We start from the raw sequence: 57671 nt of genomic DNA, 5'->3' as shown, positions 1-57671 counted from the left end.
GGCTCCCAGAGCGAGCAACCACAACGCGAGAAGGATCTTTTCGATCAACAACAACCGTGCCGTAAGCGCCTTCCAGTTGTTTCGCTGTTTTCTGCAATGCCTCAAGTAGCGAGTCAGAGGTGCGACGCTCCCACTCAACCAAATGTGCAATCACTTCTGTATCCGTCTGAGACGCAAAAATGTAGCCGCGCGCTTTCAAGGTTTCGCGCAGCTCTTCATAGTTTTCGATGATGCCATTATGGACAACCGCAATATCACCGGACATGTGTGGGTGAGCATTTGCTTCAGATGGTTCGCCATGCGTTGCCCAGCGAGTATGAGCAATACCAGTACCACCAAGAACGTGTGCTTCATCTACCGCATCGGCGAGCTCTTTCACTTTGCCTAGACGGCGTACTCGGGTAAGGTTTGATTCACTATCGACTACCGCGACACCGGCAGAATCATAACCACGGTATTCAAGGCGTCGAAGACCTTCGACTAAAATTTCTGCGACATCACGTTGCGCGACCGCGCCAACAATTCCACACATGTTTCACTCCAGATTTAAGATTGTAATTGGCAGCAAGCAAAGGCCAAGTTCAAGAATTTTTATTTAAGTTTAGTCGTCTTTATGCACAAATCACTTTGACAGCATGAGATTCGATTTTTTGTTTGTACTCAGGGTCTAAGTCTTTGTTAGTAATTAATATATCAACAGCATCCCATGCCAGTTCTAAGTTAGGGATTTTACGAGAGATCTTTTCTGATTCGACCATAACGATCACTTCTCTCGACACCTCAGCCATCACTTTACTCAATCCAACCAACTCATTGAACGTTGTCGTTCCTCGTTCTAAATCGACACCATCCGCACCAATAAATAGCTGGTCAAAGTCGTAAGAGCGTAAAACAGACTCCGCCACTTGGCCTTGGAATGATTCTGAATGGGCATCCCAAGTCCCTCCCGTCATTAACAATGTGGGTTCACTTTCAAGTTCATTCAGTGAATTGGCAACGGTCAGCGAATTGGTCATCACAACGAGCCCACGCATTCCATCAAGTAGCTTAATCAAAGCACCGGTTGTACTGCCGCTATCAATCACAATGCGATTGTGTTCACGGATCAATTTCACCGCAGCTTGTGCAAGCTCATTCTTTCGAATCGAAACATTTTCGTTCATTTCATCGCTCATCACTTCTTTCGGAAGCGCAATGGCACCGCCATAACGTCTAAGAAGTAGGCCATTTTTTTCTAATGACGCGAGATCTTTTCTAATCGTGACCTCCGAGGTGGAAAATTGCTGAGAGAGTTCCTCTACGCTGACTTCTCCTTTCTCGTTCACAAGGTTCGATATTGTATGTCTTCTAAGCTGAGTGTTTCGTTTCGACATTTATTAATTAACTTTAAGTTTCGAAGTGAAAGCAATTATAGTCAAGTCGAAACTTTCAAGTCCATTTATTTCGATCCAAAAAATTAATAAATAGCGATAAAACCTTGTCCTAAGACAATTCTTAAGCAGTGATATTGAAATCATTCGGTGGTAGAATGCGCGACCTAAAAGAAAAAAAATTACAGAATTGACCGTTATTTTTTTGCAACTTTCAGCCTATATCCTAGGTTTGTCACATAAATGCGGATTAATTACGCACTAAGTTGGTCATAAAATGACTAAACTTATGAAAGACTTTCAGTTCTGAAGCCAACAAAATTATCGGCTACATTTATAAGTTGGCAGGCACAAAATGCCTAAATGTAACCCTTGCTTCAGACCAATAACCAACTTTCAAATTGTAAATATATTGACCCGGAGAGTATCTTCCATGAAAAAGACCAAAATCGTATGTACGATTGGCCCTAAAACTGAATCTGTAGAGAAGCTAACTGAACTAGTAAGCGCAGGCATGAACGTAATGCGCCTAAACTTCTCTCACGGTGACTACGAAGAGCACGGCACTCGTATCGCGAATTTCCGTAAAGTAATGGAAAACGTGGGTAAGCAACTAGCAATCCTACTTGATACTAAAGGTCCTGAGATCCGTACTATCAAGCTTGAAGGCGGCAACGACGTTGACCTAGTTGCTGGTCAAGAGTTCACGTTCACAACTGACACTTCAGTTGTTGGTAACAAAGAAACTGTAGCGGTAACTTACGCAGGTTTCGCAGCTGACCTAAATGTTGGTAACACTATCCTTGTTGATGACGGCCTAATCGAAATGGAAGTTATCGCAACAACTGACACTGAAGTGAAGTGTAAAGTTCTTAACAACGGTGCACTAGGCGAAAACAAAGGTGTTAACCTTCCTGGCGTTTCTGTTCAACTTCCAGCGCTATCTGAAAAAGATAAGAACGACCTTAAGTTTGGTTGTGAGCAAGGCGTTGACTTCGTTGCGGCTTCTTTCATCCGTAAAGCATCTGACGTTAAAGAAATCCGTGAAATCCTAGACGCAAATGGCGGCTCTGACATTCACATCATTTCTAAGATCGAAAACCAAGAAGGTGTTGATAACTTCGATGAGATCCTAGAGCTTTCTGACGGTATCATGGTTGCTCGTGGTGACCTAGGTGTTGAGATCCCAGCTGAAGAAGTAATCTTCGCTCAGAAAATGATGATCGAAAAGTGTAACCGTGCACGTAAGATGGTTATCACTGCGACTCAAATGCTTGATTCTATGATCAACAACCCACGTCCAACTCGTGCAGAAGCGGGCGACGTTGCGAACGCAATCATGGACGGTACTGATGCAGTAATGCTTTCTGGTGAAACGGCGAAAGGTAAGTACCCTGTTGAAGCGGTAACTATCATGGCTCAAATCGCTAACCGCACTGACGGCGCGCTTAAAGCTGAACTAGGTTCTCGTCTAGACAGCCCTCGTCTACGTATCACTGAAGCAGTATGTAAAGGTGCAGTAGACACAGCTGAGAAGCTAGCTGCTCCACTGATCATCGTTGCAACTGAAGGTGGTAAGTCTGCACGTTCTGTACGTAAGTACTTCCCAACAGCAAACATCATTGCACTGACAACTAACCAAAAAACAGCAGCTCAGCTTGTTCTTACTAAAGGTGTTCGTCCAGTTCTTGTTGATTCTATCGACAGCACAGATGCTTTCTACAAAATGGGTAAAGAGTACGCTCTTAAAGCTGAATTCGGCAGCAAAGGCGACATCGTTGTTATGGTTTCTGGCGCTCTAGTGGCTTCAGGCACAACGAATACAGCGTCTGTACACGTTCTATAAGACGATGTAATTCAATCATTCGTTCAATAAAAAAGAGGGCTTAGGCCCTCTTTTTTTATATATTTAGTCTTGCCCTCATAATCAGTACGCTGTATTATCGCCCAAGTTATTAGAATTACATACCGTTAAAACCCTTGTGGTTTTATATAACGGACAGTCAGCAAGCGAATGAGGAAAGCACAGTGTCGAGCCCAACCTTAACAGACAAAGTATCGAAAATGATTCACCAAGATATTTTGAATGGTGAACTTAAGCCTGGTCAGAAATTAGTTGTTGCTGATTTAAAGCAAAAGTACAACGTAGGCGCATCCCCAATTCGAGAAGCCTTGGTTCAGTTATCTTGGACTAAATACGTTAGCCTAGAGCCACAAAAAGGCTGTTGGGTTGCCCCTGTTTCGATCACTGAGTTGACTGATCTATATGAAAGCCTACGCTTTGTGGCTTCAGTGCTTATCAAGCAAGCGATTGAAGCAGGGGATGAAAGCTGGGAGCTTGATGTACTGACATCATTCCACAAACTTTCTCGTATTAAGCTGTCAAAAGAAGACTTCGATTGGAGCGAGTGGGAAGAGCGTCAGCATCAATTCCATATCTCTCTGCTAGAGGGCGCTATCTCGAAAAACATGCTGAACTTCTTCAATGACCTGATCAATCAGGTAAAACGTTACCGCTACTACGCTGTCGTTAACGGCCTTGATAGCAGTGCATACAACCTTGATGAATACGAAATGATCATGAAGCTTGTGCTTGCAAAAGATGCCGATAAAGCGGCTGAGAAGTTTGATTTGCACCTGCACCGCACGATGGAGCAAATCCAAGAAGTTATTGAAGCGGCAGCTTGAAAGCAGAGCCAATAAAAAATCGAGCCTAGCGCTCGATTTTTTTATGCCATATCGTCTTCGCTCGTGCAGACTGACAAGCGATTTCGGCCATTTGTTTTCGACTCATACAGTGCGATATCCGCATACTTATAACAACGAGTACTATCGGCAGACAGCTGCGTCACTCCAATACTTACTGTCACAGGAATCTGACTATCGAGCTCAACACTAATACGCAGTCTTTCTAACGCCATCTCTGCTTGTGTTAACGTGGTATTAGGCATAATGATCGCAAATTCTTCCCCACCAATCCTTGCCACAAAGTCCGTTTCTCTTAATGAATGTTCAAAAACTCGAGCCGCTTCTTTGATCACTCGATCGCCTTCATCATGGCCTAATTCATCATTAATCCGCTTGAAGTAATCAAGGTCAATCAAGGCAAGGCAGTTAGTTGGCGTGTCTGGGTAACGAGCCACCAAGTTGCTGTAACGACGCAGCTCTAATTCAAACTTGCGACGGTTCCACAGTTCGGTAAGTGCATCTCTCTCACTTAAGACACGCAGACGTTCTTCAAGTTGTTTACGGTCAGAAATATCGACAATGGAAGTGATGTAATAGCTCACTTTTCCTGATTTCGCTAACACGCTCTGCACTCGTACAATCACGGTTACTGGAGCGTTGTCGCCGATTCCTAACAGAGTTAATTCACCTTCCCAAGACTGATAACGAGCAACATGATCAAAAATGGCAATCACTTTCTCCAGTTGTTCTTCCCCTAACAACAACTTGATAATGTTCCGCGACTCAACATCTTTCTGCTCCAAGGCGGTCAGCTGAGTAAAATGCTCATTGACTCTAATCACACGGTGACGACGATCAGAAATAATGATCGCCGACATACCACTTAGCGCAGCTCTGGCTAACTGGCTTTCTAAACTGCGCTGACGGTAACGTGTAACCAGCAAGGCTGAAGGCAAGACAAAAACAAGCGTAAGCAATAACACAAGCATCGCTTCTCGCATCAAGTCTCGAACATCTCGCTTTGACAGTTGCTCTATTTCATCCTTTTCAAAATGCGTTACAAGATACAACTTCTGCTTAGGAGACAAACGTATCTGGTTAAAGACGATCAATTCCCCTTCATCAACCTGATAACCTGACTTGTTGCTTTGCATCACTTGCCATACCTGTGGATGCTGGGTGGCTAGGTTATGCGCTTGACGCTCTTTAATTAAGTTGCCAAACAGCTTACTTTGATTATCCCCTGCCAGATAGAAACCAGACTCATCAACAAGCTCAGGACGAAACTCTTTGTTGGGAGAGAAGTTCAAACGTGATGCTAAATACCAGACGTCAACGTTCAAAACGAAGTACCCTGAGCGCTCTCCTCGAACATAGACAGGAGTAATAAGGCGTAAGATAGGATGATAGGACGCCGCTCTCTCGCCCGTACTTTCTTCTAGGTCGATCCCCCAAGCGCCGATCTCATTTTCTTTTAGGGTTTGAGCGTACTCAAAATAGCGCTGTCCTTGCCTATCGTCCAAATATTCAGAACGATAGACCCGTTGTTCACTGTTCACATAGTTTAATTGAATCTTCTCGACACCATGAGCGTCGATAAAACGAAACTGGCTATACCATTTCTGGTTTACAGCAATCGATGACCACACTTCTTCCACAACCGCTTTATTAACAACGGAGGGCTCCAATATATAGTCATATAAGCTTCGGCTATGCGATAAGAGTTCAATAATGGAGGCAAAACGGCGCTGAATTTCACCATACTCTCTTTCACTATACGCGAGTTGATGTAACGCCTGCTTAGCTGTTTGTGTAAGAGCAGCTTGCTTTATCTGTTGATACTGGTGGGCATAATAAATTGAAAAAGCAAAGGCAAAGACCAACGTGGTCATCACTAAATGAGGAAGGAAGTAGCTGCGCTTCATTACACTGTTGGCTCCGTAAATCGACCAAACAGTATAGCACTCAATTTAAGGAGGGTTGAAGACTTAGCTGAAGAATCTTCAACCCACATATGCATGCTTTCTTTAGTCGAGTTTGTAAATCACATCAACACGATCACGTATGATGATAGTCGAATCTTGGTAGCTGTTTGACTCCGATTTCGCATCCATCGCCATCGTTCGCATGAGGACTGGTTGACCGCCAGACATATTGTAATCAATTCTCCAAACCCCACCCACATCCATACCAAACCCATCAGCTAATGATTCAGCCTTGCTATTGGCATCTTTAATCGCAGCTAGGCGAGCCTGTTGCTGATAAACAGCTTGGTCTTTTACTTTCAATTGGATGTTGTCGACTTGGTTGATGCCAGAATTTAGCGCCATATCCAAATAGCGATTCAGTTCTGATAACTGCTCAACCGTTACGGTAATACTTCGGGACGCTCGGTAACCGACAAGTTCTGGTTTGCCTTTTTTAGGATAGTGGTACTGAGGGGTAATGTAGAGATTTGAGCTGGAGATTTGCTCGCTCTTAACCCCTTCACTCTGCAAGGCTTGAAGAAAAGTGGTGACACTCTTATCGACCGATTGTTTCGCTTGTTCAGCCGTCATTGTCGATTCAACCACTTTGACTGAAAACTGAGCCATATCTGGTTTAGCCACCACCTCACCATAACCTGTGGTCGCTAAATGAGGGAAATCTGGCGTTGCTGCCCATGACGCAACGCTCGCTAACGTCAAAGAAACTGCGATTGCAGCTTGAGGAAAAAACTTCATATATCAATCACCCTATGGAATGAACTCATTACATCATAGGCGTCAAGATATGTGAGACCAATGGAATATTGGTAGTTCTGACAGGAAAATCACTTTAGTCCAAAAACAAAAAAGCGAGGCATGTGCCTCGCTCTCTCATAGGTCGTTATAACAAGTCGCTATAACAACTTGTTACGCTTCGACTTTGTTCAGGTGAACATCCATTTGTGGGAATGGAATTTCGATACCTGCTTCATCAAGCGCTTCTTTGATTGCTTGAGTCGAGTCAAAGTAAACATCCCAGTAGTCCGCGGTCTTACACCAAGGACGAACCACAAAGTTCACTGAAGAATCCGCAAGTGCAAGTACACCAATTTGGATGTCTGGATCTTTAAGGATGCGCTCATCTTTCTCTAGAGCTTCACGAATCACTTTCTTCGTCTGCTTAAGATCAGCACCGTAAGAAACACCAATCACTAAATCAACACGACGTGTGTCATGGCGAGAATAGTTCGTGATCGCACCACCAATGACACCAGAGTTTGGCACTACAACCATTTTGTTGTCTGGCGTTTTTAGCACAGTTTGGAAAATCTGGATTGCTTCTACGCTACCCGCAACGCCACCAATTTCCACATAGTCACCAGACTTAAATGGACGGAATGCAACGATAAGCACGCCTGCTGCAAAGTTCGAGAGAGAACCTTGTAGAGCGAGACCAACAGCAAGACCAGCAGCACCAATTACCGCAACAACAGAAGCCGTTTGAACGCCTAAGCGACCCAGTGCAGCGATTAGAACAATCACAAACAGTAAGTAACGAACTAAGCCATGAACAAATTCAACAACGGCTTTGTCCATTTTTTTCTTTTCTAATACCTTAGAAACGCTGTTTGCTACTGCTTTAACGATAATGTTACCGATAAATAAAATCAGTACTGCAGAAATAACATTCACACCGTATTGAACGAGTAGATCTGAATTACTTGTAAGCCATTTCTCTGCATGACTTAAACCATCAACTAGGGGAGTTTCGATCCCCGCTGATTCACCTGCCATAATATGTATCCTCTAAAAAGTAATGATTCAATGAACCAAACTGCGTTTACTTACTAATTGATTGTGACATCCCTATACATCGACTGAAGCAATGCCAGTTTTTTGGCACGATATCTCACTTTTGACCATTCTCAAAGTCAACTTTTTGCAAAGAGAACGAAAACAAAGGCTTATCAGAAAATTCTGATATCGGCTTGTTACAGATTACGCAAACTCGTTACATATCTCCAGAGTTTTTCTATGTAGGAACACCATTTTGTTAAAAATGAATCAGAAACAAAAAAACCCGCTACAAGAGCGGGTTTTTAGTTAACTGAGTAACGACTAAATTATAGTACGTCTACTGCGTTTAGGTCAGCGAATGCTTTCTCAAGACGAGTAACCATAGAAGCTTGACCAGCACGTAGCCATACGCGTGGATCGTAGTACTTCTTGTTTGGCGCATCTTCACCAGTTGGGTTACCAATTTGACCTTGTAGGTAGTCACGGTTTTCCGCTTCGTACGCACGGATACCATCCCATGTAGCCCACTGTGTATCAGTATCGATGTTCATTTTGATAACACCGTAGCCGATAGACTCTTGGATTTCAGCTTCAGTAGAACCAGAACCACCGTGGAATACGAAGTTTAGAGCGTTAGGTGCAATACCGAACTTCTCTGCACAGTATGCTTGAGAGTCACGTAGGATAGTTGGAGTTAGTACAACGTTACCTGGCTTGTATACGCCGTGTACGTTACCGAAAGATGCAGCGATAGTGAAACGTGGGCTAACAGCGCTTAGTTTCTCGTATGCGTATGCTACATCTTCTGGAGAAGTGTAAAGCTCAGATGCGTCCATATCAGAGTTATCAACGCCATCTTCTTCACCACCAGTACAACCAAGTTCGATCTCGATTGTCATGTTCATTTTAGCCATGCGCTCTAGGTACTTAGCACATGTTTCGATGTTCTCTTCTAGAGACTCTTCAGAAAGGTCTAGCATGTGAGAAGAGAATAGAGGCTTACCAGTTTGAGCGAAGAACTCTTCACCCGCGTCTAGTAGACCGTCGATCCATGGAAGAAGCTTCTTAGCAGCGTGGTCAGTGTGTAGGATAACTGGAACACCGTAAGCTTCAGCGACAGCGTGAACGTATTTAGCACCCGCTACAGCACCAAGGATTTGAGCACCTTGACCTTCAAGTTTAACGCCTTTACCAGCGAAGAAAGCTGCACCGCCGTTAGAGAACTGAACAACAACAGGAGATTTAACTTTCGCTGCTGCTTCTAGTACTGCGTTTACAGAGTCAGTACCAACAACGTTTACTGCTGGAAGTGCAAATTTGTTCTCTTTTGCTACTTCAAATACTTTCTGTACGTCATCGCCAGAGATAACACCTGGTTTTACGAAATCGAAGATCTTAGACATGGATTTAATCCTATTTATCTGTCGTTTTAAAAATAAAACTTGTTAAGTTTAAATTCTTGCAAACGTTTGCTCACAACTCGCGCTATTCTAGCAAAAAAGTGTGATGTGCAGCAAACAAGAAAGCGGGAGATTAACTCTCCCGCTTTCACTTAATTACTTAGCGCGCTCTTCAAGCATCGCCACAGCAGGAAGTACTTTACCTTCAACGAACTCAAGGAATGCACCACCACCTGTAGAGATGTAAGAAACGTCAGCTTTGATACCGAACTTGTCGATAGCCGCTAGCGTGTCACCACCACCTGCTACAGAGAAACCTGCAGATTCAGCGATTGCTTTAGAAATACCTGCTGTACCCGCTTCAAAGTTCTTGAATTCGAATACGCCTACTGGGCCGTTCCAAAGGATAGTTTTTGCGTTAGCGATGATGTCAGCGAGTGCTGCAGTTGAATCTGGACCTAGGTCGAAGATCATGTCGTCATCAGCGACTTCAGATACGTGCTTGATTTCAGCTTCTGCGTTCTCGTCAAATGCTTTTGCACATGCAACGTCAGTTGCAACTGGGATTGCACACTCTTTCATTAGTTTTTGAGCAGTCTCAACTAGGTCAGCTTCGTATAGAGATTTACCTACGTTGTGGCCTTCAGCAGCGATGAACGTGTTTGCAATACCACCACCAACAACAAGTTGGTCAGCCACTTTAGATAGCGATTCTAGAACAGTCAGTTTAGTAGAAACTTTAGAACCACCAACGATAGCCACTAGTGGACGCTCTGGTTTGTCCATTGCTTTACCTAGTGCTTCAAGTTCAGCAGCAAGTAGAGGACCAGCACACGCTACAGGTGCATGCATACCAACGCCGTGGGTAGATGCTTGTGCACGGTGAGCCGTACCGAATGCATCCATTACGAATACGTCACATAGTGCTGCGTATGCTTTCGATAGCTCTTCTTCGTTCTTCTTCTCGCCTTTGTTAAAGCGAACGTTTTCAAGAACAACTAGCTCACCAGCGTTTAGTTCAAGACCGTTTAGGTAGTCTTTTGCAAGTTTAACGTCACAGTCTAGTGCGTCGTTTAGGTAGTTAACGACAGGTTGTAGAGAGAACTCTTCCGCGTACTCACCTTCTGTTGGACGACCTAGGTGAGAAGTCACCATTACTTTAGCGCCAGCTTCAAGACATAGCTTGATTGTTGGCAAAGAAGCTAGGATACGAGCATCAGAAGTCACTTTGCCTTCTTTTACTGGTACGTTTAGATCCGCACGGATAAATACACGTTTACCTGCTAGATCCAGGTCAGTCATCTTGATTACAGACATGATGTGTCCTCTCAAATATTCAATAAGTAAAGTTTTCAGTAGCCCGGCAACCCTGCCAGACCTATTAATTCTTCAAACGCTTCGGTGTACATGGAGATTATCAATATTTATTTCAAGGGTGGAAATAAATATTTCTCCAACAATAAAGTGGTTATTTCGCACTCTGCATTGCGAGCGCTGTATCCAACATACGATTCGCAAAGCCCCATTCGTTATCACACCATACGAGCATTTTTACTAAGTGCCCGTTACTCACTCGTGTTTGCGTGCCATCGACAATCGCGCTATGGGGATCGTGGTTAAAGTCGATGGAAACGAGCGGCGCTTCAGTATAGTCAACAATGCCCTGTAATGTACACTGAGATGCGTTAACAATGGTTTGATTTACGTCATTAACTTTCACATTTGTATTAATTGTGACACTTAAATCCATCGCGGTGACGTTTACAGTCGGTACTCGTACTGAAATCGCTTCAAACTTGTTAGAAAATTTCGGGAAGATTCTTTCAATACCTTTATGCAACTTAGTATCTACTGGAATGATGGATTGGCTTGCCGCGCGAGTACGTCTTAAGTCGGCGTGATAAGCATCAATGACCTGTTGATCATTCATGGAAGAGTGAATCGTCGTGATTGTGCCGGATTCAATTTCAAAGGCATCATCAAGGGCCTTAATAATCGGTACGATACAGTTGGTGGTACACGAACCGTTCGACACTACGTTATGTTCTGCCTTGAGTGTCTTGTGGTTCACACCATAGATGATGGTGTTATCGAGATCATTTGCACCAGGGTGAGAGAACAGCACCTTTTTAGCGCCAGCCTTGATATGCTCTTGGCCATCCGCTTGCGAGCCAAATACACCCGTACAATCTAAGACAAGATCAACTTCTAGATCACGCCATGGTAAAAGTTCAATATCACTCAGGTGTAAGATGCGAATGGAATCAAATTCACTGCTGTCATGATGTACGTAGATGTGTTCTTGGTCGTTACTGATTTTCTTACCAAATCGACCATGACTTGTATCGTATTGCAGTAAATGCGCCATAGCGTCAGGCTGAGCAAGCTCATTGACCGCTACCACTTTAATTTGTTGGCTTTTGCCGCTTTCATACACTGCCCGCAGCACATTACGGCCGATACGCCCAAATCCATTGATTGCAACTCTTAGCATGATTCCATCGCCCTACATGATTTTCGTGTCACAAATACTACCCGATAGCCGTCAAAAGCGCATTAAGTTAGTGAAATGGGTCGAAGATTTTGATTTATAAAACTTGATTAATATCTAAGCCATATGCATAGTGACCGTGAGTTGTCATTTTTCTATTGGCTGTTTCTTTCCTAGTTTTATCAACCAAAGGAAATGACTATGTCTGGATACCCAGCAACTCACTTTTGTAAACAATGCGAACAAGAAACACCCCATAGTGAAGTGCTTGTAAGAAAGACCAGCAGCTACGACACGGACACTTCTCTTTTAGGTAGAATCAAACTTATGGCTCATACCTTTATTAATGGTGGTCACTACTACGACATGGACAGATATGTCACGTGTAAAGTGTGTGGTCATAAAGAGAAGGATAACTGGGGTAAAGAGTTTGAGTAATACCAACCCTTAGATTGAACGCATAAAAAAACCGAGCCACTCAGGCTCGGTTTTCTACATTAAGGCGTCAGAAAATCTTACGCTAATAGATCTTTCGCTGTGTTCACAACATTTTCAGTCGTGAAGCCGAACATCTTGAATAGCTCACCTGCAGGTGCAGATTCGCCGAACGTTGTCATACCGATGATCTTGCCACCGAAGCCAACGTACTTGTACCAGAAGTCAGCGATGCCAGCTTCTACAGCGATACGAGCTGTTACGTCTGATGGCAGTACAGATTCACGGTACTCTGCGTCTTGCTTGTCGAATGCGTCAGTTGCAGGCATTGAAACAACGCGAACTTTCTTACCTTCAGCGGTTAGCTCAGCGGCAGCGTTAACCGCTAGCTCAACTTCAGAACCCGTTGCGATAAGGATTAGCTCTGGTTTGCCTTCACAATCTTTCAGGATGTAACCACCCTTCGCGATGTTTGCTACTTGTTCTTCGTTACGCTCTTGCTGTGCAAGGTTCTGACGAGAGAAGATCAGAGACGTTGGGCCATCTTTACGCTCGATTGCCAGTTTCCAAGCGACTGCAGATTCAACTTGGTCACATGGGCGCCATGTGCTCATGTTTGGAGTCAGACGCAGAGAAGCCATTTGCTCAACAGGTTGGTGAGTTGGGCCATCTTCGCCAAGACCGATAGAGTCGTGCGTGTAAACTTGGATGTTCTGAACTTTCATCAGAGCAGCCATACGCATTGCGTTACGCGCGTATTCCATGAACATTAGGAAAGTCGCGCCGTATGGTACGAAACCACCGTGCAGAGCGATACCGTTCATGATCGCTGTCATACCGAATTCACGTACACCGTAGTGGATGTAGTTACCAGACGCATCTTCAGCAGAAACTGACTTAGAGCCAGACCACATGGTTAAGTTAGAAGGTGCCAGGTCAGCAGAGCCGCCGAGGAATTCTGGTAGCATAGCACCGAACGCTTCTAGTGCGTTTTGAGACGCTTTACGTGATGCGATGTTTGCAGGGTTAGCTTGAAGGTCTGCAATGATTGCGTTTGCTTTCTCTTCCCACTGTGCTGGTAGCTCACCGTTTAGGCGACGTTTAAGCTCTGCTGCTTCTGCTGGGTAAGCTGCTGCATAAGCATCGAACTTAGCATTCCAAGCTGCTTCTTTAGCTGCGCCTGCTTCTTTTGCATCCCACTGAGCATATACGTCAGCAGGAATTTCAAAAGGACCGAATTCCCAACCAAGCTGCTTGCGAGTCGCTGCGATTTCTTCTGCGCCTAAAGGAGCACCGTGACAATCGTGAGAACCAGATTTGTTTGGAGAACCAAAACCAATGATAGTCTTAGTACAGATTAGAGTCGGACGAGGATCAGCTTTCGCCGCCTCGATTGCTGCGTTGATCGCTTCTGGATCGTGACCGTCTACTGCTGGGATTACGTGCCAGCCGTATGCTTCAAAACGCTTAGGCGTATCGTCAGAGAACCAACCTTCAACTTCACCATCAATAGAGATGCCGTTGTCATCCCAGAAAGCGATCAGCTTACCAAGACCTAAGGTACCGGCTAGAGAACATGCTTCATGAGAGATACCTTCCATCAGACAGCCATCACCCATGAATGCATACGTGAAGTGGTCAACGATGTCGTGGCCTTCTTTGTTGAACTGTGCTGCTAGAGTCTTCTCAGCTAGCGCCATACCAACAGCATTAGTAATGCCTTGACCTAGCGGGCCTGTTGTTGTTTCAACACCTGGCGCGTAGCCGTACTCCGGGTGACCTGGAGTCTTAGAGTGAAGCTGACGGAAGTTTTTCAGATCATCAATCGATAGCTCGTAACCTGCTAGGTGTAACAGAGAGTAAATCAGCATAGAGCCGTGGCCGTTTGAAAGAACAAAACGGTCGCGGTCAGCCCACTCTGGGTTTGCTGGGTTGTGGTTTAGGTGAGAACGCCAAAGAACTTCAGCGATATCAGCCATACCCATAGGTGCGCCTGGGTGACCAGAGTTAGCTTGTTGAACACCATCCATGCTTAGAGCGCGGATAGCATTAGCGAGATGTTGACGAGAAGACATGTCAGCTCCTGAGTGCATTAAGCGAATCAATATAAAATGTGGGCGATAATTCTCTCAAAGCGACCCAGGCTGTGCAAACGTTTTCCAGGACAAAACATCACAATTTTTTGAAATTTCGTCTCCTTTGCCACCAAGTTCGCTATAAATAAACAACACAAAGCAAACGTTTGGTTATGAGTGATACAAAAAAAGAGCTTGTAATTCGAGCAATCGAATTTAGAATAGACGTCTAGATGTAGATACACCTACAGTTAATAATATTATTTAATGGCGATGGGTTTATATAACCGGTCGCAATCATAGATATACGGAGATCACATGGCTAAGCACCTGTTCACTTCTGAGTCAGTATCAGAAGGCCATCCAGATAAAATTGCAGACCAAATTTCAGATGCAGTACTTGATGCTATTCTAGAACAAGACCCGAAAGCACGTGTTGCGTGTGAAACTTACGTAAAAACTGGCATGGTAATGGTCGGTGGTGAAGTAACTACTTCAGCATGGGTTGATATCGAAGAGATCACTCGTCAAACAGTACGTGAAATTGGTTACGTTCACTCAGACATGGGCTTTGATGCGGACTCTTGTGCCGTGCTAAACACTATCGGTAAGCAGTCTCCAGACATCAACCAAGGCGTTGATAAAGCAGACCCTAAAGATCAGGGCGCGGGCGACCAAGGCATCATGTTTGGTTACGCAACCAACGAAACTGAAATCCTAATGCCAGCTCCAATTACTTACTCTCACCTACTTGTTAAGAAGCAAGCTGAAGTGCGTAAGAGCGGCAAGCTAGACTTCCTACGTCCAGACGCGAAATCTCAGGTAACATTCCAATACGACCAAGATAAGATCGTTGGTATCGATGCAGTTGTTCTTTCAACTCAACATTGTGATTCAGTAACAACACCTGATTTACGTGAAGCAGTAATGGAAGAGATCATCAAACCAGTACTTCCGTCTGAATGGATCAACAAAGAGACTAACTTCTTCATTAACCCAACTGGTCGTTTTGTAATCGGTGGCCCAATGGGTGACTGTGGTCTAACAGGTCGTAAAATCATTGTCGATACCTATGGCGGCGCAGCTCGTCACGGTGGTGGTGCATTCTCTGGTAAAGATCCATCAAAAGTAGACCGCTCTGCAGCATACGCAGCACGTTACGTTGCGAAAAACATCGTAGCAGCTGGTATGGCTGACCGTTGTGAAATCCAACTGTCTTACGCAATCGGTGTTGCTGATCCAACGTCTATCATGGTTGAAACGTTTGGTACTGAGAAAGTGCCTCACGAAGTAATCATCGAAGCGGTTCGTCAAAACTTCGACCTACGCCCATACGGCCTACAGGAAATGCTGAACCTACTTCAACCTATCTACAAGAAGACAGCAGCTTACGGTCACTTCGGCCGTGAAGAGTTCCCATGGGAAGCAACGGACAAAGCAGCAATTCTTGCAGACTTCGCTGGCCTTAAGTAACTAACACTTAAAGCGCAAAAATGATTCAAGGGCTTTTGGGAAACCAAAAGCCCTTTTTCTTTGTCAGTGAATTTGCTGTGCAAAATTTGTATTTTCTTGCCACAAGGTCAATAGTTAAAAATATGTTACGAGATCCATCTTTTTGGAAACTCATCTCGTAACAGAAACAAACTCTTGCCCTAACACTAAGAAGTCACGACCCGGGCATCGAGTTTCCTACGCATTAGAGTAGCCAAGCTACTTGATGACAATAGAGAATCGATCAAGGAGGATGTATGCCTCGTACGGTGAATCCCAATGACTTCAGCGATAAGCGCAAGGAAGTCCCAGACCAAGAATACGCGCGAACCATTCCATGTAACCAAGTGAGTATCTCTGCTCCGTTTCATTGGTTATCGCTTGGTTTGCACGACTTTGTCCGCATGCCGCTGATCAGCGGTTTTTACGGCCTATGTTTCATGGCAGCCGCTATTGGTATAGTGCTTCTCGTGCAATGGCAAGGCACGCACCTTGTGGTCATGCCTAGCCTAGTTGTCTATATGCTGATCGGACCGTTCCTCGCACTTGGCCTATACGATGCGAGCTGGGAGCGAGAAAAAGGCCACAGCCCGAGCTTACTGCACTCAATGAAAGCCATCAGCCGCAATTCCACCTCACAGTGGGCGTTTGCCGTAATGTTGGCAGTGTGTATGATTTTCTGGATGAGAATTGCCGCGCTACTACACGCGCTCTACCCTTCAGTACAAGGCGCTCCACTGACTGACTTTATGCCATTTTTGGTTATTGGCTCATTAGTTGGGTTAGTACTTGCTGCGGTTGTATTCAGTATCTCTGCGTTTTCAATTCCATTGATGATGGAACGCCGTGTCGACATGATGACCGCCGTCTTCACTAGCTTCAACGCCGTAAAATCCAACATTCCTGCAATGATTGTTTGGGCGGCACTGATTTGTGGCGGAATTCTCGTTGGCTTTGCGACTTACGGTATCGGCATGCTCTTTACTATGCCCATCCTAGGCTACGGTACTTGGCATGCTTACCATGAAGTGATTAAGAAAAAACACCACCCTTAGTCGCTCTTCGCTTGAAAGCATTATATGATTCGCCCCTCTCGTTAGGGGCGTTTTTATTGGAGCCAAGATTGGATCAAGAACTAGAATATCGAACCAAGAAAGTTATTGCTCAGTGTATCCACTCAGCATCGAGTGCATTTCAACGTTCTTTCCCTATCCCAGACATCAGCTTTAAGTTGCGAGGAAAAGCGGCGGGTAAAGCCTACTTACAGTTGAATGAAATTCGTCTCAATCCAATATTATTCAAAGAGAATCAAAAGGCTTTTTTAGACGAAGTTATTCCCCATGAAATTGCTCATCTGATTACTTATCAAGTCTACGGACGAGTCAGACCTCATGGAAAAGAGTGGCAAGGTGTGATGGAGTCGGTCTTTAGAGTCCCAGCAAAGACAACTCACAGCTTCGAAGTGACATCCGTGCAAGGAAAGACCTTTGAGTACCTTTGCGGCTGTACGACCTACCCTTTATCGATTCGCAGACACAATAAAGTCATACGAAACCAAGCAAGCTACCGATGTCAGCAGTGCCAGAAAACACTGACGTTTAGTGGCAAGCAACTCTCATAAATCAGTATTTTCTCAATAATCCGATTCAATAATGCGTGCTAGACTGTAGTTACTCATACTTTTCTAATACTCATAATGAAGAAATTACTGTTCTTGGCATTGTCGCTTGGGCTCTTGCCTGCTTTAGCTGTTGCCGCTCCCCCCTCTTCTTTTTCAAAAGCGAAAAAAGAAGCGGTAAAGATCTATGCTGACCACCCAACCAGCTTTTATTGTGGCTGCGATATAGAGTGGCAAGGGCGCAAAGGGACCCCGGACCTAAGCTCTTGTGGTTACCAAGTTCGCAAACAAGAAAAACGTGCTTCTCGCATAGAGTGGGAACATGTCGTCCCAGCCTGGCAGTTTGGCCACCAGCGTCAATGTTGGCAAACTGGCGGACGAAAAAACTGCACTAAAAACGACAAGGTCTTTAAATCTATGGAGGCCGATCTGCATAACCTTACGCCAGCGATCGGTGAAGTAAATGGCGACCGCTCTAATTACAACTTCAGTCAGTGGAACGGTGTTGATGGCGTCAGCTATGGGCGCTGCGAAATGCAAGTGAACTTCAAACAACGCAAAGTCATGCCACCCGATAGGGCAAAAGGTTCGATAGCTCGTACCTACCTATACATGAGCCAAGAGTACGGCTTTAAGTTGTCCAAGCAGCAAACCCAGTTAATGAACGCCTGGAACAAGCAATTCCCAGTGGATAAATGGGAGTGCACTCGCGAAGATCGCATCTTCAAAATACAAGGCAACCATAACCCCTTTGTCTACCAAGCTTGCCAAGCGTTATAGCGCTCTAGCTCCATGATATTGTGAGTTTCCAGTTATTCGCTGGAAACTCTTGCTGCCCCTTGTTTTTTCCCCTAAAAGCATCCATGTTAGAGGTTATCTCAAAATCTCTTGCTGGAAATCGAAACTGATGCGAATCCCACGAATTTATCACCCAGAAACCATTACTCAGTTAGGCTCACTCATGCTAAGTGAAGATGCAGCTGGTCATATAGGGCGTGTATTGCGCATGAAAGAGAGCCAAGAGGTTCTTCTGTTTGATGGTAGCGGTGCCGAGTTCCCTGCAGAGATCAGTAACGTATCGAAAAAGAGTGTTGAGGTTGAACTGAAGCAACGTGTTGAACGCAATTCAGAATCACCTCTAGACTTGCATTTAGGCCAAGTTATCTCTCGTGGTGACAAGATGGAGTTCACCATTCAAAAATCGGTAGAGCTTGGCGTTAACACCATCACTCCACTGATTTCAGAGCGCTGCGGCGTGAAACTCGACCAAAAACGCTTCGAGAAAAAGCTTGCCCAGTGGCAGAAAATCGCCATCAGCGCCTGTGAACAGTGCGGTCGTAACACCGTACCTGAAATCCGCCCTATCATGCAGCTTGAAGAGTGGTGTGGTGAAGAATACGACGGCTTGAAACTCAACCTACACCCACGAGCAAAGTACTCGATCAACACCCTACCAACACCGGTAGATAAAGTACGCCTATTGATTGGCCCTGAAGGTGGTTTATCAGCGGAAGAGATTGGCATGACAGAAACTTACAAATTTGAAGAGACGCTGCTTGGTCCACGTGTGCTACGTACCGAAACCGCGGCTCTTACTGCAATTACAGCTTTGCAAGTTCGTTTCGGCGATCTTGGTTAAACGGAGAAAAATAATGATCAAATTAGGTATCGTAATGGACCCTATCTCGTCCATTAACATCAAGAAAGACTCTAGCTTTGCCATGATGCTTGAAGCGCAGCGCCGCGGCTACGAAATCCATTACATGGAAATGGACGACCTTCATTTAGAACAAGGTGTCGCGGTTGCTGATACTAAAGTAGTTGAGCTTAAAGAAGATCCAAATGGTTGGTATGAGTTCAAATCTGAGCAAACGATCGAGCTTTCAGAACTAGATGCGGTACTCATGCGTAAAGATCCTCCGTTTGATACAGAGTACATCTACGCGACATACATCCTAGAGCGCGCAGAAGAGCAAGGCACACTGATCGTCAACAAACCACAAAGCTTACGTGATTGTAACGAAAAACTGTTCACAGCGTGGTTCCCAGAACTTACTCCAACCACTATCGTGACGCGTAAAGCTGAGAAAATTAAACAGTTCCGTGAAAAGCACGGTGATGTGATCCTTAAACCGCTTGATGGCATGGGCGGCGCGTCTATCTTCCGTGTCAAAGAAGGCGATCCAAACGTATCCGTGATCATCGAGACACTGACCAATCACGGCCAGAACTACGCTATGGCGCAAACTTTTGTGCCTGATATCAGCAATGGCGACAAGCGCATCTTAGTCGTTGATGGTGAGCCGATTGGCTACTGTCTAGCGCGTATTCCGGCAAAAGGTGAGACTCGTGGCAACCTAGCAGCCGGTGGTACAGGTGAAGCTCGTCCACTGAGCGAGACAGATAAAAAGATCGCTGAAGCTGTAGCGCCTACACTTAAAGAAAAAGGGCTTATCTTTGTTGGTCTCGATGTGATTGGCGATAAGCTCACTGAGATCAACGTAACCAGCCCGACTTGTATTCGTGAAATCGAAGCAGCTTTTGATGTCTCTATTACTGGCAAACTTATGGACGCAATTGAGCGTCGTCTAAAAGAAGCAAAATAATTTGCCATGCTAATCATAGGGCGGTCATTGATCGCCCCGTTTTGAGTTGGAGTGACTATGAACTTAACCAACCATTTTTTAGTGGCAATGCCGGGGATGAAAGACCCATATTTCCAACGCAGCGTTATTTACGTCTGTGAACATAATGCCGAAGGGGCGATGGGGCTGATGATCAACGCACCTATCGATATCACCATTGGTAAAATGCTAGAAAAAGTGGATGTCGAGCCCGCTCATCCAAAGCTTCAGACTGACAGTTTAGACATGCCGGTTTTAAATGGCGGTCCTGTCTCTGAAGACCGTGGTTTTATTCTCCACCAGCCTAAAGACAGTTATGAATCCAGTATTCAGATGAGTGATAAAGTTTCTGTAACCACATCAAGAGACATCTTAACGGTCCTTGGTACAGAAGCAGAGCCTAATCATTATTTAGTTGCCCTTGGGTATTCAGGTTGGGAGCCTGGCCAACTGGAAATTGAATTGTCTGAAAACTCATGGTTAACCGTTGAGGCCGACCCCAACGTGATGTTCGATACACCAATTGATGAACGTTGGCAAAAAGCAGTACAAATGCTTGGTATTGATGTCGCTCAACTATCTAGTGACATCGGCCACGCTTAATCCCAATTTATTGAAAGAGTAGTTATGTCTCGAACAATTATGGCTTTTGACTTCGGTACCAAAAGTATTGGTAGCGCCATTGGTCAGGAAATTACTGGCACAGCCTCACCTTTAAAAGCCTTCAAGGCCAACGATGGTATTCCGAATTGGGATGACATCGAAAAGCAGATCAAAGAGTGGCAACCAGACCTGTTAGTGGTTGGATTACCCACTGACTTACATGGTAAAGACCTAGCAACGATTACACCAAGAGCAAAGAAATTTGCCAATCGTCTTCATGGCCGCTTTGGTAAGCCTGTTGAGCTTCATGATGAACGCCTATCAACCACTGAAGCGCGAGCAGACCTTTTTGCAATGGGCGGCTACAAAGCACTAAGCAAAGGTAATGTCGATTGCCAGTCAGCGGTTGTGATTCTTGAAAGCTGGTTTGAAGCTCAATACGGCGACTAGCAAGAAGTAATAAATAAAAAAGGTGATGCACTAGCATCACCTTTTTTGTCTTTAGACGTTTCCTCGTCATCCTCGAGAGGGAGGCACGACCGAGTTGGGAATCTTTTACAGCAAGTAGAAAACCATTAGAGATTCCCTACTCTCTCCTTCGTCGCTCTATGGAATGACGCGCACTTCCTCCGTCATTCCCGAGAGGGAGGCACGACCGAGTTGGGAATCTTTTACAGCAAGTAGAAAACCATTAGAGATTCCCTACTCTCTCCTTCGTCGCTCTATGGAATGACACTTTCTCTCAAATATGCAGAGTATGCTAGTCCATATCGATCTTAACGCCATCTAAACTCCCGTTACCCAAACCATCGCCACGCTGGGTTTTTAGCATAATGCGTAAGTCATTGGCAGAGTCGGCACTGTGCAGTGCATCTTCCTCGTTGATTTTGCCTTCAACAACCAATTTATACAGCGCTTGGTCGAACGTCTGCATGCCTGTCTGCTGAGATTTCGCCATGGTTGATTTAAGCTCGTGTAAGTCCCCTCGACGAATCAAGTCAGAAACACGAGGGCTGTTGAGAAGCACCTCAAACACACCATGACGACCTTGGCCATTCTTATCTCGAATTAACTGCTGACCAATCACGCCACGCAGGTTCATCGACAAATCAAACAGGAACTGCTCTTTTTGCTCTTTCGGTACAAGATGAAGAATACGCTCCAGTGCTTGGTTGGCATTATTGGCGTGTAAGGTTGCCATACACAGGTGACCGGTTTCAGCGAACGTCATGGCGTATTCCATGGTTTCGCGCGAACGGATCTCACCAATCAAAATCATATCGGGCGCTTGGCGCAGCGAGTTCTTTAACGCCACTTCATAGCTTTCAGTATCTAACCCAACTTCACGTTGCGTCACAATACAACGCTGATGTTCATGAACAAATTCAATCGGGTCTTCGACAGTTAGTATATGACCAGTGCGGTGAGAATTTCGGTAGCCCGTCATGGCCGCCATGGTGGTCGACTTACCCGACCCCGTCGCCCCCACAACCAGCACTAGGCCACGCTTAGCGATGGATAAGTCTTGTAGAACATCAGGCAAACGAAGGTCTTCAAAAGTAGGAATCGTAGTTTCGATGCGGCGAATCACTGCGCCTGGCATTTCACGCTGATAGAACGCAGAAACACGATAACGGCCAAAATCACGCACAATCGCAAAGTTGGCCTCTTTTGATTGCAGATACTCTTGATGGCGTTCTTTGTCCATCATGCTTTCTAGCAGTTGATTGACCTGAGTGGTTGAAAGCTTCTCACCTTGCGCTCGAAGCTCCCCATCCACTCGATACAGTAATGGTGCGCCAACGGTGATATAGAGATCAGAAGACTTCTGCGCATTCATTCCCTGAAGGTAAACATCTATGTCCATATTTGCCTCAATTAAAACATACCAGATTCAGATTCGATCTTCTTAGCGACCTCTTCTGGATCAACTAAGCCTTGAGCAATCAACTGCTTGGCATTTTGCTCCATCGTCTGCATTCCGTGCGCAGCGCCGGTCTGAATCACTGAATACATCTGCGCCACTTTATCTTCACGGACTAAGTTACGAATCGCCGGCGTTGCCATCATGATTTCATGACAAGCCGTACGTCCACCACCAATGCGTTTCAGTAGCTTCTGAGCAATAACCGCACGTAACGACTCTGAAAGCATTGAACGTACCATGTCTTTATCACTGCCAGGGAAAACATCGATAATACGGTCGATGGTTTTTGCTGCACTGCTGGTGTGCAGCGTACCAAACACTAGGTGTCCAGTTTCTGCTGCGGTCAGTGCCAAGCTGATCGTTTCTTGATCTCGTAGCTCGCCCACCAAAATCACATCGGGATCTTCACGCAATGCGCTGCGTAATGCATTTTTAAAGCTGTGAGTGTCACGGTGTACTTCACGTTGGTTGATCAGACACTTGTTATTGTTATGAACAAATTCAATCGGATCTTCGATGGTTAGGATATGCTTATTTTGGTTACGGTTAATGTGATCAACCATCGCTGCTAATGTCGTCGACTTACCCGAACCTGTCGGCCCAGTCACGAGTACCAAACCTTTTTCCATATTGGCGATTTTTTCAAAGATTTTCGGAGCCGATAACTGCTCAAGGGTAGGAATTTCAGTCGGAATGGTACGGAAGACCGCTGCACAACCGCGAGTTTGATTAAATGCGTTAACACGGAAGCGACCCACATCAGGCAACTCAAATGAAAAGTCGACTTCTAAGCGCTCTTCAAATTCGCTACGCTGGGCGTCATTCATGATCTCGAACACCAGTCGGTGTACATCAGCATGGCTAAATGCAGGAACTCCTAACTTTCTCACTTCGCCATCTATTCTCACCATTGGAGATACTCCGGCAGAAAGATGTAGATCTGACGCATTATGCTTTACACTAAAATCCAGTAATTCAGCGATATCCATTTAAAATCCTTAAGTAAAATCTGCTATGACTAGTATTCAACAAAATATTGAACAGATCACCTCACAGATTGAGGCTGCACAACAAAAGTGTGGACGCGGTCGAGAGACAGTGCAACTTCTCGCGGTCAGTAAAACAAAGCCTGTCGAGGCGATTCTAGAAGCTGCGCAAGCTGGACAAGTCGCGTTTGGTGAAAACTATGTTCAAGAGGGTGCAAATAAAGTAGCACACTTTTCAGAACGCCATCCAGAGTTAAATCTTGAGTGGCATTTCATCGGCCCAATCCAATCCAATAAATCTCGTCACGTGGCTGAGAACTTTGCTTGGGTGCATACCGTTGACCGCGCTAAAATCGCCCAACGCCTTAGTGACCAACGACCAGAAGGTTCTGAGCCGATTCAGGTACTGATGCAGGTTAACACCAGTGGTGAAGCGTCGAAATCAGGACTGAATAATGACGAAATCTTTGCGCTGGCAGAGTTGATTTCTTCTTTGCCAAACCTCACTTTAAGAGGATTGATGTCAATTCCGGCTAACGTCTCTGATTACAGTTCGCAGCTGAGTGCATTCAAGCAGTTGTCTGACCTAAAAGAGACGCTTTCTGAACGCTACCCTGAGCAGCAGATCGATACGCTCTCAATGGGAATGAGCGGCGACATGGAAGCGGCAATTGAAGCGGGTAGTACCATGGTACGTATTGGTACCGCTATCTTTGGTGCTCGTGATTACAGCAACAAAGCTTAACCCTTAACAAGGAAAGAACACCCAATGGAACACAAGAAGATCGCCTTTATTGGCGCAGGCAACATGGTGAAAGCCATCGTTTCAGGCCTCGTGGCTGATGGATACCCAGCAACGCTGATTACTGCGACGGCACCATCTGAAACACGCCGTTTGCCTCTAGAGCAAGCCTTTGGCATTCACACAACGAACGACAACGCTCAGGCAGCTGCAGACGCAGATGTGGTGGTGTTATCGGTAAAACCACAAATGATGGAAGAAGTGTGTAAGCCGCTGCAAGCGATCGACTGGAGTGGAAAATTGGTGATTTCTATTGCCGCAGGGATTCAGAGTGCCCGTTTCGATGAAATGCTTGATAGCACACTAAATCTTGTGCGTGTGATGCCAAATACCCCATCTCAACTTGGATTAGGTATGAGCGGCCTATACGCCCCGGTCCATGTGTCTGAGGCAGATAAAACCTTTGCTGCTGAGCTCATGGAGTCTTGCGGTAAGGTCTGCTGGGTTGAACAAGAATCTGGCATCAATAATGTCATTGCGGCAGCAGGCAGTGCCCCTGCTTACTTCTTCCTATTTATGGAAGCGATGCAAGCGGAAGCGATAGCACAAGGATTTGATAAAGAAACAGCGCGTCTACTGGTTCAACAATCTGCACTTGGCGCAGCAAGCATGGTTGTAGAAAACCCAGAGACCGAACTTTCTACACTGCGCGAGAACGTGACTTCGAAAGGCGGTACAACCGCAGAAGCGTTACGAACATTCAATGACCATCAACTTTCAGATATAGTAGCCAAAGCTATGCAAGCGGCGGTATCACGCGCTGAAGAGATGGAAAAACTATTTTAATATTTTGAGCTCAACGCTCTACAACTAAGGGTCACCTATGAATTCAATGAGTTTTCTGATTTCCACCCTGTTTGATCTTTACATCATGGTGGTGATCTTACGTATCTGGCTACAAGCGTCACGTGCAGACTTCTACAACCCGTTTTCTCAATTCATTGTTAAAGCAACGCAGCCTGTGATTGCACCGTTACGTCGTGTTATCCCATCGGTTGGTAGCCTAGACCTAGCGACAATATTCTTTGCCTACGTACTGTGTGTACTTAAGTTTGTCGCGTTAATTTTAGTCGCTTCAAATGGCTCAGTAAGCTTTAGCGCTGACTTCTTGTTCCTAGGTCTACTTTCATTACTGAAAGCCGCTGGTGGCCTACTATTCTGGGTTCTGCTGATTCGTGCAATCCTAAGCTGGGTAAGCCAAGGTCGCAGCCCAATCGAATACGTATTCCATCAACTGACTGAACCAATGCTGGCACCAATCCGCCGCATTCTCCCAGCAATGGGTGGCTTTGACCTAAGCGTACTTGTGCTGTTTATTGCGCTACAGTTCGCTAACTTTTTAATGGGTGATTTGATCGGTCCTATCTGGTTCCAACTATAATGTCTCAAGCAGCTTGGTTTGATGGTGAAGACCTTATCTTAAGGCTCTATATTCAACCGAAAGCCAGCCGAGATAAGATTGTTGGCCAACACGGTGAGGAGCTCAAAGTAGCCATTACCGCTCCTCCTGTTGATGGCAAAGCGAATGCTCATTTGAGTAAATATCTCGCCAAGCAGTTCAAAGTGGCGAAGGGATTGATAACAATAGAAAAGGGTGAGTTAGGTCGGCACAAACAAGTGCGGATATCATCACCTAGCCAAATCCCACAAGAAATTGAAGCCATCTTATGATGGCTTTTTGTTTATTTTAAGCAAAAGGAAGTACCATGAAAAAATGGATAGTAGTAATGTTAGCCAGCTTGGTTGCCCTACCTACCTGGGCTGGACAGTTCAAAACCATCAAAGACGTTGAAGTACACTATTCCGCGTTCAACTCGACCTTTTTACCTCCACAGGTCGCTCGTAGCTATAAGTTAAAGCGCAATGGTTATTCCGCACTCCTCAACATCAGCGTGCTGGACAATTCTCAAGCGGGCAAACCTGCCATTACCGCAACGATCACCGGTTCTGCGAAAAACCTGATTGGCCAAACACGTAAACTGACTTTCCGCGAAGTGAAAGAAGCCAATGCCATTTACTACTTAGCAGAGTTTCCAATCAGTGATGAAGAAAATCTTACCTTCAATATTGATGTTAATGCTGGCAATAAAGGCACTGGCCCATTAAAGTTCACCCAGAAATTTTATGTTGAAGAGTAATTGGGTTGTGATGTTCTAAAAGCTTTTAGACACCTTAAGACCTAAACCTACTGAGTAAGGGAAGCAGGCTATTTTCCCTTGATTGCAATAACAAAGAGACCACCATGAAAAAGATAGTGCTAGCAACTGGTAACCAAGGCAAAGTGCGTGAAATGGCAGATTTACTGTCTGATTTCGGCTTCGAGGTACTTGCCCAAAGCGAGTTCAACGTATCGGATGTCGCTGAGACTGGCACCACCTTTATCGAAAACGCCATCATCAAAGCGCGCCACGCGGCAAAAGAAACTGGTCTGGCTGCGATTGCTGATGATTCAGGTCTTGAAGTCGATGCCCTAAAAGGCGCACCAGGCATCTATTCTGCGCGTTATGCAGGTGAAAGCGCTACAGACCAGCAGAACCTAGAAAAGCTGCTTGAGGCAATGAAAGACGTACCGGAAGCTGAGCGTACGGCTCGATTCCATTGCGTATTGGTTCTGATGCGTCACGAGAATGATCCAACGCCGATTGTATGTCACGGTAAGTGGGAAGGTCGCATTCTGACTGAAGCTCACGGTGAAAATGGGTTTGGCTACGATCCAATCTTCTTCGTACCTGAAGACAATTGCGCATCAGCTGAGCTAGAGCCGGTTCGTAAGAAGCAACTTTCGCACCGCGGCAAAGCACTCAAAACACTGTTTGCGACACTTTCTGAGCAGCCTTTGTAATAGCAATGAATCAATTAATTCCACCAGCATTAAGCCTTTATGTACACATCCCGTGGTGTGTACAAAAGTGCCCTTACTGCGATTTTAACTCCCATGCGGTGAAAGCAGAGATCCCAGAGCAAGAGTACATTGCGGCGCTGCTGCAAGATCTAGAAGCGGATATCGATCGCTATAAACTCAACGATAACCCGCGCTTACTGCACTCGATTTTTATTGGTGGCGGAACACCAAGCTTAATCTCAGCCGAAGGTATTGCTCACTTACTGGCAGGGATTGAAGCAAAGCTGCCGTTTAAACCAGATATTGAGATCACCATGGAAGCCAACCCTGGCACCATTGAAGCCGAACGCTTTGCTGGCTATCAAAAAGCTGGGGTCACTCGTATCTCTGTTGGCGTACAAAGCTTTGAACAGCAAAAGCTGGAACGACTGGGGCGTATTCACGGTCAAGACGAAGCGGTCAATGCTGCCAAGCTTGCGCATAAGATCGGCTTAAACAGTTTTAACCTCGATCTTATGCATGGCCTACCAGATCAATCTGTTGAACAAGCCCTAAGCGATCTAGAGAAAGCGATCGAACTCGATCCTCCTCATCTTTCGTGGTATCAGCTCACGATCGAACCTAACACCATGTTCTACTACAAGCAGCCGACTCTGCCAGATGACGATGACTTGTGGGATATCTTCGAATTAGGTCATAAGAAGCTAGCAGACGCCGGCTATGTTCAGTATGAGATCTCTGGTTACAGCAAACCGGGCTATCAATGCCAGCACAACCTAAATTACTGGCGCTTTGGTGATTACCTGGGCATTGGCTGTGGTTCTCACGGCAAGATCAGTTTCAACGATGGTCGCATTGTTCGAACGACTAAGATTAAGCATCCCAAAGGCTACCTTGCCGCTTACGACAATATGGTAAAGCCGTATTTAAACAGCGAAGAGGAAGTGGCGGCAGAAGATCGCCCTTTCGAGTTCTTTATGAACCGCTTCCGTTTAATCGAAGCATGTCCAAAACAGGACTTTTTGGAGACCACAGGCTTAGGCTTTGATGCGATTCAAGAAACGATGGATTGGGCGCTTAAAATGGGCTACATCGACGAAAGCGATACCCATTGGCAAATCACAGAGAAAGGTAAACTATTCCTCAATGATCTGTTAGAAGCCTTTATGGCGGAAGAGTAAAACTCAGAGACTAAGAAGGGTTGATGTTAATGCATCAACCCTTTGTTTTACTGCCATCCCCGAGTGCAAGAAACGAGTGAATTGGGGATCTCTTCAAGCGAGTCGAATACTAAATGAGATTCCCTACTCTTTCCTACGTCAGTCTATGGAATGGCAAATACGCTCTAATGCACTAGAAAATAGAACGGCCAATACGCTCAGCCAGTAATTCAAGCACTTTAGTACCCGCTAAGGAGTTGCCAGACGGATCCAGCTCCGGAGACCACACGGCAATAGTCATTTCACCCGGAACAACGGCCATGATGCCGCCGCCAACGCCCGATTTACCCGGCATGCCTACTCGGTATGCAAACTCTCCTGCGCCATCGTACAGACCACAAGTGGCGAGCAGTGCGTTCAGTTGCTTGGTCTGAGTTGGGGTAATCACTGACTTACTCGTTTGTACAGATGTCCCTTTATTGGCTAAATAGCTGAAGGTTTTTGCCAAATCAACACAGCTCATCTTCAGCGCACAAGCATGAAAGTAGTTGTTCAACACAGGAATCACATCGTTCTCAAAGTTACCAAATGAGCGCATCAAGTAAGCAATAGCAGCATTACGATCACTGTGCATCATTTCAGACGCGGCAACGATCTTGTCGTAACAAATATGCGTATCACCGGAAAGCTGACGAACAAACTCCAGTAAGCGCTGACGAGGTGCAGATAAGCGGCTATTAAGCAAGTCTGCCACCACTATCGCCCCAGCGTTAATAAACGGATTACGTGGTATGCCCTGCTCCATTTCAAGCTGAATTAGGGAATTGAACGCTTGTCCTGATGGCTCTTTACCAACACGTGCCCATATCTCTTCGGGCTTATACAGACACATGGCTAACGTTAAGCTCAGTGCTTTTGAGATTGACTGGATAGAAAACGGCTCATCGGCATCGCCCGCTTTGATCACTTCACCTTCGTTGGTAAAAACCGCAATACCCAGTTTTGATGCCGGCACTTTCGCTAGCGCAGGAATATAATCTGCGACCTTACCTTGGCCTATTAGTGGACGCACCTCAGTGAGAATCTCATTTAATATTTCTTGTGTCGGCTTCATCGGCAACCTTAAAAATCAATGACTTGTTATTATTTTCTTGTAGGGTCAAAAAAGCCAACACATCAATGTTGGCTTTAGTCTTTCACTAAAATGAATCGCATCACGAGAATGCATTCATTCGGAATCAGTCGTGGCGATTATTTTACGCGCTTGAACTTAATATCCCAAACGCCGTGGCCTAAACGGTGACCACGTGCTTCAAATTTTGTTAGCGGGCGCTCATCTGGACGAGGAATGTAATCGCCATCCGCTGCAATGTTTTCGAAACCAGGCGCTTCGTTCATCACTTCAATCATGTGCTCTGCGTAGTTTTCCCAGTCTGTCGCCATGTGGAAAATACCTTCGCCATCAACCAATTTCTGACGAACCATTTCAGCGAAACCTAGCTGAACGATACGACGTTTATGGTGACGCTTCTTGTGCCATGGGTCCGGGAAAAACAATTGCAGTGTAGCTAGGCTGCTATCTGGAATCATATGCTCGAATACTTCTACCGCATCGTGACACATAACACGTAGGTTAGTAACGCCTGCTTCACGCGCATCTGATAAACACGCACCAACGCCAGGGCTGTGTACTTCAATACCGATAAAGTTTTTCTCAGGTGCATTCTTCGCCATTTCTACCAGCGATGCACCCATGCCAAAACCAATTTCTAGAACAACAGGGTTGTCGTTACCAAACACTTCTTTCCAATCCAGAAGCTTTTCTTGGTAATCAATACCCATGGTTGGCCAACACTCATTCATCGCGTTTTCTTGACCTTTGGTCAAACGACCTTCGCGGCGAACAAAGCTGCGAATTTTGCGTATCATTTTACCGTCTTCGTTGTACTCGTTAGTGGTCACTTCACTCATGATTTTGCCTGTTTAAAAATTGGTCTCGACTCAAAGGGATTGTGATTATCCAAAGAATTGACACTGGTGCAAGTCTTTTAGATGATTTCCTCCATATTATAACCCTACTCTTTATCGGTTGTACTTTAGCCACTGAATGTGGTGCAATTTTGACAAACCAAATTATAAGCAGAGCAAGTCGTGACTCCATTCGCCAATGCCATCTTAGAGTGGTACGAAAACTATGGCCGAAAAAGCCTACCGTGGCAGCAGAATAAAACCGCATATAGCGTTTGGCTGTCAGAGATCATGTTGCAGCAAACCCAGGTTGCGACTGTTATTCCCTATTATCAACGTTTTCTAGAGCGCTTCCCAACCGTCGTGGACCTAGCTAACGCAGAACAAGACGAAGTACTGCACCTTTGGACCGGACTAGGTTACTACGCCCGAGCTCGAAATCTGCATAAAGCGGCCAAAGTCGTTGCCGAGCAATATGGTGGCGAGTTCCCACTCAATATTGAAGAGATGAATGCGCTACCGGGGATTGGTCGCTCTACGGCCGCTGCCATCCTGTCATCGGTCTACAAACAGCCTCATGCGATTTTAGATGGCAACGTCAAACGTACCTTAGCGCGCAGTTTTGCCGTTGATGGCTGGCCAGGGCAAAAGAAAGTAGAGAATCAACTCTGGCTACATGCTGAAGAGCACACACCTGACACTGATGTCGATAAATACAACCAAGCAATGATGGATATGGGCGCAATGGTGTGTACTCGCAGCAAACCCAAATGCACCCTATGCCCGATAGAATCGATGTGCGTTGCCAACAAGCAAGGCAATCCACTCGACTATCCCGGTAAGAAGCCGAAGAAAGAGAAGCCAGTGAAAGAGGCTTGGTTCGTGATGTTGCATCATGAAGGTAAGGTATGGCTTGAACAACGCCCTCAGTCAGGCATTTGGGGCGGATTATTTTGTTTCCCTGAAAATGACAACGCAAATATCCAAACTCAGGTAGACAATCGAGGCATCCTAGACAGTGAAGTGAAGCGACAAACTCAGCTTATTGCATTTCGTCATACTTTTAGCCACTACCACCTCGATATCACCCCTATTTTGGTAGACCTATCAAAGCAACCTAATATGGTTATGGAAGCAAGCAAAGGTCTTTGGTATAACTTATCTCAACCAGAAGAGATCGGCTTAGCCGCACCAGTAAAGCAGTTGCTGGAAAGCTTGCCGTTCGAGCTTCAACAATAAAATTATTTAAGGAATCGTTATGAGCCGCACTGTATTTTGTGCTCGACTGCAGAAAGAAGCAGATGGTCTAGACTTTCAACTTTACCCAGGTGAACTAGGTAAGCGTATTTTCGACAATATTTCGAAGGAAGCTTGGGCTGAGTGGCAACACAAACAGACGATGTTGATCAATGAAAAGAAACTTAACATGATGGATCCTGAACATCGTAAGTTGATCGAAACAGAAATGGTTAACTTCCTGTTTGAAGGTAAAGACGTTCATATCGAAGGTTACACACCACCGAGCGAATAGTCGCAAACCAGATGATTAATAAAGAGAATGACATCATTGCCCGCAGTGATGTCATTTTTTTAGGAGTAATATGAAGAAGTTAGCGTATTTTCTGATCGCCATGTTGCTGACTGGCTGTAGTCGAGAATTTGTTGAAGGGCTTTATGATGTCAATTACGAGCCAACCAACCGCTTTGCGAAAAACTTAGCCGGGCTTCCTGGTCAGTTCACCAAAGACACCGATGCCCTAGATGCGTTGATCAATAGCTTTTCGGGTAACATCGAAAAACGTTGGGGCCGCAGCGAAATAAAGTTTGCCGGTAAAAGCAACTACGTTAAATACATTGATAACTACTTGAGTCGCTCCGAAGTTAACTTTGATAAAGGCCTTATTACTATCGAGACTGTCTCTCCGACCGATCCTAAAGGCCATTTAAAAAACGCCATCATCACCACACTGTTAACACCCGATGATCCGGCTAATGTCGACCTTTTCTCTTCCAAAGAGATCACCTTAGAAGGTCAACCATTTCTCTATCAACAGGTGGTCGATCAAGATAAAAAGCCCATTCAATGGTCTTGGCGTGCCAACCGTTTCGCCGATTATCTCATTGCTAACAAGCTTAAAGTCAAAGATGTGGACTTCAAGAAAGCCTATTACGTTGAAATCCCGATGGTTGAAGAGCAATTTGAAATCCGCAGTTACAAGTATGCTGACATCGTTCAGCGCGCTTCACGCAAATATGACATCCCTGAAGATCTGATTTACGCCATCATAAAAACCGAAAGTAGCTTCAACCCTTATGCGGTGAGTTGGGCCAACGCCTATGGCTTGATGCAAGTAGTGCCGAAAACAGCGGGTAAAGATGTCTTTAAGCTAGTGAAGAAAAAATCCGGTCAACCGACCCCGGAGTACCTTTTCAACCCAGAGAACAATATTGATACCGGCACCGCGTATTTCTACATTTTGAAAAATCGCTACCTAAAAGATGTCAGCCACCCGAAATCATTGGAATACAGCATGATCTCCGCGTACAACGGCGGCACTGGTGGCGTTTTGAACACATTTAATCGAAATGATCGAAAACGCGCCATGCGCGACTTAAATTCTTTGCAACCGAATCAAGTTTATTGGGCCCTGACAAAGAAACACCCCAATGCAGAAGCGCGTCGTTACCTAGAAAAAGTAACTAAATTCAAAAAAGATTTTAACTCAGGGAAAACTTAATCGCTAAAAACGACTAAATTCTCAGCACTCAGCTACTTTTTTGAATTTTTTTAAAAAAACCAGTTGACGACAGGAGCGAAAATCCGTTTAATAGCGCTCCGTTAGCCCGGATAGCTCAGTCGGTAGAGCAGAGGATTGAAAATCCTCGTGTCGGTGGTTCGATTCCGCCTCCGGGCACCACAATTTGATTTGTTGGTGTCTTAACTTAACGTTAGTTCACGAACAAAAGCACAAAGAATACAGTGTGCCGACTTAGCTCAGTAGGTAGAGCAACTGACTTGTAATCAGTAGGTCACCAGTTCGACTCCGGTAGTCGGCACCATTCTTTTGCCTCGATAGCTCAGTCGGTAGAGCAGAGGATTGAAAATCCTCGTGTCGGTGGTTCGATTCCGCCTCGAGGCACCATTATTTGGTGCATTGTTAAATACAGTACACAACAAATAATTCCTCCTTAGCTCAGTTGGTAGAGCGACGGACTGTTAATCCGCAGGTCGCTGGTTCGAGCCCAGCAGGAGGAGCCACATCAGAAGCCAAGTCGAAAGACTTGGCTTTTTTTGTATCTGTCACTTCTAACTTTCTCACCAAGCTCGCAAAGTCTACTCTGATGTGAGTATGTTCCTCAATTGCTCACTACTGCTTTTCTTTTGGGTTTAGTCAAAGCACCTCTGATTCAATTAAACGCTCACTTGGTTGATTTTATATATGTGTGTGATTTCTTAAAGATTTAATTATTTTGATGCGAAAATTTAATCTGAATCATAATTTCATCTTTCCCAGCTACTCGCTTCTTTTGAACTACAATAAAATGACATTCTTATTACTAGAACGAATTCAACCGCTTTCTGATGAAGGCGTTGTCTTGTGAGCCACTACATGAAATTGAAAACACAAGCCTACTTACTGTCAGGCATTATTCTCTTCGCATTACTTGCCTTAACCGCGACCGGGCTATGGACTCTGCGTGTAGCAAGTAACCTCGATAACAAAGCCAGAGTAACTGAGCTCTTTAAAAGTGCTTATAGTATTTTGACTGAAGTCGAAAAGATGTCTCTTGATGGCACTCTTGAAGAAGAGCAAGCAAAAGCACTCGCAACACGTCTACTTCGCAACAACATTTATAAAGACAACGAGTATGTCTACGTTGCCGATGAGAACATGACGTTTGTTGCTACACCTCTCGATCCTCAATTACACGGCACTAGCTTCCATGATTTTAAAGATGGGAATGGCGACAGTGTCGGTCAACTTATTTTAGATGTGCTTGGTCGTAAAACAGGTCAGATTGTTGAGTATACTTGGACACAGAAACTGCCAGACGGCACGATTGAAGAAAAACTCTCTATTGCAGAGAAAACACCTCACTGGGGCTGGGTTGTCGGTACAGGTATTGGCTTCAATGAGGTAAATGCTCGCTTTTGGTCAACAGCTCAATGGCAGCTCTTCCTATGTTTCATCATCGCGTCTGCAATTCTAGCCTCATTAATCATCTCCATTCGTCGCATGCTAGCTCTACTTGGTGGTGAGCCAAAAGATGTACGCCTCGCCGTTCAAGAAGTAGCAAACGGCAACATTCAAGCTTCTTTCGATACGACGGCGCCAAAAGGCAGTATCTACGAAGCCGTGCAACAGATGAGTCAATCACTGGCACAGCTAGTGAATAACCTAGATACCTCAATGCATGCTTTGCGTGACGAACTGAACAGTGTTGAAGGCCGTGCCTCTAGCATTGCTCAACTGACTGACTCCCAGCAGCAATCGACCGCAATGATCGCCACGGCGATGACAGAAATGGCCTCTTCTGCGAATAACGTCGCTGATTCAGCCAGTGACACTGCACGCAATACAGACGAAGCGGATAAGCAGAGCCAACATACGCAGAAACTGATCCACAACACGGTTGATAATATCCAAGGCTTAGCTTCTCAACTGGGCGCGGCGAGCAAGGCGGTTGCTGACCTAGACAGTGACGTAAACAACATTGTGAAAGTCCTTGATGTGATCGGTGACATCGCAGAGCAAACCAACCTATTGGCACTGAACGCAGCCATTGAAGCCGCTCGCGCAGGTGAGCAAGGTCGTGGTTTTGCTGTTGTTGCTGATGAAGTACGTAATCTCGCGGGTCGCACGCAAGATAGCACCAAAGAAATTCAGCAAATGATTAACAACCTGCAAGAAGGTTCTCGCAATGCTATCCAGACCATGGAAGTGTGTGCGGAAACGAGCCAAAACACGGTTGAAGAGTCACAACACGCTTCTGAAGCACTACAGCAGATTGTGGTTGCCCTTGAATCCATCACACAAATGAGTCATCAAATTGCGACAGCCGCTGCTGAACAGACTCAAGTGAGCGATGATATTTCGCAACGTATCAACATGATTGAAGACAGTGGTAATCAGCTCAGTAGCGTGGTGACAGAGAGTCACAACAGCACACAAAGTCTGACTCAGTTATCAAATGAACTGGAAAATTGGGTAAGTAAGTTCAACGTTAAGAACTGATTAACCGTAGACTAGTAAAAAGCACGCCTCTTCGCGTGCTTTTTTACGACCAAAACCAAACTATTTCACCTTTTCCTATCGAGATCCCCTACTGCAACCTATACATTCTTTGTTCAAAATGGATAAAAACAGCCCATTAAGTATAGAAAAACAACAAACGATATTTTTTTTGCAATTTAATGTTGACCTGAAACACGAAAAGCCGTTTAATACACCTCGTCGCCCGGATAGCTCAGTCGGTAGAGCAGAGGATTGAAAATCCTCGTGTCGGTGGTTCGATTCCGCCTCCGGGCACCACAATTTATTTGTTGGTGTCTAAATCAGACAACAGCAATGAAAAGAAATAAAGTGCGCCGACTTAGCTCAGTAGGTAGAGCAACTGACTTGTAATCAGTAGGTCACCAGTTCGATTCCGGTAGTCGGCACCATTTCTTTTCACATTGGACAATTCCTCCTTAGCTCAGTTGGTAGAGCGACGGACTGTTAATCCGCAGGTCGCTGGTTCGAGCCCAGCAGGAGGAGCCAATTTAGTGTGCCGACTTAGCTCAGTAGGTAGAGCAACTGACTTGTAATCAGTAGGTCACCAGTTCGATTCCGGTAGTCGGCACCATTCTTTCTTCTTTAAGAAAGAACATAAAAAGAATAATTCCTCCTTAGCTCAGTTGGTAGAGCGACGGACTGTTAATCCGCAGGTCGCTGGTTCGAGCCCAGCAGGAGGAGCCACTTTTTAAAGCCAAGTCGAAAGACTTGGCTTTTTTTATGCGTGCAATTCTCTCGATTTAACGCTCCGCTTCCCCTGTCCTGCTGCTCAATACCCATCAGTAAATCACAACATCGCTATCGTGAGCGGGCTTCTACACATAAAAAATAGCAGATATAAAAAAGCCAGCAATGGTAACACTGCTGGCTTCTACTCATCGAACGTGCTTTTATGATTAAGCTTTAACGCCTTCCTGTTGGTTCAGCATTTCCACTTCGCTATCTAAGGCCTCTAGCTTCGCTTCCATTTGCTCTCGGCACTGATTGGCTAGCTCACGTACATTTTCTTTTCCGTAGCCTTCTACAGCAACTGGAGGCAGCATTTCAACAATCACATGGCCATTGTTCCAGCGGTTCAACTTAACCCCCCCCGTTGAACTACATACAATAGGGATGATTGGTAGCTGGGCACCAATAGCGGCATGGAAGGCACCGGTTTTAAAAGGCAGTAAGCCACGACCACGAGAACGAGTCCCCTCAGGGAACATCCATACTGAGACGTCACTTTGATTCATTTGGTCAACAACCTGATCAATCGTCCCCTTTGCTTTAGAACGGTTAGCTCGGTCAATCAAGATGTTACCTGTCAGCCAATAAAGCTGACCAAATAAAGGCATCCAAGCTAGGCTTTTCTTGCCGACTGTCACTACCTTTGGTGTAACAGCCGAAGAGACCGTAAATAGATCCCAGTTGTTTTGGTGGTTAGCAATATAGATATGCTGCCCACGCTGATACGCATCTTCAGGAATACGCAGCTCTAGCTTGATGCCAAAGACTCGTGACATCTTGCCAAACAGACGTCCAAAAGTGAAAACGTGCTTCGGGTTACGTGGGCTTAATAAGCAGTAGCCACAGCCGAACACAAACATTACGACTGCAAAAATCGCAACAGCTAATACACGGAACAGTGCAATCATTAGGGTTCTCCAACAACTCTAGGAGTCAAAATTCGTTGACCAGACTCTAACTGATCTATCGCTCATAAAAAAGCCGAAACTTGCGTTTCGGCTTACAAATGTTAGCTCAAAGCTAAATTAGTCTTGAAAGCGGACGATGTTCGCACCTAATGCTGAAAGCTTATCTTCAATTTTGTCGTAACCACGATCAATATGATAGATACGATCAACAATGGTTTCGCCTTGGGCAATACAGCCTGCAATCACTAGGCTCGCTGAAGCACGAAGATCCGTTGCCATTACTTGAGCGCCGCTTAACTCTTCAACATCGCCACAGATAACTGTGTTACCTTCAATCTCTGCTTTAGCGCCCATGCGCATGAGCTCTGGCACGTGCATAAAGCGGTTTTCAAAGATAGTCTCTGTAATAACACCGCCGCCTTTCGCCATCAGGTTAAGTAGCGTGAATTGAGCTTGCATATCCGTAGGGAAACCTGGGTGTGGCGCAGTACGAATCGTAACGGCTTTAAGCTCACGATCCGTCATATCAAGAGAAATCCAGTCTTCACCTGTTTCTACTTTCGCGCCCGCTTCTTCAAGCTTAGCCAGTACCGCTTCTAGCAAGTGTGCTTTAGTATTGCGACACGTCACTTTACCGCCAGATACCGCAGCAGCCACCAGGAAAGTACCCGTTTCAATACGGTCTGCAACCACAGCGTGCTTACCACCACCTAGGCGCTCAACACCTTCAATTGTGATGGTGTCTGTACCTGCACCTGAGATCTTCGCACCCAACTTGTTTAGGAAGTCAGCGGTGTCGACGATTTCAGGCTCACGCGCAGCATTATCTAAAACGGTTTTACCTTCAGCTAACGTAGCGGCACACATGATAGTGATCGTTGCACCAACGCTCACTTTATCCATCACGATATGAGCGCCTTTTAGACGGCCATCAACGTTCGCTTTCACGTAACCGTCTTCAAGTGTGATTGTCGCACCTAGCTGCTCTAGACCATGAATATGCAAATCCACAGGACGAGCACCAATAGCACAACCACCAGGAAGTGATACTTGGCCTTGACCAAAACGCGCGACTAATGGACCTAATGCCCAAATAGAAGCACGCATTGTTTTCACTAAGTCATACGGCGCGCAAAATTCATTGATACTGCTTGGGTCTACATGCACAGAACCATTGCGTTCAACATTTGCACCTAGGCGCTTTAACAGCTCCATCGTTGTGTCGATGTCACGTAGATGCGGAACGTTAGTTACCTCAACAGGCTCTTCCGCCAAAATTGATGCAAATAAAATCGGTAGTGCAGCATTTTTTGCACCAGAAATAGTGACCTCACCAACCAACGGCTGGTCAGAACCTGTTACTCGAAACTTTTCCATTATAAAACCTTACAGCGACATCAGCTTCTTATCACGAGCCCACTCATCGGGAGTGTAAGCTTTAATTGAAACAGCATGGATGTCATTTCTTTGGATGTATTCCATTAGTGGTGCATAGATAAATTGTTGTTTTTTAACGCGACTCATTCCATCGAAACAAGCATCAACAGCAACAACTTCGTAGTGACTACCTTCGCCTTTTACGTGTAGCTCTTCTAAGCTCAGTGCTTCATTTAAAATCTGTTGTACTTTTGCGCTATCCACAATTCACCCCTGTAGTATTCTTTAAGTGCTCAGCAATCCATTCATCAACGTTACTAAGCTGAAATAGTGTGCGCAGTTCATCCGGCACGAAACTGAGCATTATATGACAGTTTTGCTTTTTTGCATTCTCTATTAAGTGAATTAGCATCACCATTCCAGCAGAGTCTACTCGACCTAGCTTACCAAGAGAAACTTCCACGCACTCACCTTGCCATTGAATGGACTGCAATTCCTTCCATAGCTTAGGAACGGTTTCTCTATCGAGCGGGCCTTCAAACTCAAATAAGTCTTGGCCCTTTACAAGCCAGCTTGCGTCCGTCATTGGGATTTACTCTCAAGACGAATCGGCTGTTTTGCCAATTGCTCTAAGTCATTCGCTACCGCCAAAATGCCTTCTTGGCGTAGCTTACTGCTCCATTCAGACTGCTTGCTAGACAGCAAGCTGATCCCTTCAGCGATCATATCAAAGGCTTGCCATTCACCGCTTTTCTTATCTTTACGCAGTTTGAACTCAAGCTTAATGTTTGGTCGTGGCGCATCAACGATGTCAACTTTTACGCCTGTAATACTTTTATTTGGGTTCACTTTAGGCTCAGGCCCAAACTCAATCGTTTGATCGGTATATTGGGTCAATACCTGTGCATACGACGTCACTAAGTAAGAGCGAAATGCCACGATAAAGGTCGCCACATCTTCACGCTTGGCCCCTTTCAAGTTAGGACCTAATAACTTTAGGGCCGCATACTTTTCGTTGATGTACGGCATCAGCTCTTCTTCAACGATGACTTTGAGGTACTCAGGATCTTGACGCACCTGTTCTTGTTCTGCCTTCAAACGCGAGAACGCTTGCTCAGACACTTGCTTCATCATCTGATAAGGCTGAGTTTTATCTATCTCTTGCGCTGCAACATTAAACGCTGCGAGTAAAGAACAAAGAGTAAGTACTAACTTTTTCCACATATCTCTATTCCTCACTGTCTGAATTGCCGCCAACGCTATACAGTACTTGACCAATTAAGTCCTCTAGCACGAGTGCTGACTTGGTGTCTTCAATGTAATCACCCTCCACCAGCATCTGCTCATCATCAAAGACGAACCCTGGTGTTAGACCAATGTACTGTTCACCAATCAAGCCTGATGTCAGAATCTTCACGCTCGACGTTTCTGGAAACTGATTGTATGTACTACTAACAGCCATAGTGACAACCGGAAGTAAGGACTCACTATCTAATCCAATATTAGTGACACGCCCGACAACCACGCCACCGACCTTCACAGGCGAGCGCACCTTTAGGCTGCCAATGTTGTCAAATTCCGCTTTAAGCGTATAAGTATCGTTTGAGCCAAGCCCTTTCACGTCAGCAACTTGAAAAATCATCACCAGAATTGCGCAAATTCCAGCGAGAACAAAGCTACCGACCCATAATTCAACTTTTCGAGTTTGTTGCATGATTAATTCCCGAACATCCTTTAATTACCAAACATCAAGGCAGTTAGTACGAAGTCTAGTCCAAGTACAGCCAATGAAGAGTGCACAACTGTGCGTGTTGTCGCGCGGCTGATGCCTTCCGAGGTTGGAATCGCATCGTAACCATTAAACAGGGCTACCCAAGTCACAGTGACGGCAAACACAAAGCTCTTGATCATGCTGTTACCTATGTCTTGCCTAAGTTCGACAGACGCTTGCATCGCAGACCAGAAGCTGCCGTGGTCAATGCCTTTCCAATCCACACCAACCAATTGACCGCCCCAAATGCCGACAGCCATAAAGATCATCGCAAGCAGCGGCATCGAGATCACACCGGCCCAAAAACGAGGTGCAATCACGCGCTTAAGAGGGTCAACCGCCATCATCTCCATACTGGATAACTGTTCTGTTGCTTTCATCAAACCAATCTCTGCCGTCAACGCGGAACCGGCTCGACCAGCAAACAACAAGGCGGTGACCACAGGACCAAGCTCTCGCAGTAAGGAGAGTGCGACCATTTGGCCTAACGCGCCTTCAGCACCAAAGTCGACTAAAATAACGTAGCCTTGCAGACTGAGTACCATACCAATAAACAGGCCCGACAGAACAATGATGAGTAATGAGTGAACGCCAACACTGTAGAGCTGCTTCACCAAGAGAGGGAGGTTTTTAATCGGTTGAGGCCGGCTTGCAAGCGCACCAAACAACATCAGGCTTGCTCGGCCAAACGCTTCGCATACCGCCATGCTTCTTCGGCCTACTGAGGCAACGAAATTTACGAGACTAGCCATTATGAGAAAAGCTCCTTGGCTAAAGGTTGAGACGGATAACGAAATGGCACAGGTCCATCTGCGTCACCTTTAAGAAATTGCTGAACTTGAGGATCAGGATTAGCGAGCAACTCTTCAGGAGCCCCGCTAGCAACCACTTTGCCATTTGCCAAGATATAGCACCAATCTGCAATGCTCATCACTTCCGGTACATCGTGTGATACAACAATAGAGGTAACGCCCAAAGCTTGATTGAGATTACGAATCAGCTCCACCAGCACACCCATGGTAATGGGGTCTTGGCCGACAAAAGGCTCATCAAACATAATCAGTTCAGGATCTAAAGCGATGGCACGGGCTAACGCCGCTCGTCTTGCCATACCGCCAGAAAGCTCACTAGGCATCAGTTCAGCCGCGCCACGTAGCCCTACCGCTTCTAATTTGAGTAAGACAAGAGTGCGAATAAGAGATTCATCGAGCTCGCTATGTTCGCGAAGTGGAAACGCCACGTTGTCAAAAACCGTTAAGTCGGTAAATAGCGCACCTGACTGGAACAACATGCTCATTTTTTTACGCTCTTGATAGAGCTTAGAACGACTCAATGTCGGGATATTATTCTGATCGAACCAAATTTCTCCTGAATCAGGGTAAATTTGCCCACCAATCAAACGCAACAAGGTGGTTTTACCAATCCCTGAAGGTCCCATAATCGCGGTGATCTTCCCTTTAGGAACTCGTATGTTCACGTCATCAAAGATTTTGCGCTCACCACGAGAAAAGGTTAGCTGCTTAACCGTTACCAAATCTTTCAGTTCCATGCCCACTCTTTATCGCTCCTGTAAGAATGGGCAATCATAAGCACATTCCCGCATAATTAAAAGCACTGTACAATTAAATGTAGTCTCTCTGTGACTAGGTAAAATACTGAACTCTGCTCTTAGTACTCGATGACACATCAATGAAGTTAACAATTTATTTGTATGAAGCGCTTCCCTTTTATATAGCAAACCGTCAAAATTAACGGTTAAATTCTCTCGTTGTTTACTGTTTAGGAATCATCATGTTCGAAGCCGTTGCGTTTCTCATTATCGGATTAATTTTTTTGGTTTGGAGTGCTGACAAACTGGTCTTTGGCGCTGCAGCACTCGCTCGCAATGTCGGCATTTCACCACTTGTGATCGGTATGACGATTCTAGCAATGGGCTCTTCTGCACCTGAAATGATGGTTTCAGCGACGGCGGCACTTGATGGTAAAACAGATACCGCAGTCGGCAACGTTTTAGGTTCGAACATTGCCAATATCGCACTTATTCTGGGTATTACGGCCCTCATTAAACCGCTTTCAATCAGCTCTGGTGTCCTACGCCGTGAACTGCCACTCATGATTGGTGTTACGGTTCTTGCTGGCGTCCTGCTATGGGACAGCCACCTAGGCTTCTACGAAGGCGTGTTGCTTTTTGTTTTATTTGCAGCCTTTATTCTTGCCATGCTTCGTATCAGCCGCAATGAGAAGAAAAATGGTGACGTTCTTATCGAAGAACAAGAATCAGAAGTCCCAGAAGGCGTAAGCAATGCCAAAGCTGGTATGTGGGTCGTCATTGGTTTGATTGTTCTGCCACTGGCTGCTGATGTGCTGGTTGATAATGCCGTAGTGATTGCTCAATACTTTGGCATGAGTGACCTTGTGATTGGTCTAACGATCATCGCGGTGGGTACAAGCCTTCCTGAGCTTGCTGCATCGCTCGCGGGTGTTATGAAAGGTGAAGACGATATGGCAGTAGGCAACATCATCGGTTCGAACGTCTTTAATATTCTTGCGGTTATGGGTATTCCAGGCATCCTTAACCCTTCAATTCTAAGTGAATACGCGATGGGCCGAGATTTCTGGGTCATGCTTGGCGTATCCCTGCTTCTTGTTGCTATGGCCTTAGGTAAATCTCGCAGCATCAATCGCTTTGAAGGTGCTGCACTGTTTCTTACCTTTATCGCTTACCAAGCTTACCTAATTATGAACATGACCGCGTAAGACGGTTGGGAGCTCTCAATGTTTGATTATCGTTCTGCTGCATTAGATGTACTCAAGACCGAAATCGCTGCGCTAGAACAGCTTGATCAGTACTTCAACCAAGATTTTGTCCAAGCCTGTGAGATGATCATGGCCAATAAAGATGGCAAAGTGGTTGTGATGGGGATGGGTAAATCTGGTCACGTAGGCAATAAAATTGCAGCGACACTGGCCAGTACGGGGACCTCATCATTTTTTGTTCATCCAGGTGAAGCCGCTCATGGTGACCTAGGCATGATTGAATCCGGTGACATCGTACTCGCGATATCGAATTCCGGTGAATCTTCAGAGATCTTGGGGTTATTCCCAGTCTTAAAGCGTTTGAACATCAAGATCATTAGTATGACAGGCAAGCCAAGTTCGAACATGGCCAAGTTGTCTGATCTGCACTTGCAAATTACTGTGCCGAAAGAAGCTTGCCCTATTCAACTCGCTCCGACATCAAGCACAACAGCCACCCTCGTCATGGGTGATGCTCTCGCAATGGCGCTGATGCAGGCGCGAGGTTTTACCTCAGATGACTTTGCCCTGTCTCACCCAGGTGGTGCACTAGGGCGAAAACTGTTACTCAAGCTCTCAGACATCATGCACACAGGCCGTGACTTGCCTTTAGTTACTCCAACCACTGTTGTACGCGATGCGCTCCTAGAGATCAGCCAAAAAGGCCTTGGGATGACAGCCGTCGTTGATGACCACCAGCTGCTTGTCGGTATTTTCACCGATGGTGACTTACGCCGTATTCTTGATAAGCGTATTGATATTCACAGCGCACTTATTGGTGATGTCATGACAGTGAACCCAACCGTTGCAGAGCCAAATATGCTGGCGGCAGAAGGGTTGAACTTAATGCAAGACAAAAGCATCAACGGCCTTATCCTCTGCCAAGACGGTAAAGTGGTTGGCGCACTGAATATGCACGACCTATTGAAAGCAGGAGTGATGTAATGCCTGAAATGATTGAAACTCTCTACCAACCAGTGGAACCTTCTATTCTAGCGCTTGCCAAAGAAATAAAGCTGCTGATTTGTGATGTCGATGGTGTCTTCTCTGATGGTCTCATCTATATGGGCAATGATGGTGAAGAGTTAAAAACCTTCCACACTCGTGATGGTTATGGCGTAAAATCTCTAATGAATGCAGGTATCGAGATTGCCATTATTACTGGTCGTCGCTCTCAGATTGTAGAAAACCGAATGAAAGCACTGGGTATTTCACTGATCTATCAGGGCCAAGACGATAAGATTAAGGCGTATCACGATATCTGCCAAAAACTCAACATCGCCCCAGAGCAAACTGGATACATTGGCGATGACCTGATTGATTGGCCTGTCATGGAACAAGTAGCACTAAAGGTTTGTGTCGCTGATGGTCACCCTTTGCTTGCGAAAAGGGCTAATTACGTTACCTCTATCCGGGGTGGTCATGGCGCAGTTAGGGAAGTCTGCGACCTCATTCTTCAAGCACGAAATGAACTCGATGTGCACAAAGGTTTAAGTATATGAGTCTATCTCGTATTGGTTATATCATTTTGGCTTTCGTAATATGCTGGTCTGGTTACTATCTTTTCGATAAGCAGCAGAGTTATGATATTCAAGTGGAACCAGATACCGAGTTACCGATGTTCAGTGGCGAAGGGTTAGAGAATACCTCCTATAACGACCAAGGCATCCGTAGCTATGTCATTACATCGGTCAATCTTGACCACTACGCAAAAAGTGGCGATACACTCTTTCAGCAGCCTGTCCTAAAAGTGTACAAGGAAGGCACCACTCAAGAGTGGGAAATTACCGCTGTGCGTGGCGTGTTAACCAAAGATCACGTGTTAACACTCTATGAAGACGTACTGGCAACCAACCTACTCCCTGAGTCTGGTTTTGACACGCTTTCAACTGAAATCATGAATATTCAGTTAGACAGCCGAGATTTTTGGGCAGACAACCAAGTCACCTTAGTCGGCCCACAATTTGAAACGGTAGGACAAGCGATGAACGGCAACTTTGCCGATAATCACGCGACCCTATACAAACACGTACAAGGTAGATATGAAACTCTCACACCTTAGTCTGATTTCTTGCTTATTTCTGTCGAGCCAAGCCCTAGCGCTATCTACAGACCAAGATCAACCTGTGTATATCGACTCTGATAGTCAGCAGCTCGATATGCAGAGCAACAAAGTCACTTTTCTTGGGGATGTAAAACTCAAGCAAGGCAGCATCAATATTAATGCTGACAAAGTCATCGTTACTCGCGACCCTAAAGATGGCTCAATTCAAGAGATTGAAGGCTACGGCAATCTAGCGACTTTTTCTCAGCTCACTGATGATGGTAAGACGCTGTATGGTGAAGCAAAAGAACTCTATTACGTGATGGTTGAAGATCAGCTAACGATGATCGATCAAGCGATGCTTTCTCAGGATGACAGTGTGATCCGCGGAACCAAAATTCGCTACAAAATCTCTTCTCAAAAGCTGATTGCTGATGGTAAACAGAAAGGCGACCGCGTTTCTACCGTACTTCAGCCACAAACTGTACAAGAATAATTATGGCAATACTCAAAGCTGAGCACCTAGCAAAAACTTATGGCAACCGAACGGTTGTAACAGACGTAAGTCTTCAAGTGGAATCAGGCCAAATCGTTGGTCTGCTAGGCCCAAATGGTGCAGGTAAAACCACCTCGTTTTATATGATTGTTGGCTTGGTAGCACGCGACCAAGGTGCCATCACCATCGATGATAAAGACATCAGTATTTTGCCAATGCACAGCCGATCTCGCATGGGTATTGGTTACTTGCCACAAGAAGCCTCTATCTTCCGTAAACTATCGGTTGAAGACAATATCATGGCAGTGCTTGAAACACGTGAAGAGATGACTCGCGAAGAGCGTCAAGACAAGCTAGAAGATTTGTTGGAAGAATTCCACATTCAGCACATTCGCGCTAGCGCTGGTATGGCATTATCAGGTGGTGAACGCCGCCGAGTTGAGATCGCACGTGCATTAGCCGCTAACCCTCAATTCATTTTGCTTGATGAGCCGTTTGCCGGCGTTGACCCAATTTCGGTAATCGATATCAAGAAGATCATTGAGCATCTTCGCGATCGTGGCCTTGGTGTGCTTATCACTGACCACAACGTGCGTGAAACACTGGATGTATGTGAAAAAGCCTACATCGTAAGTCAGGGACACCTCATTGCAGAAGGGACTCCTGACCAAGTATTGAATAACGAACAAGTAAAACAAGTTTATCTAGGCGAACAATTCCGACTATGATTAAAGGGAAGAACGGTAAGATTCTCCAGCATTAAGGCAAACAATACTGAATGAAACCCTCATTACAACTCAAGCTAGGACAGCAGTTAGCGATGACTCCTCAATTGCAGCAAGCGATTCGTTTGTTGCAACTGTCAACGCTAGATCTTCAACAAGAGATTCAAGAAGCTTTGGATTCCAACCCACTATTGGAGGTTGAAGAGAGCAGTGATGAGCCATCATCAGAAGACAATGCCCGCAGCGAAGAAAAAGAACCGACCGTTGACGTTTCTGATTCAGCAGAGCCTGATGTCAAAGACAGTTCAGAACTGATTGAAAAATCAGAAATCAGTAACGACCTAGAAATCGATACCACTTGGGAAGATGTCTACAGCGCGAATACAGGAAGTACCGGTATCGCTGTTGATGATGACATGCCGGTCTACCAAGGTGAGACGACACAATCTCTGCACGACTACCTAATTTGGCAGCTCGACCTTACACCGTTCAGCGAAACAGATCGCACCATTGCCTTAGCGCTCATCGATGCGATTGACGATTATGGCTACCTCACAGTTTCAACTGAAGAGATCTTAGAAAGCTTTAACAACGAAGAGATCGAAATCGAAGAGATTGAAGCGGTTCGTAAACGCATTCAACAGTTTGATCCTCTCGGTGTTGCTTCCAATAACCTTCAAGATTGCTTACTGCTTCAGTTGGCGACATGCCCTGAAGATACACCTTGGTTGAAAGAGGCTAAGTTAGTCCTTACTCACCACATCGTTCAATTAGGCAATCGTGATTACAAGCTCATCATTAAAGAAACGAAGCTTAAAGAAGCTGAGCTCCGTGAAGCGCTGAAACTTATTCAGCAATTAGACCCAAGACCCGGCAGCCGTATTTCTTCAGAGCATGCTGAATACGTGGTTCCAGATGTCTCGGTTTTTAAAGATCATGGGAAGTGGGTGGTTACGATTAACCCCGACTCAATTCCAAAACTCAAAGTTAATCAGCAATATGCAGCACTAGGTAAAGGCAGCAGTTCTGATAGCCAGTATATTCGCACCAACTTGCAAGAAGCTAAATGGCTGATAAAAAGCTTAGAAAGTAGAAACGAGACACTGCTCAAAGTTGCTAAGTGTATTGTTGAACATCAGCGTGATTTCTTCGAATATGGTGAAGAAGCTATGAAGCCGATGGTGCTCAATGACGTTGCATTAGCTGTCGAAATGCACGAATCCACCATCTCAAGGGTCACCACGCAGAAGTATATGCATACTCCTCGTGGTATTTTTGAACTGAAGTACTTTTTCTCAAGCCATGTCAGTACCGACAACGGCGGAGAGTGTTCATCCACTGCAATCCGCGCTCTCATTAAGAAGCTCGTTGCTGCAGAGAACAGCGCAAAGCCTCTCAGTGATAGTAAAATTGCAGCTCTACTCGCTGACCAAGGAATTCAGGTCGCTAGAAGAACAATAGCGAAGTACCGAGAATCATTAGGTATCGCTCCTTCAAGTCAGCGCAAACGCCTACTTTAAGGCATTTAACCGAGAAGGAAAGTCTATGCAAATTAATCTTACTGGCCATCACGTTGATCTAACCGATTCAATGCAAGACTACGTTAATGAAAAATTTCAGAAGCTTGAACGCTTTTTCGACCATATCAATAGCGTTCATGTGGTATTAAAAGTTGAAAAACTTAACCAAATCGCAGAAGCTACCCTTCACGTCAATCAAGGTGAAATTCATGCCTCATCGGATGATGAAAACATGTATGCAGCCATTGATTCCTTAGTCGACAAATTAGTACGACAGCTAAACAAGCACAAAGAGAAGCTAAACGCTCACTAACACCATGCAATTAAGCGAAATCCTTACACTGGACTGCACCAAAAGTGCAGTCCAGTGCACTAGTAAAAAACGTGCCCTAGAAATGATCAGCGATTTAGTTGCTGAACAAACCGGGCAAAACTCTACCGAGCTATTTGAATGTATGCTCAGCCGTGAAAAAATGGGCAGTACTGGCATTGGAAATGGAATAGCCATTCCCCATGCTCGTATGCACTCCAGTGATAAAGCGGTCGCTGTTCTACTTCAGTGCGAGTCCCCGGTAGAATTTGATGCCATCGATAACCGTCCTGTTGACCTACTTTTTGCTCTTCTTGTGCCTGACGCACAATGTAAAGAGCACCTTAAAACTCTTTCTAGTATGGCAGAACGTCTCAACGACAAGCAGATCTTAAAACAACTTCGTAAAGCCAGCTCCGACCAAGAGCTCTACGACATCATGGTTAGCCAATAATGCGCCTTATTGTAGTCAGTGGTTACTCAGGTGCCGGCAAAAGTGTCGCTTTACGCGTTCTTGAAGATCTTGGCTATTACTGTGTTGATAATCTTCCTGTCGACATGCTCGATACGTTTGTCACTTCTGTCCAGTCGAGTAAGCAAAATGTCGCGGTCAGTATTGATATCCGCAACCTGCCTGCCGAACCAAACCTGGTAGAAGATGTATTAGCTAAGCTTAAACAGAGTTCTGATCTTAGTGTCCTGTTCTTGGACGCGAATAAAGAAACCCTGCTTAAGCGCTACAGTGAAACACGCCGTATTCACCCTCTCACATTGAGCTTAGAAAACACCTCACTTGAGCAAGCCATTGAAAAGGAGCGCTGTATTCTTTCTCCTTTAAAAGAGAATGCCGATCTCGTCATTGATAGTAGCCAGCAATCTCTGCACGATTTGAGTGAAACGGTCAGAATGCGAGTCGAGGGCCGTGAACGTAAAGACCTCGTGATGGTATTCCAATCATTTGGTTTTAAATACGGCCTACCGAGTGATGCGGATTATGTCTTTGATGTGCGCTTTTTGCCAAACCCACATTGGGAACCTGATTTACGCCCTCTGACAGGTTTGGACGCACCAATAAAATCATTCTTAGAAGGCCACCAAGAAGTGATGGATCTGAAACAGCAGATCCAGAAGTTCATTGAAAACTGGTTACCTCTGCTCGAAAAAAACAACCGCAGTTACCTCACGGTTGCCATTGGTTGTACCGGTGGAAAACATCGCTCGGTTTATCTGACTCAGCAGATTGGCGAATACTTTGCGCAGTTAGGTCATCAAGTTCAAATCCGCCACGCTTCATTAGAGAAAAACCACAAGGAATAGTGTATGCAGCAGCAAAGCCGCACCGTCTTAATTCAAAATCGTTTAGGGCTCCATGCTCGTGCTGCTGTAAAACTGGTTGAGCTTGCTCAGTCATTCAACGCGATACTCACTATTCAAAACCACGAAGGTAAAGAAGCGACTGCAGACAGTGTGATGGGGTTATTAATGCTTGAGTCCGCTCAAGGCGAGCATGTCACCATCAGCGCTGAAGGAAATGACGCTCACCCCGCACTGGAAGCCGTTTGCCACCTTATCGAAGATAAGTTTGATGAGGATGAATAACGCACCTCTCAACGATTAAATGACCTTCCTTAACATTAACTTATTAAATACGCTCTAAAATTACGTTACTATCCATACCATTGTAATCATATAGAGTCAGGGGGAAAAAATGGCAGAGCAGATTGAATTTGACCAAGCTCACCAAGCCCTCCAAGAAGTCACAGAAGCTCTAGAAAATGGCCGCTTTGTTCATGTCCGCCGTCAGCTGCAGGACATGGAACCTGAAGATATTGCGCATCTATTAGAAGCCTCTCCTCGAAAAAGTCGTGAAGTCCTTTGGCAACTAACGGATCCAGAGGACTATGGTGAAATCCTCGATGAGCTAAACGAAGATGTCAAAGACGACCTGGTGTCTAAGATGGCCCCAGAGATGTTGGCAGAAGCGACAGAAGGTATGGAGACCGATGATGTCGCCTACGTACTTCGTAGCCTTCCTGATGATGTCTCTCGTGAAGTTCTAGCCCAAATGGATGCCGCTGAGCGTCTACTCGTCGAAACCGCCCTCTCTTATCCAGAAGATACTGCGGGTAGTTTGATGAACACTGATGTCATTACCATTCGTGGTGATGTCGATGTCGATGTTGTTCTACGTTACCTACGTATGAAAGGTGAGCTTCCTGAGGCGACCGATGCGTTGTACGTCATTGATGAAGAGAATCGCTTAATCGGTGAATTGCCGATCACAACGCTGATCACTACTCAACCCGATATCAAAGTCAGTGATGTTATGGAAGACGCGGATGAAGCGATCGAGGTGACGATGAGCGACTCTGATATCGCGAGTCTCTTCGAGCGCCGTAATTGGGTCTCTGCCCCTGTTATCGATGAAAACCAACACCTTGTTGGCCGTATTACCATTGATGACGTAGTAGACGTTATCCGTGAAGATGCCGAACACTCGATGATGAGCATGGCCGGTATGGATGACGATGAAGATACCTTTGCGCCTGTCGTAAAATCGGCTCGTAAACGAAGTGTTTGGCTAGGTGCAAACGTACTTGCAGCCTTAGCTGCCGCTTCTGTTTCCAATATGTTTGAAGCAACTCTCGATCAAATGGCTGCTATTGCCGTACTCATGACGATTGTCCCGTCAATGGGTGGCGTTGCGGGTAACCAAACTGTTGCTCTAGTGATTCGCGGTTTAGCCTTGGGTCATATCGGTGATTCGAACAAGCGCGAACTATTAATGAAAGAAGCCGCTATCGGCTTGCTCAATGGCATTATGTGGGCGTTGATCATTGGTGGTATTGTCGTGGCATGGAAAGGCAACTGGATGTTAGGTGGGATTATCTCCGCCGCTATGCTGACCAACCTACTCGTTGCGGGTATTGCAGGGGTAAGCATTCCTATTCTACTTAAAAAGATGAACATAGACCCCGCTTTGGCCGGAGGTATGGCTCTGACGACAGTCACCGATGTGATCGGTTTATCGGTATTCTTAGGGCTCGCCACCATCCTGATTTAATTCATCAGTCGATAGAAACAAAAAAGCGCAGTAGCAATCACTACTGCGCTTTTCTTTTATCTAACCGTTGCGTCTAGCCGTTAATGTTAGGCCCCAACCACTTCTCCGCTTCAAGCATGTTCCAACCTTTACGATCTGCGTAGCTCTCCACTTGATCGTGTTGGATCTGTGCGATCGCAAAGTAGCGAGAGTCAGGGTGCGAGAAGTACCAACCGGAAACAGAGGCCCCTGGGTACATTGCGTAACTTGACGTTAACGTCATCCCAATCGTCTCTTCTACATTCATAAGTTCCCAAAGCGGGCCTTTCTCTGTATGCTCAGGACAAGCAGGGTAACCTGGCGCCGGGCGAATGCCTTGGTATTTTTCTCGAATCAAATCTTCATTTGAAAGATTTTCATCAGCTGCATAACCCCAGATCTCTTTACGCACTCGTTCATGTAAACACTCAGCGAATGCTTCAGCTAATCGATCAGCGACTGCTTGAATCATAATAGCGTTGTAGTCATCGCCTTGTGCTTTGTATTCATCAGCTAATTCACGTTCATTAATGCCGCCTGTTACCGCGAACGCACCAATCCAATCTTTCTTACCGGATTCTTTCGGCGCAATGTAATCTGACAAACAGTAGTTAAAACCTGTTGGTTTCTCTGTTTGCTGACGAAGATTACACAGTACTTTCGCCACTTTTGTACGAGATTCATCGGTGTACACTTCAATATCATCGCCGACACTCGCCGCAGGGAAAAGCGCACACATACCACGAGCTTGCATTAAGCCTTCTCTCTCTACTCGGTCAAGTAACTCATTAGCATCTTCAAACAGGCGCTGAGCTTCTTCACCCACTTCTTCATGCTCGAAGATCTTTGGATACTTACCCACAAGCGACCAAGTCATGAAGAATGGCGTCCAGTCAATGTAGTTACGTAATGTTGCAATATCGAAGTCATCAAAAACATGCACACCTGGTTTAGCTGGCACTGGCGGCGTGTAAGTTTCCCAATCAATCGCAACCTTGTTAGCACGCGCCTGCTCAAGCGTGACGGGCTTGGTACGAGGCTTCTTACGATTGTGCTGATCACGAACACGCTCATAATCTGCATCCAGCTTTTCAACAAACGCAGGGCGACGCTCATCGGACAATAATGATGTACAAACACCAACCGCTCGAGAGGCATTATTTACGTAAACCACTGGGTTCTTATAGTTCTGCTCAATCTTAACCGCAGTATGGGCTTTTGATGTGGTTGCTCCACCGATCAACAATGGTAAATCAAAATCCAAACGCTCCATCTCTTTCGCGACATGAACCATTTCATCCAGAGATGGGGTAATCAGGCCAGACAGACCAATGATATCGACATTCTCTTCTTTAGCGACTTTAAGGATTTTTTCACATGGCACCATCACGCCAAGATCAATGATTTCGTAGTTATTACATTGCAGTACTACGCCAACAATGTTTTTACCGATATCGTGAACATCGCCTTTTACTGTCGCTAGCAAAATCTTGCCGTTTGAAGAACCCGCTTGTTTCGACGCATTAATATAAGGTTCTAGATGAGCTACCGCCTGTTTCATTACACGTGCAGATTTCACCACCTGAGGAAGGAACATCTTACCTTCACCAAATAGATCTCCCACCACGTTCATACCATCCATCAAAGGCCCTTCGATCACCTCTAATGGTTTAGAAGCATTGACTCGAGCTTCCTCGGTATCTTCGACGATAAATTCAGTAATCCCTTTAACCAACGCATGTTCTAAGCGCTTCTCAACCGCCCAAGTACGCCACTCCAGTGCAGAGGCATCTTCTTCTTTGCCAACACCTTTATTGGCATACTCTGCGGCGATATCAAGTAATCGCTCAGTACCATCATCACGACGGTTAAGGACCACATCTTCCACTGCCTCTCGGAGCTTCTCTGGTACGTTATCGTAGATCTCTAGTTGACCAGCATTTACGATGCCCATATCCATACCGTTCTTGAAACAGTGGTAGAGGAATACAGCATGAATCGCTTCACGCACGTAGTTATTGCCACGGAAAGAGAAGGAAACGTTCGATACACCACCTGAAATCATTGCATGTGGTAAATCTCGCTTAATATCAGCAACGGCTTCAATGAAGTCCACTGCGTAGTTGTTGTGTTCTTCAATACCTGTAGCAACTGCGAAGATATTAGGGTCAAAGATGATGTCTTCCGGCGGGAAACCGACTTCACCAACTAAAATATTGTAGGCATTGGTACAGATCTCTAGCTTACGCTCACGCGTTTCGGCCTGACCGACTTCATCAAACGCCATAACGATAACAGCAGCACCGTAGCGGCGAATCAGCTTAGCTTGCTCAACGAACTTCTCTTTGCCTTCCTTCAGCGAAATGGAGTTAACGATGCCTTTACCTTGAATACACTTCAAACCAGCTTCAATCACTTCCCACTTAGAAGAATCGACCATGATAGGTACTTTCGAGATTTCAGGCTCAGATGCACAAAGATTCAGGAAGCGCACCATACACGCTTCAGCATCCAACATACCTTCATCCATGTTGATATCGATGATCTGTGCACCGTTCTCAACCTGCTGACGAGCAACTTCTAGTGCTTCATCATACAACTCTTCTTTTATTAGACGTTTGAATCGAGCTGAGCCTGTCACGTTGGTACGTTCACCAACGTTAATAAACAGTGTCTCTTTTTCAATTGTTAGGGGCTCTAGGCCAGAGAGGCGACAGGCTGTGACCAGCTCAGGTAAAGCGCGAGGTTTAACGCTTTCAACTGCTTTAGCCATTTGGCGAATATGCTCAGGGGTGGTACCACAGCAGCCACCAATGAGGTTTAGAAAACCACTTTCTGCCCACTCTTTGACATGCACCGCCATATCTTCTGGCGAAAGGTCATACTCACCAAACGCATTAGGTAGACCGGCATTCGGGTGCGCAGAAACAAATGATTCAGAGATACGCGATAGTTCTTCAACATAAGGACGCAATTCATCCGGGCCAAGAGCACAGTTAAGACCAAATGAGATTGGATTTACATGCCGGAGTGAATTATAGAAAGCTTCAGTTGTTTGGCCTGACAGTGTTCGACCAGAGGCATCTGTAATCGTACCAGAAATCATCACTGGTAATGAGAAGCCAAGTTCTTCAAAAACAGTCTCGACCGCGAATGCACACGCTTTAGCATTCAATGTATCAAAAATGGTTTCGATCAAGATGAGGTCTGAACCTCCCTTAATCAGAGCTTTAGTTGATTCCGAGTATGCTGCAACAAGTTCATCGAAGCTCACATTACGGTAGCCTGGATCGTTAACATCGGGAGAGATAGAACAAGTGCGGTTAGTTGGGCCTAAAACCCCTGCGACATAACGAGGTTTTTCAGGTGTTTTTACCGTCCATTCATCTGCGGCTTCACGTGCTAATTTCGCAGCTGCGAAGTTAATTTCTTCGCTAAGGCTTTCCATCTCATAATCAGCCATAGCAATCGTGGTTGCGTTGAAGGTGTTGGTCTCTAGAATATCCGCACCCGCTTCTAGGTACTTTGCGTGGATATCTTTGATCAACTGAGGCTGAGAAAGAACCAAAAGGTCGTTGTTACCTTTTAAATCACAATGCCAGTCTGAAAACCGTTCACCGCGGTAATCATGTTCTTCCAATTTGTAATCTTGAATCATGGTGCCCATACCACCATCAATCAATAAGATACGTTGCTTTAATTGAGCTTCAATCTGTTGCCTTACATTACTTCCCACAGTACAGCCTCATTCCTTTAGTTATCATGCCATCCTATCACACATTCAAAAGGAGTCTAGACGTCTAAACAAGGAAGTTAATGACTTTGATATGACAAAAAAATGTTTGCTATTTGAGCACAGTAGGCAGAAAATTCTTATTCATAATTTGTTACATACTGAGAATCCCATGTCGGTCTATTACACCCTGTGCTTTTTATCTGCTGCAGCCATGCTTATCGCATTCGTAAACAGCAAGATAGGAAAAATGCAAACGACCATCGCTATCACCGCTGGTTCAATGATGCTATCACTTTTGATCCTCATTGCTGGTCAGAATGATTGGTTTCAACTGACGGAGATCGCATCAGATACGGTCGCAAGCATTAACTTTGAGGACTTCCTTCTAAAAGGGATTCTCGGATTCCTGCTGTTTGCCGGAGGCTTAGGTATCAAATTACCTAACCTAAAAGATCAGAAATGGGAAATAACAGTACTAGCATTAGCTGCAACTTTGTTTTCTACCTTCTTCATCGGTTTTGCTCTGTACGGATTTTGTCAGCTAATCGGAATCCAGTTTGATCTTGTGTACTGCTTGCTGTTTGGGGCTCTTATCTCACCAACTGACCCAATTGCTGTACTCGCTATCGTTAAAAAGTTAGATGCTCCGAAACGAATCTCGACTCAGATCGAAGGAGAATCATTATTTAATGACGGCTTTGGCTTAGTTATTTTCGTAACACTCTTCACCATCGCATTTGGCACAGAGGCCCCAACGGTTGGCAGTGTGACGATGCTGTTTGCCCAAGAAGCGCTTGGAGGCATCGCTTACGGCTTTGTCCTTGGACTGGTATTCCACTATTTGATCAGTGCTACCGACGATCACTCAATGGAGCTGTTGTTAACCATCGGTATTCCAACCGCTGGCTATGCATTTGCAGAAGTGATTCACGTCTCTGGGCCTTTAGCTATGGTTGTTTCAGGAATTATGATCGGTAACTGGACTCGCTTTATTGGGTTCTCTAAAGAGAGTGAAGATCATCTAGACCACTTCTGGGAATTGATTGATGAGTTTTTAAATGGCGTTCTGTTCTTATTAATTGGTATGTCGATGCTCTTGTTCGAGTTCCATAAAGAAGACTGGATCCTCATGGCGTTCTCTATTCCCCTAGTACTCGCGGCTCGATATATCAGCGTATTTCTGTCTTATTTAGGCTTTAAGCGTTATCGCAAATATAACCCTTACTCTGTGAACATATTAACCTGGGGAGGGCTCAGAGGCGGTCTAGCTCTCGCAATGGCGCTATCTATCCCATCTGGTATTTGGGTAATTCAAGACAAGTTGATCGATGTAAAAGAGATCATTTTGGTCATGACCTACTCTGTGGTGGTTTTTTCTATCCTAATTCAAGGTTCGACGATTACACCAATGATTGAAAAAGCAAAGCAAGCTCAGAAAGAAATGGACTCAGAAGAAACCGAGCTGAAATAAGACTATGTTTGCTTAGGCAATAACTAAAAAAGCAGCTCTCTGAGCTGCTTTTTAGTAACTGGAGTCTAAAGATCGTCACGGACACTTTGAGGTTCAGGTTTAGCTGCTACTCTTCGTAACTTAATCACTAGAAGACTTGAAAGCGCTACGCATAAGGTAATCACAGGAGCTGCCATGAGAGCAGCCGTAATATACTTGCTCACCGCTTCAGGAAGCATAGGTAACAGCATACCAAACGAGCACAGTAATAACGTCCATAGAATTGCACTTAACCAAGAGAAGTAGTGGAACTTGTTAACCTGACTTGCTCGCATTCCCATCATCAACGGCAATAATGAACGTACCACGGGAATAAATCGAGCGCTGAACAAAGCAATGAGACCATGTTTGCCAAGCAGGCTATCGACTTGCTGCATACGATTCTTAGGTACAGCCTTTACCCACCCTTGCACTTTAGGCAGCCTATTTAACCAAGTTCCTTGTAAATAGCCTGCCCAACTTCCTAAAGCTGCGCATACACAAATAAGCAATAGAACTACGATAGGGTTTAGTACACCTACGGCAGCTAATGTACCTGAAAGAACCACAACACTATCGCAAGGAAAAGGCGCAGCAGGGATAAACCCACTCTCTAGAAATATCAGAGCACCAACCACGGTGTAGATCATGATTGCACTTTCCGGGCTTTGCAGTACAGAGAAATCCTGATTCCAAAGGGCGATAAGAACAGAGAAAAGAGCATCTAACATATCGTAATCCTTAGCCAGATATGAAGTAATACTCTGTTGTATATCTGACAACGCGTGACTGCAAACGCGATCTTCAATCGTTAAGATTAGAAAGAATATCAAGAGCTAAATACGCTTTTTGTATATAACAACTTGTTTTTCGCATACCAAAAAGCCCTGCTATATCTAGCAGGGCTTATCTATAAATGGGGGAATGGCTGAATTCGTAAGTCTGGCTGGGCTGTTGCTCTACATAACCATACCCCAGAAACGACGAAAGCCTAGTCGTAAGACTAGGCTTTCTGATAAGTGGCGGAGTGGACGGGACTCGAACCCGCGACCCCCGGCGTGACAGGCCGGTATTCTAACCAACTGAACTACCACTCCGCAGTGGTAAACATGCCCTTAGGCATGGTTCCATAATTTAAAGCCTGGCGATGTCCTACTCTCACATGGGG

At 45.4% G+C, this 57671-nt stretch carries 58 protein-coding genes and 10 tRNA genes (1 of these 68 running past the window's edge); 44 read left to right on the top strand and 24 right to left on the bottom strand.

The window, feature by feature from the left end; genetic code table 11:
* Both glmS and EJ063_RS13840 read right to left on the bottom strand, forming a co-directional pair.
* A protein-coding gene (glmS, locus tag EJ063_RS13845; RefSeq protein WP_126574901.1) for a glutamine--fructose-6-phosphate transaminase (isomerizing) crosses the window boundary here: on the bottom strand, positions 1–532 show its beginning. Its footprint begins 1301 nt before the window's first position; 532 of the gene's 1833 nt are visible here — the first part of the coding sequence; it begins with the start codon at positions 530–532; the stop codon falls past the left edge of the window.
* A 79-nt stretch (positions 533–611) separates the two neighbouring features.
* Positions 612–1373 carry a DeoR/GlpR family DNA-binding transcription regulator gene (locus EJ063_RS13840; protein WP_126574899.1) on the bottom strand — a complete coding sequence of 254 codons (762 nt, stop codon included), beginning with the start codon at positions 1371–1373 and terminating at the stop codon, positions 612–614.
* A gap of 430 nt (positions 1374–1803) precedes the next feature.
* On the opposite strand from EJ063_RS13840, the gene pykF reads away from it, so the two are divergent.
* Both pykF and EJ063_RS13830 read left to right on the top strand, forming a co-directional pair.
* On the top strand, positions 1804–3216 hold the full coding sequence (gene pykF, locus EJ063_RS13835) for a pyruvate kinase PykF (RefSeq protein ID WP_126574897.1): 1413 nt from the start codon (positions 1804–1806) through the stop codon (positions 3214–3216).
* Between the two features lie 182 nt (positions 3217–3398).
* Entirely contained in the window at positions 3399–4058 is a 660-nt protein-coding gene (locus EJ063_RS13830; RefSeq protein ID WP_126574896.1) for a GntR family transcriptional regulator, read from the top strand.
* 41 nt (positions 4059–4099) lie between these two features.
* Here the strand turns inward: EJ063_RS13830 and EJ063_RS13825 are convergent, their stop codons facing one another.
* From EJ063_RS13825 to epd, 6 genes are all read right to left on the bottom strand, one after another.
* Complete coding sequence (locus EJ063_RS13825) at positions 4100–5983, bottom strand: sensor domain-containing diguanylate cyclase (protein WP_126574894.1); 1884 nt, start codon at positions 5981–5983, stop codon at positions 4100–4102.
* 102 nt (positions 5984–6085) lie between these two features.
* Entirely contained in the window at positions 6086–6781 is a 696-nt protein-coding gene (locus tag EJ063_RS13820; RefSeq protein ID WP_126574892.1) for an oxidative stress defense protein, read from the bottom strand.
* 171 nt (positions 6782–6952) lie between these two features.
* Positions 6953–7819: a small-conductance mechanosensitive channel MscS gene (gene mscS / locus EJ063_RS13815; protein WP_126574890.1), complete on the bottom strand. Its 867-nt coding sequence runs from the start codon at positions 7817–7819 to the stop codon at positions 6953–6955.
* A gap of 329 nt (positions 7820–8148) precedes the next feature.
* Positions 8149–9225 carry a class II fructose-bisphosphate aldolase gene (gene fbaA / locus EJ063_RS13810; protein WP_032549831.1) on the bottom strand — a complete coding sequence of 359 codons (1077 nt, stop codon included), beginning with the start codon at positions 9223–9225 and terminating at the stop codon, positions 8149–8151.
* A gap of 153 nt (positions 9226–9378) precedes the next feature.
* A complete protein-coding gene (locus EJ063_RS13805) occupies positions 9379–10539 on the bottom strand; it encodes a phosphoglycerate kinase (protein WP_126574889.1) in 1161 nt (386 codons plus the stop codon).
* A 151-nt stretch (positions 10540–10690) separates the two neighbouring features.
* Complete coding sequence (epd, locus tag EJ063_RS13800; protein ID WP_126574887.1) at positions 10691–11716, bottom strand: erythrose-4-phosphate dehydrogenase; 1026 nt, start codon at positions 11714–11716, stop codon at positions 10691–10693.
* A 198-nt stretch (positions 11717–11914) separates the two neighbouring features.
* Here epd and EJ063_RS13795 point away from each other — a divergent pair, with 198 nt between their 5' ends.
* On the top strand, positions 11915–12151 hold the full coding sequence (locus EJ063_RS13795; protein ID WP_126574885.1) for a hypothetical protein: 237 nt from the start codon (positions 11915–11917) through the stop codon (positions 12149–12151).
* Positions 12152–12228: 77 nt separating this feature from the next.
* On the opposite strand, the gene tkt is transcribed toward EJ063_RS13795, so the two are convergent.
* Complete coding sequence (gene tkt, locus EJ063_RS13790) at positions 12229–14223, bottom strand: transketolase (protein ID WP_126574884.1); 1995 nt, start codon at positions 14221–14223, stop codon at positions 12229–12231.
* A gap of 318 nt (positions 14224–14541) precedes the next feature.
* On the opposite strand from tkt, the gene metK reads away from it, so the two are divergent.
* The 8 genes from metK (at position 14542) to ruvX (ending at position 21009) form a co-directional block, all read left to right on the top strand.
* On the top strand, positions 14542–15696 hold the full coding sequence (gene metK, locus EJ063_RS13785) for a methionine adenosyltransferase (RefSeq protein ID WP_126574882.1): 1155 nt from the start codon (positions 14542–14544) through the stop codon (positions 15694–15696).
* A gap of 275 nt (positions 15697–15971) precedes the next feature.
* Entirely contained in the window at positions 15972–16769 is a 798-nt protein-coding gene (locus tag EJ063_RS13780; protein WP_126574880.1) for a DUF2189 domain-containing protein, read from the top strand.
* 68 nt (positions 16770–16837) lie between these two features.
* Positions 16838–17335, top strand: a complete 498-nt coding sequence (locus EJ063_RS13775) for a SprT family zinc-dependent metalloprotease (RefSeq protein WP_126574879.1) — start codon at positions 16838–16840, stop codon at positions 17333–17335.
* Between the two features lie 75 nt (positions 17336–17410).
* Positions 17411–18112: a deoxyribonuclease I gene (endA, locus tag EJ063_RS13770; RefSeq protein ID WP_126574877.1), complete on the top strand. Its 702-nt coding sequence runs from the start codon at positions 17411–17413 to the stop codon at positions 18110–18112.
* Positions 18113–18239: 127 nt separating this feature from the next.
* The gene (gene rsmE / locus EJ063_RS13765) at positions 18240–18971 is read left to right on the top strand and encodes a 16S rRNA (uracil(1498)-N(3))-methyltransferase (protein WP_126574875.1); all 732 of its coding nucleotides are present in this window, start codon (positions 18240–18242) and stop codon (positions 18969–18971) included.
* A 13-nt stretch (positions 18972–18984) separates the two neighbouring features.
* Positions 18985–19938 carry a glutathione synthase gene (gshB, locus tag EJ063_RS13760; protein ID WP_126574873.1) on the top strand — a complete coding sequence of 318 codons (954 nt, stop codon included), beginning with the start codon at positions 18985–18987 and terminating at the stop codon, positions 19936–19938.
* A 57-nt stretch (positions 19939–19995) separates the two neighbouring features.
* Positions 19996–20559, top strand: a complete 564-nt coding sequence (locus tag EJ063_RS13755) for a YqgE/AlgH family protein (RefSeq protein WP_126574872.1) — start codon at positions 19996–19998, stop codon at positions 20557–20559.
* Between the two features lie 24 nt (positions 20560–20583).
* Positions 20584–21009, top strand: coding sequence for a Holliday junction resolvase RuvX (ruvX, locus tag EJ063_RS13750; protein ID WP_126574870.1), 426 nt, complete (start codon positions 20584–20586; stop codon positions 21007–21009).
* A gap of 310 nt (positions 21010–21319) precedes the next feature.
* On the opposite strand, the gene EJ063_RS13745 is transcribed toward ruvX, so the two are convergent.
* Positions 21320–22426, bottom strand: coding sequence for a PilT/PilU family type 4a pilus ATPase (locus EJ063_RS13745; protein WP_126574868.1), 1107 nt, complete (start codon positions 22424–22426; stop codon positions 21320–21322).
* A gap of 11 nt (positions 22427–22437) precedes the next feature.
* Positions 22438–23475 carry a type IV pilus twitching motility protein PilT gene (locus tag EJ063_RS13740; protein ID WP_126574867.1) on the bottom strand — a complete coding sequence of 346 codons (1038 nt, stop codon included), beginning with the start codon at positions 23473–23475 and terminating at the stop codon, positions 22438–22440.
* A 25-nt stretch (positions 23476–23500) separates the two neighbouring features.
* Between EJ063_RS13740 and EJ063_RS13735 the strand changes: the two genes are divergently transcribed.
* The 7 genes from EJ063_RS13735 to hemW all read left to right on the top strand — a co-directional run bounded on the left by EJ063_RS13735 (position 23501) and on the right by hemW (position 28297).
* On the top strand, positions 23501–24217 hold the full coding sequence (locus tag EJ063_RS13735) for a YggS family pyridoxal phosphate-dependent enzyme (RefSeq protein ID WP_126574865.1): 717 nt from the start codon (positions 23501–23503) through the stop codon (positions 24215–24217).
* Between the two features lie 24 nt (positions 24218–24241).
* Positions 24242–25060 (top strand): pyrroline-5-carboxylate reductase, encoded by an 819-nt coding sequence (proC, locus tag EJ063_RS13730; RefSeq protein WP_126574864.1) that lies wholly within the window; start codon positions 24242–24244, stop codon positions 25058–25060.
* Positions 25061–25097: 37 nt separating this feature from the next.
* A complete protein-coding gene (locus EJ063_RS13725) occupies positions 25098–25655 on the top strand; it encodes a YggT family protein (protein ID WP_126574863.1) in 558 nt (185 codons plus the stop codon).
* Positions 25655–25945 carry a DUF167 family protein YggU gene (yggU, locus tag EJ063_RS13720; RefSeq protein ID WP_126574861.1) on the top strand — a complete coding sequence of 97 codons (291 nt, stop codon included), beginning with the start codon at positions 25655–25657 and terminating at the stop codon, positions 25943–25945. Before EJ063_RS13725 ends, yggU begins: the two co-directional genes overlap by 1 nt.
* A 35-nt stretch (positions 25946–25980) precedes the next feature.
* Entirely contained in the window at positions 25981–26412 is a 432-nt protein-coding gene (locus EJ063_RS13715; RefSeq protein WP_126574859.1) for a DUF4426 domain-containing protein, read from the top strand.
* A 104-nt stretch (positions 26413–26516) separates the two neighbouring features.
* Positions 26517–27116 (top strand): XTP/dITP diphosphatase, encoded by a 600-nt coding sequence (locus EJ063_RS13710; protein ID WP_126574858.1) that lies wholly within the window; start codon positions 26517–26519, stop codon positions 27114–27116.
* A 5-nt stretch (positions 27117–27121) separates the two neighbouring features.
* Positions 27122–28297, top strand: a complete 1176-nt coding sequence (gene hemW, locus EJ063_RS13705; protein WP_126574856.1) for a radical SAM family heme chaperone HemW — start codon at positions 27122–27124, stop codon at positions 28295–28297.
* A 172-nt stretch (positions 28298–28469) separates the two neighbouring features.
* Here hemW and glsB read toward each other — a convergent pair whose 3' ends face one another.
* Together glsB and trmB are read right to left on the bottom strand one after the other, a co-directional pair.
* A complete protein-coding gene (glsB, locus tag EJ063_RS13700; protein ID WP_126574853.1) occupies positions 28470–29390 on the bottom strand; it encodes a glutaminase B in 921 nt (306 codons plus the stop codon).
* 137 nt (positions 29391–29527) lie between these two features.
* A complete protein-coding gene (trmB, locus tag EJ063_RS13695; RefSeq protein WP_126574852.1) occupies positions 29528–30247 on the bottom strand; it encodes a tRNA (guanosine(46)-N7)-methyltransferase TrmB in 720 nt (239 codons plus the stop codon).
* 180 nt (positions 30248–30427) lie between these two features.
* Here trmB and mutY point away from each other — a divergent pair, with 180 nt between their 5' ends.
* The 13 genes from mutY (at position 30428) to EJ063_RS13630 (ending at position 36204) form a co-directional block, all read left to right on the top strand.
* Entirely contained in the window at positions 30428–31483 is a 1056-nt protein-coding gene (mutY, locus tag EJ063_RS13690; RefSeq protein WP_126574849.1) for an A/G-specific adenine glycosylase, read from the top strand.
* Between the two features lie 19 nt (positions 31484–31502).
* Positions 31503–31775: an oxidative damage protection protein gene (locus EJ063_RS13685; RefSeq protein ID WP_038208098.1), complete on the top strand. Its 273-nt coding sequence runs from the start codon at positions 31503–31505 to the stop codon at positions 31773–31775.
* Between the two features lie 70 nt (positions 31776–31845).
* Positions 31846–32982 carry a membrane-bound lytic murein transglycosylase MltC gene (mltC, locus tag EJ063_RS13680; RefSeq protein WP_126574848.1) on the top strand — a complete coding sequence of 379 codons (1137 nt, stop codon included), beginning with the start codon at positions 31846–31848 and terminating at the stop codon, positions 32980–32982.
* A gap of 104 nt (positions 32983–33086) precedes the next feature.
* A tRNA-Phe gene (locus EJ063_RS13675) sits at positions 33087–33162 on the top strand.
* Positions 33163–33228: 66 nt separating this feature from the next.
* A tRNA-Thr gene (locus tag EJ063_RS13670) sits at positions 33229–33304 on the top strand.
* A gap of 7 nt (positions 33305–33311) precedes the next feature.
* Positions 33312–33387 (top strand) — tRNA-Phe (locus tag EJ063_RS13665).
* A gap of 40 nt (positions 33388–33427) precedes the next feature.
* Positions 33428–33503: transfer RNA gene (locus EJ063_RS13660), tRNA-Asn, on the top strand.
* Between the two features lie 352 nt (positions 33504–33855).
* Positions 33856–35481, top strand: coding sequence for a methyl-accepting chemotaxis protein (locus EJ063_RS13655; RefSeq protein WP_126574846.1), 1626 nt, complete (start codon positions 33856–33858; stop codon positions 35479–35481).
* 221 nt (positions 35482–35702) lie between these two features.
* A tRNA-Phe gene (locus tag EJ063_RS13650) sits at positions 35703–35778 on the top strand.
* Between the two features lie 55 nt (positions 35779–35833).
* A tRNA-Thr gene (locus EJ063_RS13645) sits at positions 35834–35909 on the top strand.
* 21 nt (positions 35910–35930) lie between these two features.
* A tRNA-Asn gene (locus tag EJ063_RS13640) sits at positions 35931–36006 on the top strand.
* Between the two features lie 9 nt (positions 36007–36015).
* Positions 36016–36091 (top strand) — tRNA-Thr (locus EJ063_RS13635).
* 37 nt (positions 36092–36128) lie between these two features.
* A tRNA-Asn gene (locus EJ063_RS13630) sits at positions 36129–36204 on the top strand.
* A gap of 212 nt (positions 36205–36416) precedes the next feature.
* On the opposite strand, the gene EJ063_RS13625 is transcribed toward EJ063_RS13630, so the two are convergent.
* The 8 genes from EJ063_RS13625 to mlaF all read right to left on the bottom strand — a co-directional run bounded on the left by EJ063_RS13625 (position 36417) and on the right by mlaF (position 41854).
* Complete coding sequence (locus EJ063_RS13625; protein ID WP_126574844.1) at positions 36417–37157, bottom strand: 1-acylglycerol-3-phosphate O-acyltransferase; 741 nt, start codon at positions 37155–37157, stop codon at positions 36417–36419.
* A gap of 117 nt (positions 37158–37274) precedes the next feature.
* Entirely contained in the window at positions 37275–38534 is a 1260-nt protein-coding gene (murA, locus tag EJ063_RS13620) for a UDP-N-acetylglucosamine 1-carboxyvinyltransferase (protein WP_126574843.1), read from the bottom strand.
* A 9-nt stretch (positions 38535–38543) separates the two neighbouring features.
* A complete protein-coding gene (gene ibaG / locus EJ063_RS13615) occupies positions 38544–38798 on the bottom strand; it encodes a BolA family iron metabolism protein IbaG (RefSeq protein ID WP_126574841.1) in 255 nt (84 codons plus the stop codon).
* The gene (locus tag EJ063_RS13610; RefSeq protein ID WP_126574840.1) at positions 38791–39120 is read right to left on the bottom strand and encodes an STAS domain-containing protein; all 330 of its coding nucleotides are present in this window, start codon (positions 39118–39120) and stop codon (positions 38791–38793) included. Before EJ063_RS13610 ends, ibaG begins: the two co-directional genes overlap by 8 nt.
* Positions 39117–39758 (bottom strand): phospholipid-binding protein MlaC, encoded by a 642-nt coding sequence (mlaC, locus tag EJ063_RS13605; protein WP_126574838.1) that lies wholly within the window; start codon positions 39756–39758, stop codon positions 39117–39119. Before mlaC ends, EJ063_RS13610 begins: the two co-directional genes overlap by 4 nt.
* A gap of 4 nt (positions 39759–39762) precedes the next feature.
* Positions 39763–40248, bottom strand: coding sequence for an outer membrane lipid asymmetry maintenance protein MlaD (gene mlaD / locus EJ063_RS13600; RefSeq protein WP_126574837.1), 486 nt, complete (start codon positions 40246–40248; stop codon positions 39763–39765).
* Between the two features lie 20 nt (positions 40249–40268).
* Entirely contained in the window at positions 40269–41057 is a 789-nt protein-coding gene (gene mlaE / locus EJ063_RS13595) for a lipid asymmetry maintenance ABC transporter permease subunit MlaE (RefSeq protein WP_167469906.1), read from the bottom strand.
* The gene (mlaF, locus tag EJ063_RS13590; protein WP_126574833.1) at positions 41057–41854 is read right to left on the bottom strand and encodes a phospholipid ABC transporter ATP-binding protein MlaF; all 798 of its coding nucleotides are present in this window, start codon (positions 41852–41854) and stop codon (positions 41057–41059) included. Before mlaF ends, mlaE begins: the two co-directional genes overlap by 1 nt.
* Positions 41855–42096: 242 nt before the next feature.
* On the opposite strand from mlaF, the gene EJ063_RS13585 reads away from it, so the two are divergent.
* The 12 genes from EJ063_RS13585 (at position 42097) to mgtE (ending at position 51260) form a co-directional block, all read left to right on the top strand.
* Entirely contained in the window at positions 42097–43062 is a 966-nt protein-coding gene (locus tag EJ063_RS13585; RefSeq protein WP_126574832.1) for a calcium/sodium antiporter, read from the top strand.
* Positions 43063–43080: 18 nt separating this feature from the next.
* Positions 43081–44046, top strand: coding sequence for a KpsF/GutQ family sugar-phosphate isomerase (locus EJ063_RS13580; RefSeq protein WP_126574831.1), 966 nt, complete (start codon positions 43081–43083; stop codon positions 44044–44046).
* Entirely contained in the window at positions 44046–44603 is a 558-nt protein-coding gene (gene kdsC, locus EJ063_RS13575; protein WP_126574830.1) for a 3-deoxy-manno-octulosonate-8-phosphatase KdsC, read from the top strand. Before EJ063_RS13580 ends, kdsC begins: the two co-directional genes overlap by 1 nt.
* Positions 44600–45163: an LPS export ABC transporter periplasmic protein LptC gene (lptC, locus tag EJ063_RS13570; RefSeq protein ID WP_126574828.1), complete on the top strand. Its 564-nt coding sequence runs from the start codon at positions 44600–44602 to the stop codon at positions 45161–45163. The genes kdsC and lptC overlap by 4 nt, the downstream gene beginning before the upstream one ends.
* Positions 45144–45641, top strand: coding sequence for a lipopolysaccharide transport periplasmic protein LptA (gene lptA / locus EJ063_RS13565; RefSeq protein WP_126574826.1), 498 nt, complete (start codon positions 45144–45146; stop codon positions 45639–45641). The genes lptC and lptA overlap by 20 nt, the downstream gene beginning before the upstream one ends.
* Positions 45642–45643: 2 nt before the next feature.
* Complete coding sequence (gene lptB / locus EJ063_RS13560) at positions 45644–46369, top strand: LPS export ABC transporter ATP-binding protein (protein WP_053441028.1); 726 nt, start codon at positions 45644–45646, stop codon at positions 46367–46369.
* A gap of 50 nt (positions 46370–46419) precedes the next feature.
* Entirely contained in the window at positions 46420–47886 is a 1467-nt protein-coding gene (locus EJ063_RS13555) for an RNA polymerase factor sigma-54 (RefSeq protein WP_126574825.1), read from the top strand.
* 25 nt (positions 47887–47911) lie between these two features.
* The gene (hpf, locus tag EJ063_RS13550; protein WP_126574824.1) at positions 47912–48199 is read left to right on the top strand and encodes a ribosome hibernation promoting factor; all 288 of its coding nucleotides are present in this window, start codon (positions 47912–47914) and stop codon (positions 48197–48199) included.
* A 4-nt stretch (positions 48200–48203) separates the two neighbouring features.
* Entirely contained in the window at positions 48204–48650 is a 447-nt protein-coding gene (gene ptsN / locus EJ063_RS13545; protein WP_126574822.1) for a PTS IIA-like nitrogen regulatory protein PtsN, read from the top strand.
* Entirely contained in the window at positions 48650–49513 is an 864-nt protein-coding gene (rapZ, locus tag EJ063_RS13540; RefSeq protein ID WP_126574820.1) for an RNase adapter RapZ, read from the top strand. The genes ptsN and rapZ overlap by 1 nt, the downstream gene beginning before the upstream one ends.
* A gap of 3 nt (positions 49514–49516) precedes the next feature.
* Positions 49517–49795 carry an HPr family phosphocarrier protein gene (locus EJ063_RS13535; RefSeq protein ID WP_126574817.1) on the top strand — a complete coding sequence of 93 codons (279 nt, stop codon included), beginning with the start codon at positions 49517–49519 and terminating at the stop codon, positions 49793–49795.
* A gap of 109 nt (positions 49796–49904) precedes the next feature.
* The gene (gene mgtE / locus EJ063_RS13530) at positions 49905–51260 is read left to right on the top strand and encodes a magnesium transporter (RefSeq protein ID WP_126574816.1); all 1356 of its coding nucleotides are present in this window, start codon (positions 49905–49907) and stop codon (positions 51258–51260) included.
* A gap of 73 nt (positions 51261–51333) precedes the next feature.
* Here the strand turns inward: mgtE and metH are convergent, their stop codons facing one another.
* Positions 51334–55014 (bottom strand): methionine synthase, encoded by a 3681-nt coding sequence (gene metH, locus EJ063_RS13525; RefSeq protein ID WP_126574814.1) that lies wholly within the window; start codon positions 55012–55014, stop codon positions 51334–51336.
* A gap of 169 nt (positions 55015–55183) precedes the next feature.
* Here metH and EJ063_RS13520 point away from each other — a divergent pair, with 169 nt between their 5' ends.
* Positions 55184–56485, top strand: coding sequence for a cation:proton antiporter (locus tag EJ063_RS13520; RefSeq protein WP_126574813.1), 1302 nt, complete (start codon positions 55184–55186; stop codon positions 56483–56485).
* Positions 56486–56550: 65 nt separating this feature from the next.
* Here EJ063_RS13520 and EJ063_RS13515 read toward each other — a convergent pair whose 3' ends face one another.
* Positions 56551–57234, bottom strand: a complete 684-nt coding sequence (locus tag EJ063_RS13515) for a DedA family protein (RefSeq protein ID WP_126574811.1) — start codon at positions 57232–57234, stop codon at positions 56551–56553.
* Between the two features lie 289 nt (positions 57235–57523).
* A tRNA-Asp gene (locus tag EJ063_RS13510) sits at positions 57524–57600 on the bottom strand.
* Positions 57601–57671 lie beyond the last annotated feature (71 nt).

This window comes from Vibrio aquaticus (assembly GCF_003970385.1).
Taxonomy (GTDB): domain Bacteria; phylum Pseudomonadota; class Gammaproteobacteria; order Enterobacterales; family Vibrionaceae; genus Vibrio; species Vibrio aquaticus.
Note: the sequence above shows the minus strand (reverse complement) of the source record. Positions and strands in the feature narration are given on the sequence as shown.

Coding starts and splice junctions, on each gene's coding strand:
- murA (WP_126574843.1), bottom strand. CDS start 38,534: ATGGAAAAGTTTCGAGTAACAGGTTCTGACCAGCCGTTGGTTGGTGAG.
- EJ063_RS13580 (WP_126574831.1), top strand. CDS start 43,081: ATGTTTGATTATCGTTCTGCTGCATTAGATGTACTCAAGACCGAAATC.
- rsmE (WP_126574875.1), top strand. CDS start 18,240: ATGCGAATCCCACGAATTTATCACCCAGAAACCATTACTCAGTTAGGC.
- EJ063_RS13725 (WP_126574863.1), top strand. CDS start 25,098: ATGAATTCAATGAGTTTTCTGATTTCCACCCTGTTTGATCTTTACATC.
- hemW (WP_126574856.1), top strand. CDS start 27,122: ATGAATCAATTAATTCCACCAGCATTAAGCCTTTATGTACACATCCCG.
- EJ063_RS13535 (WP_126574817.1), top strand. CDS start 49,517: ATGCAGCAGCAAAGCCGCACCGTCTTAATTCAAAATCGTTTAGGGCTC.
- EJ063_RS13655 (WP_126574846.1), top strand. CDS start 33,856: ATGAAATTGAAAACACAAGCCTACTTACTGTCAGGCATTATTCTCTTC.
- EJ063_RS13715 (WP_126574859.1), top strand. CDS start 25,981: ATGAAAAAATGGATAGTAGTAATGTTAGCCAGCTTGGTTGCCCTACCT.
- ptsN (WP_126574822.1), top strand. CDS start 48,204: ATGCAATTAAGCGAAATCCTTACACTGGACTGCACCAAAAGTGCAGTC.
- yggU (WP_126574861.1), top strand. CDS start 25,655: ATGTCTCAAGCAGCTTGGTTTGATGGTGAAGACCTTATCTTAAGGCTC.
- fbaA (WP_032549831.1), bottom strand. CDS start 9,225: ATGTCTAAGATCTTCGATTTCGTAAAACCAGGTGTTATCTCTGGCGAT.
- gshB (WP_126574873.1), top strand. CDS start 18,985: ATGATCAAATTAGGTATCGTAATGGACCCTATCTCGTCCATTAACATC.
- EJ063_RS13840 (WP_126574899.1), bottom strand. CDS start 1,373: ATGTCGAAACGAAACACTCAGCTTAGAAGACATACAATATCGAACCTT.
- EJ063_RS13795 (WP_126574885.1), top strand. CDS start 11,915: ATGTCTGGATACCCAGCAACTCACTTTTGTAAACAATGCGAACAAGAA.
- trmB (WP_126574852.1), bottom strand. CDS start 30,247: ATGAGTGAAGTGACCACTAACGAGTACAACGAAGACGGTAAAATGATA.
- EJ063_RS13515 (WP_126574811.1), bottom strand. CDS start 57,234: ATGTTAGATGCTCTTTTCTCTGTTCTTATCGCCCTTTGGAATCAGGAT.
- EJ063_RS13825 (WP_126574894.1), bottom strand. CDS start 5,983: ATGAAGCGCAGCTACTTCCTTCCTCATTTAGTGATGACCACGTTGGTC.
- proC (WP_126574864.1), top strand. CDS start 24,242: ATGGAACACAAGAAGATCGCCTTTATTGGCGCAGGCAACATGGTGAAA.
- EJ063_RS13780 (WP_126574880.1), top strand. CDS start 15,972: ATGCCTCGTACGGTGAATCCCAATGACTTCAGCGATAAGCGCAAGGAA.
- pykF (WP_126574897.1), top strand. CDS start 1,804: ATGAAAAAGACCAAAATCGTATGTACGATTGGCCCTAAAACTGAATCT.
- endA (WP_126574877.1), top strand. CDS start 17,411: ATGAAGAAATTACTGTTCTTGGCATTGTCGCTTGGGCTCTTGCCTGCT.
- EJ063_RS13585 (WP_126574832.1), top strand. CDS start 42,097: ATGTTCGAAGCCGTTGCGTTTCTCATTATCGGATTAATTTTTTTGGTT.
- EJ063_RS13520 (WP_126574813.1), top strand. CDS start 55,184: ATGTCGGTCTATTACACCCTGTGCTTTTTATCTGCTGCAGCCATGCTT.
- EJ063_RS13735 (WP_126574865.1), top strand. CDS start 23,501: ATGACTAGTATTCAACAAAATATTGAACAGATCACCTCACAGATTGAG.
- mgtE (WP_126574816.1), top strand. CDS start 49,905: ATGGCAGAGCAGATTGAATTTGACCAAGCTCACCAAGCCCTCCAAGAA.
- EJ063_RS13710 (WP_126574858.1), top strand. CDS start 26,517: ATGAAAAAGATAGTGCTAGCAACTGGTAACCAAGGCAAAGTGCGTGAA.
- hpf (WP_126574824.1), top strand. CDS start 47,912: ATGCAAATTAATCTTACTGGCCATCACGTTGATCTAACCGATTCAATG.
- metK (WP_126574882.1), top strand. CDS start 14,542: ATGGCTAAGCACCTGTTCACTTCTGAGTCAGTATCAGAAGGCCATCCA.
- ruvX (WP_126574870.1), top strand. CDS start 20,584: ATGTCTCGAACAATTATGGCTTTTGACTTCGGTACCAAAAGTATTGGT.
- lptB (WP_053441028.1), top strand. CDS start 45,644: ATGGCAATACTCAAAGCTGAGCACCTAGCAAAAACTTATGGCAACCGA.
- EJ063_RS13625 (WP_126574844.1), bottom strand. CDS start 37,157: ATGATTGCACTGTTCCGTGTATTAGCTGTTGCGATTTTTGCAGTCGTA.
- mlaD (WP_126574837.1), bottom strand. CDS start 40,248: ATGCAACAAACTCGAAAAGTTGAATTATGGGTCGGTAGCTTTGTTCTC.
- EJ063_RS13745 (WP_126574868.1), bottom strand. CDS start 22,426: ATGGACATAGATGTTTACCTTCAGGGAATGAATGCGCAGAAGTCTTCT.
- mltC (WP_126574848.1), top strand. CDS start 31,846: ATGAAGAAGTTAGCGTATTTTCTGATCGCCATGTTGCTGACTGGCTGT.
- tkt (WP_126574884.1), bottom strand. CDS start 14,223: ATGTCTTCTCGTCAACATCTCGCTAATGCTATCCGCGCTCTAAGCATG.
- rapZ (WP_126574820.1), top strand. CDS start 48,650: ATGCGCCTTATTGTAGTCAGTGGTTACTCAGGTGCCGGCAAAAGTGTC.
- mscS (WP_126574890.1), bottom strand. CDS start 7,819: ATGGCAGGTGAATCAGCGGGGATCGAAACTCCCCTAGTTGATGGTTTA.
- mlaC (WP_126574838.1), bottom strand. CDS start 39,758: ATGTGGAAAAAGTTAGTACTTACTCTTTGTTCTTTACTCGCAGCGTTT.
- EJ063_RS13755 (WP_126574872.1), top strand. CDS start 19,996: ATGAACTTAACCAACCATTTTTTAGTGGCAATGCCGGGGATGAAAGAC.
- EJ063_RS13740 (WP_126574867.1), bottom strand. CDS start 23,475: ATGGATATCGCTGAATTACTGGATTTTAGTGTAAAGCATAATGCGTCA.
- lptA (WP_126574826.1), top strand. CDS start 45,144: ATGAAACTCTCACACCTTAGTCTGATTTCTTGCTTATTTCTGTCGAGC.
- mlaF (WP_126574833.1), bottom strand. CDS start 41,854: ATGGAACTGAAAGATTTGGTAACGGTTAAGCAGCTAACCTTTTCTCGT.
- epd (WP_126574887.1), bottom strand. CDS start 11,716: ATGCTAAGAGTTGCAATCAATGGATTTGGGCGTATCGGCCGTAATGTG.
- kdsC (WP_126574830.1), top strand. CDS start 44,046: ATGCCTGAAATGATTGAAACTCTCTACCAACCAGTGGAACCTTCTATT.
- lptC (WP_126574828.1), top strand. CDS start 44,600: ATGAGTCTATCTCGTATTGGTTATATCATTTTGGCTTTCGTAATATGC.
- EJ063_RS13610 (WP_126574840.1), bottom strand. CDS start 39,120: ATGACGGACGCAAGCTGGCTTGTAAAGGGCCAAGACTTATTTGAGTTT.
- EJ063_RS13805 (WP_126574889.1), bottom strand. CDS start 10,539: ATGTCTGTAATCAAGATGACTGACCTGGATCTAGCAGGTAAACGTGTA.
- EJ063_RS13820 (WP_126574892.1), bottom strand. CDS start 6,781: ATGAAGTTTTTTCCTCAAGCTGCAATCGCAGTTTCTTTGACGTTAGCG.
- EJ063_RS13685 (WP_038208098.1), top strand. CDS start 31,503: ATGAGCCGCACTGTATTTTGTGCTCGACTGCAGAAAGAAGCAGATGGT.
- EJ063_RS13555 (WP_126574825.1), top strand. CDS start 46,420: ATGAAACCCTCATTACAACTCAAGCTAGGACAGCAGTTAGCGATGACT.
- mlaE (WP_167469906.1), bottom strand. CDS start 41,057: ATGGCTAGTCTCGTAAATTTCGTTGCCTCAGTAGGCCGAAGAAGCATG.
- glsB (WP_126574853.1), bottom strand. CDS start 29,390: ATGAAGCCGACACAAGAAATATTAAATGAGATTCTCACTGAGGTGCGT.